A 53,844-nucleotide genomic window follows, 5' to 3' on the forward strand; every position below is an offset into this window, starting at 1 on the left:
CGCCCGCGGAATACGAAGCCAACTACTACCGAGCAATCACGAAACCCCAGCTCACAGCCACCAACTGAGATCTCCAACGAACCCGGGGCGGTTCACTTCATCCACATCGGGCCCTCGACCTGGGAGCCGGTGAGGCCGATGCCGGAGAGGTCACCGAGCCTGGTCCAGGTGCCGAGGATCGAGTTGCTGCCTTCGAGGGTGATCTGCCCGTCGCCGGAGGCCCGCACGTAGCGGTAGTTGCCGACGCCGGAGGGCATCTCGATGATCTGGGTGTCGATGATCTCCTGGGTGCCGGGGCGGTCGATGTAGAGCTGCGGGGTGGTGATGGTGCGGAAGTCGCTGGTGCGGGCGTAGAAGATGCGGTGCTTCGTCGCGCCGTTGAAGGGCACGTTCGTCGCCCAGTACAGGACGTAGTCGTTGGTCTCGGGGTCCCAGATCGCCTCGGGCGCCCATGCGTTGCGTCCGTCGGGGATCGCGCCGGCGACGTTGAGCAGCCACGGCTGCGACCAGGTGACCAGGTCTGTCGACTCCCACACCACGATGCTGCGGCTGCCGTTGTTGATGGAGCCGTCCACGGTCGACCCGCAGCCCCAGCACAGGTCGGTGGCGATGATCCAGTACTTGCTGCCGTCGGGGATCTCACGAATGCGGGGTCGCGCACCCCCTTCGTACCGACCGTGGAGCGCAGGACCATGCCGCCGCCATTGAGGTCGTTCCAGTGCAAACCGTCCGTGCTGTGGGACAGGTACATCTGCTGGTTGGTCGCCCCCTCCCCGGTGAAGTGCACCATCAGGTAGCCGGGTTCGGCGGCGGCCGCCCGGTCCGGTGTGGTCTGGACTTGGCCTGTGAAGAGGAGGCATACGGCGAGCAGTATCACCGTCAGCCGGGCGCGAAGCGTGCACATGTACATCTCCTGTCGGTCTGCAGATGCCATCACTGGGCGAAAGACGGTCCCGTACGTGATATCGAACAGCGTTCGCAAAAGTGGGCAGACACTAAGGGGGCAAACAGGGCGCGTCAATACATCCGACACGGAGCAGCGCGAGCCTCACTTCGGCGGCGGGAAGACGCTCCGGATACTTGTGTGACAAGTGTTGACGGAGAGAGGTGCAGAACTTATCTTCTGGCCGACCTTACGAACAGTGTTCGATATATCGACCCGGTGTGAAGAGGCGTCCACCGCACCACCAGCAACCAGAGGGAGTACTCCGTGAGACCTGCGCTCACCCGTCGAACGGTCCTCGGCATGATCGCCGGCTCGGCCGCCGCTACCGTCACCGGTGTCTCGGCCGGTACCGCCCACGCCGCCGTGCCCGCCTCCCCCGGTGTGACGTACACGAACACCATCGCCGAGCAGCGGGCCGACCCGCACATCTTCAAGCACACGGACGGTTTCTACTACTTCACCGCCACGGTCCCGGCGTACGACCGGATCGTGCTGCGCCGGGCCACCACGATCCAGGGGCTCACGTCGGCCGCCGAGACGACCATCTGGACGAAGCACTCCACCGGTGAGATGGGCGCCCACATCTGGGCTCCGGAGATCCACTTCATCGACGGCAAGTGGTACATCTACTTCGCCGCGGGCGCCGCCAACGACATCTGGAGGATCCGGCCCTACGTCCTGGAGTGCACGGCCGCGAACCCGATCACGGGCACCTGGACGGAGAAGGGCCGTATCGCCCTGCCGCTGGACACCTTCTCCCTGGACGCGACGACCTTCGTCGTCAACGGCACCCGCTACCTGGCCTGGGCGCAGAACGACCCGGCCGTCGGCCGCGGCACCAACATCTACCTGGCGCGGATGTCCAGCCCGTGGACCATCACCGGCGCACCGGTCATGATCAGCCGACCGACCGCCGCGTGGGAGACCGCCGGAGGGGAGACGGTCAACGAGGGCCCGGCCGTGATCCAGCGGGGCGGCAAGGTCTTCATGACCTTCTCGGCCAGTGCCACCGACGCCAACTACTGCATGGGCATGCTGACCGCGTCCGCCTCGGCCGACCTGCTGAGCGCGTCGTCGTGGGCCAAGAGCACAGGCCCGGTCTTCGCCAGCTACGCCGCCACCAGCCAGTACGGCCCCGGGCACAACCAGTTCACGGTCTCCGAGGACGGCAAGTCGGACATCCTCGTCTATCACGACCGCAGCTACAAGGACATCAGCGGTTCCCCGCTCAACGACCCCAACCGCCGCACCCGCGTGCAGAAGATCTACTGGAAGGCCGACGGCACACCCGACTTCGGCATCCCGGTCGCCGACGGCCTCACGCCGATCCGGCTCTCCTCGTACAACTTCCCCGACCGGTTCATCCGGCACTGGGAGTACCGCGCCAAGATCGAGCCGAACGTCTCCCCGCTCGCCGACTCGCAGTTCCGCATCGTCGCCGGTCTCGCCGGCACGGGCACCGTCTCCCTGGAGTCGGCGAACTTCCCCGGCTACTTCCTGCGCCACAAGAACAATGAGGTGTGGGTGGAGAAGAACGACGGGACGTCGCTGTTCGCCGCTGACGCCTCCTTCACGGCCCGGGCCGGCCTCTCCGACTCCGCCGGGGTCTCGTACGAGTCGTACAACTTCCCGGGCCGCTACATCCGCCACTACAACTACCTGCTGTACGTCCAGGCTCTCAGTACGACGACCGACCGGGCGGACGCCACCTTCTACACCCAGTGAGCCGGCGCCGCCCGCCCGTCACTTCCGCTCTGTCGTCCGGACGGGGAGGGGCTCGGCCGAGCGCAGGTGCTCCCTCAGCCACTGCTCGGTGTTGCTCACGTGCAGCAGTGCGGCGGCCTGGCTGAGGGCGGCATCCCGGGTGGACAGCGCGTTGAAGATCGCCTCGTGTTCGGCCAGGGTGCGGCCGGCGGCCTTGTCGTCGACCAGACCGCGCCAGATGCGGGCGCGCAGAGTGCGGCCGGAGATCCCTTCCAGGAGAGTGAGGAGGGTCTCGTTGCCCGTGGCCGAGACGACGGCGCGGTGGGAGGCGGCGTCATGGGCGTTGAGCTGTTCCACGTCGTCGCGGGCCTCGCGCATGGCGTCCAGGTGCCGTTTCACTTCGGCCAGCTGGGCGTCGGAGATCCGGGTGGCGGCAAGGGCCGCAGCCATCGGTTCGAGGAGCCGCCGTACTTCCATGAGGTCCTGAAGGGCGACCGAGTCACCTTGGAGCAGCTCCACCGCGCCCCCGAGTCCCTCCAGGAGCAGGCTCGGCTGCAGGCTGGTCACATAGGTGCCGTCGCCCCGCCGGACCTCCAGGACCCGCGCGACGGCCAGTGCCTTGACCGCTTCCCGGGCGAGGTTGCGGGACAGTCCCAGCTGGGCGGCCAGGTCCGGCTCCGGCGGGAGCCTCGAGCCGGGCGGCAGCGCACCGTTCCGGATCAGCTCACGGATATGCTCGATGGCCTTGTCCGTCAGAGACACCGCGCGTCCCTCCCCCACCGTGCCCGCGAGCACGTCCGACCTGATCAGCCCCTGAGCACGGAGATCGTCCCAGAGGCCGTGGGGACACGCTGATCATGGAGTTGCACGTTTCGTCCGGCCTGTTCCGCAGTCCGCAGTCCGCAGTCCGAGGGTGACGTTGATGATACTGGCGTGTACGGGAAGGCGATCGCGGCAGCGGGCAGGGCGGTCCCGTGCGCCTCGCAGACCTCGGCGATCGCCGAGCGCGGACCAGGGCAGGCGGGGCGTCCTGGTAGTCGTACTTCATGCCCTCGGCGGGCCGGTCGCGGGAGAGGAGTCCGGAGTTGAACACGCCCACCGCCACCACGCTCTTGCCCAGTTCCCGGGCGGCGGGCAGGACGTCGTCCAGCGCCGACTGGTCCAGGAGTGTGTAGCGCCCGGCCGGCATCACCACGTCGGCGGCGGTCTCGCGCAGGAAGCGGGCGAGCATCGCAGACTGGTTCATGCCGGCGCCGACCGCGCCGATCACACCCTGGTCGCGCAACTCCGCCAGCATGGGCATGGCCTCCTCGGCCGCCTGCCGCCAGTGGTCGTCCGGCCTCGGTGTCGACGCCGCGTGGCTCCTTGTTGGGCACCAGTAGCCTGCCCACCTTCGAGGAGATGACGTACTCGTCACGCTGGCGGCCTCGCAGGGCGGCACCCAGACGGCGCTCGGAGAGACCGAGGCCGTAGTGCGGTGCGGTGTCGAAGTACCGCAGGCCGGCTTCCCAGGCCGCGTCCACGGCGGCTGCCGCGTCGTCGGCCGGGGTGACGCGGTAGAGGTTGCCGATCACGGACGCCCCGAAGCCCAGCTCGGTGAGGGCGACGGGCGTGTTCTGGATCTTCCGCTGGTGCAAGGCGTGCTCCTGGGATACGGGGGTGGGGGCGCCGGTCAGCGTCTGACGTGGGCCGTTTCGCCCGCGATGAGCGCCTCGACCTAGGCGAGCGAGGCCATGGAGACGTCTCCAAGCGTGGTCATGGTGAGCGCGCCGTGGGCGGTGCCGTAGGCCAGGGCCTGAGTGCGGGCGCCGTGTCCAAGGTACGGGCGGAGGTGTAACGGACGGCGAGTGTCATCGTGTCGTCAGGGTCCCTTCAGCGCGGACGCCGATGGTCAGCAGCAGGTTGGCGTACGTACGGGTGTCGGCGGTGACGATCGCCAGGGCCAGGTCCGGCGAGCGGGCGGCGTCGTAGAACTCGAAGCGGCCGAGCGTGCCGACCGGGGCGGGTGCCAGCATCGAGCGGTACTCGGCGATGGCGGGCGGCTCCGGTTCGCCCTCGGGCGGCACCATCACGTGGGCCGCCTCGACGGGCAGGGCGCGCAGCAGGACGTCGAGCACGGTGGTGACGTCGAGCAGGCCGGGCGCCAGGTTGAGGTGGACGGTTCTGGCGCGCTCGCCGGTGGCGGTGCTGGCGGGGTAGTGGCCGTCGGCCAGCAGTACGCGGGCGCCGTGGCCGGCTCCGGCCAGGGATTCGAGGATGCCGGGATGGAGCAGTTCGGTCAGGAGCACGGCGTCCCTTCCTTCGTCGGAGTGGGGGCAGGGGTCAGGTGGTAGAAGGCGGTCGCGGTGCCGGCGAGCAGCGCGCGGATCTCGGTCGCGGAGCAGCCGTCCAGGAGTTCCTCGACGGCTGCGGCCCAGCGGTTCCAGCCCCCCGCGAGGACGCAGACGGGCCAGTCGGAGCCGAACATCAGCCGGTCGGGACCGAAGGCGGAGAGCAGGACGTCCCACACCGGGCGGATGTCGTCGACCGCCCACTTCTCGTGGTCGGCCTCGGTGACCAGACCCGACACCTTGCAGTGAACCTGGGGATGCCGGGCCAGCATCCGCAACTGCTGTGCCCTGTCGGTCAGTTCCCGCCGCGCGATGGGGGGCTTGCCGGCGTGGTCCAGGACGAGTGGCGGCTCCGGCAGCCGTTCCGCGAGGCGGATCGCCTGCGGGAGCTGGTGGCTGCGGACCAGCACGTCGTATCCGAGCCCGCGCTCCCCCACCGCTCGCAACCCCAGCTCGACGTCCGGCTGTTGAAGCCACTGCGGATCGGGCTCGCCCTGCACGACGTGCCGTACGGCCCGCAGGTACCGGCCCGCGGGTCCGGTCCGCAGATCGTCGAGCACGTCGCCGATCGCGGGGGACGTCAGATCCGCCCAGCCGACGACGGCGCCGATCAGCGGGTCGCTGCCGGCCAGAGCCAGGAGGTCCCGGGTCCCGGGCACGGAGGCGATGCACTGGACGACCACCGCTGGTCAGCCGCTGTCCGGCGATCGGCCGGGTCGCCGCCGATCGCAGGGCGTGCGTGCCGAAGCTGCGGCGGATCGGCTCGTGCCCGGGCTCGTCCAGCCAGGGCTGTGGCCGGACGTTCAGGTTCCACACGTGGTGGTGGGCGTCGACGAGGGCCTGGGCGTCAGACACGAGCGGTCCAGACGCGGCCGTCGGGGTAGGGGCGTACTCCTGGAGGGACTCGGTGTGCATGTGCGCGCTCAGTCCGGGCAGCGTCGGCGCCTGGTAGTGGCCGTCGGCGATGCGGACCGGGTCGACGAAGTGCTCGTGCGGGTGGTCGACGTACTTGATGACGCGGTCCTCGGTCGTGCCGGAGACGGCGACGTAGTCGAACATCGACAGGTGCTGCACCATTTCGCACAGGCCGACGCCGCCCGCGTGCGGGCAGACCGGCACGCCGAACTTCGCGGCGAGCAGCAGGATCGCGATGTTCTCGTTGACGCCGCCGACCCGCGCGGAGTCAATCTGCACGATGTCCACCGCGCCCGCCTGCAGCAGCTGCTTGAAGACGACCCGGTTGGCGACGTGTTCGCCGGTGGCCACTTTGATGGGGCTGACGGCCTTGCGCACGGCGACGTGGCCGAGGATGTCGTCGGGTGAGGTGGGCTCCTCGATCCAGTACGGCTGGTACGGGGCCAGGGCGCGCATCCAGTCGATCACGTCCTGGACGTCCCATCTCTGGTTGGCGTCCACTGCGATGCGGATGCCGTCACCGACCGTCTCACGGGCGGTGCGCAAGCGCCGTACCTCGTCCTCCAGGGACGCGCCGACCTTCAGCTTGATCTGGGTGAAGCCGTCGGCGACGGCCTCGCGGGCGAGGCGGGCCAGCTTCTCGTCGGAGTAGCCCAGCCAGCCGGGGGTGGTGGTGTAGGCGGGGTAACCACTCTCCAGCAGGCGGGAGATGCGCTCCTCGCGGCCGGGCTCGGGCGGCGCAGGATCTCCAAGGCCTCCTCGGGGGTGAGGGCGTCGGACAGCCAGCGGAAATCGACCTGTGCGACCAGGTCCTCCGGGGACATCTCGCCGAGGAAGCGCCATACGGGCTTGCCCGCACGCTTGGCCGCCAGGTCCCAGGCGGCATTGACGACCGCCCCCGTGGCCATGTGGATGGCGCCCTTCTCCGGTCCGGGCCAGCGCAGTTGGGGGTCGTGGGATCGGCTACTCCGGAGACAACTTCACCGGCACTTCCTGGACCTCCACCGCCGACAACCCCGACCTCAGGGTCACCGGCAACAACGACCGGATCACCTCGCTGAGGTTCCAGTTCAACCCGGCCATGTACTTCCGGATCAGCAACGTCACCAACGGCCTCGCCCTGGACAGCGGCGGCAACGTTGCCTCCGGGTCCAACCTCAAGCAGTGGACCTGGGACGGCAGCAGCAACCTGCAGTGGCACGCGGAGCCGGTCTCAGGCGGCTACTACCGGCTGGTCGAGGACTGCTCGGCAAATCTGCGCTGGTCGGGATCCTGCCGGCCGCGGTCCACGATCATCGCCTGCTCGACGCGCTGAAGATGGTGCTGCGTCAGGACCGGGGCGGCACACAGCATCACCTCGTCCGTGGAGGTGCGGCCGCCGTCGGTGACGGTGAACCGTACGGTGATCCGGCCGTCCCAGCCCTCCCGTATGACGTCCCGCCCGTCCAGGCCCGGGACCGTGCGCAGGGTGCCAGGTATTCCGGCGTCCGTACGACGTTGCCCTGGGCGTCGTTGCAGGCCTGGAGCCGGGCATGGGACAGCCGGCGGCCGTCCGGCGTCCTGGTCTTGCAACGCCGGTGCGTGTCATCGAGGTTGGGCAGGAAGATCGCACCTCGCCCGCTGTTCCACGCCGCCTTGCCCGCGACATCGGAATCCCCGGTGACGTCGACCGCCCCGTCCCGGTTCACATCGGCGCGAATGTCCGCCCGTACGCCCCGGGTGTCGGCGGCCACGGCGGCCGGCACCGCGCCGGAGACGACTGCCAGGGCTCTCGCCAATGCAGGCGCCGTCTTGGGCCCGACTGTACTCATTCACCCGCTCCTCTCGGCCTTGACCTGCACCTCCATCCCATCGCGGCGCCCGAAGCCGCTCACGCCCCCGACCAGCGGGACCACCCCCGCCGACAGGCCGGACTCCGACCATCCGAAAGTGGGACGCATTGCACCGACGGCGGCACCGTTGCCCGGAAAACCGCACCAAATGCTCAGTCAGAGAGGCAGGCCGCTCGCATCAGGCAGCACACCCGGCGTCGTGAGTGATCTCGACGCCGACCATCCGCGCTCCGCCGCGCTCTATGCGCCGGCGAAGGAGCCGCTCCTTGCGGCGTGACCGCCGATCGCGGCTCCGACCAGCCGGCTCTCGAAGGACCGCAGTATCTGTTCGAGATCCGTCGCGTCGAACGACGTCGCATCCGTCCCGAGACTGATTCCGGCCGTCTCGGACATGCCCCACACATCGAAGGAGAGGTTTCCGGAGTACGCGTCGACGAGTTTGGGGAATCGTCGGTAACGGCTGGATGCCATGGCTCGGTCGAGGTCCTGCGGTGCCCTGTCCGCGCGAGCCCGGATCAGCGTGCGGGGCGCTATGGGGCGGATGTTGACCACGTACGGGTTGTGTGCGGAGCGGCCCAGTTCGGCGGAGACCTCGTCCAGGGATCTGGCGTAGCGGTCGGGCTCTCGCAGGCTGACGGAGGAGGATCTGACGAGTGCCGCGTCGACGGCTCGGCACAGCGCCGGGAACCGGTCGCCGCCCAGGGACGTGTCGACCGGGACGAGGGCCCTGCCGGCGATATGGGCCACCGCCTCGCGGGCGAAGGTGGTTTGCCGGTTGGGCATCACGGTGTTGAACACGCAGGTGCCGATGCCGAGGTGCTCGGCGAGCGTGCACGCGTATGCGGCTTGCAGGACGGCGGCCGCGGATGTCCGGTACTGCTTCGCCAGACCGGCCGCCGCGAGGGCGACCGCCGCGGAGTCGAGGCATACGAAGTTGTAGACGGCGGCCCTGTGGCCCGGGGGCGCCTGGAGTTCGGGCATGGCGGACCGACGGAGCATGGCCCGGTCATGGGTGTCGACACGATGGGCGTGCCGCCGCCCCGAGGGACTGGCTTCGAAGCTCGCGATCTGCCGCGGCTGCCACCCCGAGCCGACGTCGGCGCCCGGATCGGCGGCCAGTCGGGCTATGTGTTCGGCCGCGATCCGGGCGCTCGTCGTGTCCGCCGAGAAGTGGTGCAAGGACAGCGCGATGTGGATGGGTCTGCCCTCCACGGTGATGACGGCGGCCCGCAACGGCAGGTCGTCCGGGGCGAATCCGGGCTCGGCCAGTCGGAGCGTGAAGGCGCTCAGCTCGTCGTAGGTCGGCGGGGCGTCGGAGGCGTACTCGTCGATCTGGAGCACGCCGGAAGCCACGACGACCGCGCGCGGGTGCCCGTCCGCGTCACGTGGATAGAGCGTGCGCAGCGCCTCGAAGTGAGCCATGACCGCGGCGAAGGCATGCAGCACCGCGGACATGTCAGGCCGGCCGTCCAGCGCCCGCCCCATCCGTACGTTCCTGTTGCGGGGTCCGTGGAGATGGGGGTGGCATCCTTCGCGTTCATGGGCCTTCTGCGACCAGGTCAGTTCATGCTCTCCGGCGGTGCCGGCGACGAAGACGACGTCATGGCGTGCGGTCTGTCGCATACCCGCCCCGGCCCTCCTCCGGTACGGACCCCGATCCTCCACACCGTCCGGCGGTACGACGCCGCGGCCGGAGCGCGGGCGCCCCCCTGTTCAGGCAGAGGATAGATCCGCGCGGGCCGCGTGCGTCAATGGTCGGAGAGTGTGGAACGCGGCGGCGGACTGTCTTCTTGCCGCGTCCCACCGCTCCTCACCACGTCCCGCCGGCGATCGCGGCCAGGTGGACACCGCCCCGCAGAACGAGATGCAGATCGTGCACCCCGGTCACCTCCTCCGGCATCCGCGCGCTGACCGTGCGCCAGTCGTACCGGCCGTCGGTGCCGGTGGTGACACGGAGGACGGCGAGCAAGGTTCCGGCACCGGGAGCGCCGTCAGCGTAGATCTCGACGGTCGCGTCCTCCTCCGTCGCGCACGACACCTCGGCCGTGATGACCCGCGGCCCGTCTGCCGGGCTGCCCAGGTCGACTGAGCCGTAGCGCAGTGCGCAGTGGATGTCACCGGTCGCCGGGGTGACCGCCTCCCCCTTCTCCCGGGTGGCGTCGACGAGCGTGCCGCCCTCGCACTCGTCGAAGTCGACGGCCTCCAGTCGTCCGCCGAGGAGAGTGCGGGCAGGGAGCGCCGGCCCCGTCACGGTGAGGGGCGCTGTCAGGGCGATGGCTTCGGCCGAGTGCCCGATCAGGATCTCGTACGGCCCCGGGTCCACGGCGAGGGCGCCGGCCGAGACGGACCAGTGGGCCAGGGCCGCGACGGGCAGGTCGAACTCCAGCCGCCGCCGTTCACCGGGGGTGAGGGAGACCTTGCGGAAGTCCGTCAGTCTGCGCCTGGGCGCGCGGTGGCGGGCGGCGAGCGCGCGGGTGTAGAGCTGCACGGTCTCGGTGCCCGTGCGCGTCCCGGTGTTGGTGAGCTCGACGCTCACGGCCAGGGTGTCGTCCTGCGCCGCTTCCCGGGCGGACAGCCGCAGGCCGGAGTAGGCGAAGCTGGTGTAGGACAGGCCGTGCCCGAAGGGGTACAGCGGTGCGGCGTCGTGGTACTGGTACGTCCAGCCGACGCTGATGATGTCGTAGTCGAGGCGGCCGGGCAGCGGGTCGTCGCCGCGGTACCAGGTCTGCGGGAGCCGTCTGGAGGGTTCGGCCTCGCCAAGCAGGATCGCGGCGAGTGCCCGGCCCGTCTCCTGCCCGCCGTGGGAGGTCCACACCACGGCGGGCAGGTACTCGTCCGCCCAGTCGACGGCGTACGGGTAGCTGCTCATCACGACCAGTACCGACTCGGGACGCTCGGTGGCGACGGCGCACAGCAGGGCCTCCTGCGCGGGCGGCAGTGAGATGCCCGCACGGTCCTCGGTCTCGCGGCCGTTGATGTGCGGGTCGTTTCCGAGGACGAACACGGCGACGTCCGCCGAGGCAGCGGCCGCGACGGCTTCGGCGATTCCGTCCCTGACGACCGTTCGGGTCCAGCGTTCCGCCTGCTCGGTGGCTTGGGCAGAGAGGGTGACGCGGCCGGTGGCGGGGTCCACGGCGGCGTAGCGGCCGTTGCTGATGTTGCGCAGCAGTTCCGTACCGTCCGGCTGGGGTTCCAGCCGGAAGGTCTCGTGGACGAACCAGCCGTTCGGCTGCGTCTGGTCGGCGGCGAGAGTGAGGTCGCCGTCCTTGAGGGTGACGTAGCGTTCCGTGCAGGCGTTGCGGAGGGTCAGCACACCTTCACCCCAGTCGAACAGGTCGTGGCAGGCGCTGTCGCCCGCTTCCTGCTCGTCCGAGTGAGCACCGGCCACCATGGGCCCGCCGGTGTCGAGCGTCGGCACGCGCAGGAGGCCTCCGGTGGAGGCGGCGCGCAGCGTGATCCGGTCGACTCCCTCCGCGCGGACCGCTTCGACCCCGCGCTCCTTGAGGGCCGCCTCCAGGCCGGTGGCAATGGTGATCCGGTACGGCATGGTGCCGCTGTACCAGTCCTCGAAGAGGGTGTCCGCCAACGGACCGACGAGCGCGACGCGCCCGCCGGGGGCCGGTGACAGCGGCAGTGCGCCGTCGTTCTTCAGCAGCACCACCGACTCCGTGGCGGCGCGCAAGGCGAGCGCCCGGTGGGCGGGGCTGTCCACGACGTCGTCGCGGATGCCGGCGTAGGGGTCGAGGTCCGGATCGAACTCGCCGAGGCGGAAGCGTATCGACAGGTGGCGTCGCGCGGCGCGGTCGATGTCGTCCTCGGTGAGCAGCCCGCGGTCGACCGCCGTGCGAAGCCGGTCGAGGGTGATGCTGCCGTCCTCGTCCAGTTCGGTGATGCTGTCGACGCCGGCGCGTACCGCAGCCGCGTGGGAGGTGGGGTGGTCGTCGAAGTAGTGCTCCGATTCGGCGAGGTTGGTCACCGCTCCGGCGTCGCTGCAGACGAACAGCTCGTGGCCGGTGGGCTCGGCCCAGCGCCGTACCTCGGTCTCGAGCAGTGGACTGACATGGCAGGGGCGGCCGTTGATGAGGTTGTAGGCCGGCATGACGCCGGTGGCGGCGCCGGACGCGATCGCCGGGCGGAAGGCGGCGAGGTCGTATTCGTGCAGCACCCTGGGCGGTACCACGGAGGAGGTGATGTCGCGCTCGTCCTCGTTGTTGTAGGCGAGGAAGTGCTTCAGGAGCGGTGCAGTGCGCAGATAGGCCGGGTGGTCCCCGGCCAGCCCGCGGCAGAAGCTGACAGAGAGCCGGCCGGTGAGCAGCGGATCCTCCGCGTACCCCTCCTCGTTGCGGCCCCAGCGGGGGTCGCGCAGCAGGTTCACCACGGGGGCCCAGACCTGAAGGCTGTGCCGGTCGCCGTCGGCGGCGGGGCGCTGGTGGAAGGCGCGGGCCTCGGTGCCGACGGCCGTGGCGACCTCGTGCAGCAGCTCCTCGTGCCAGGTGGCTCCCAGGCCTACCGCCTGCGGGAACACGGTGGCCGGCCCCAGCCAGGCCACGCCGTGCAGCCCTTCGGTACCGGTCTTGAAGGGGGCCAGTCCGAGGCGCGGGACTCCTGGTGAGTACTGGTAGAGCAGCTCGATGCGCTCGTCGAGCGTCAGCCGGGAGATCAGGTCGTCGACTCGCCGGGCGAGGGGTAGCGCGGGGTCACGGAACGGCAGGTCGGTGGTGGGCGGCTCGGGGGATGTGGCGGCGGTACTCACCTGAGAAGTCCCTTGCAGGAGGTCGACGGAGAAGGCGTGGGAAGCGTGGGCGGCTGCGGAGCCGGGCGGCGTACGGCTTTTGTCGATCGCACTGTCGTGAGTCGAAGCGCTTCGACGTTGACATGACGCTGAGTCGTGTGTCAATCACAGGTCGCCCAGCCGTCGCGAGCCGTTCTTCCGGCGTCGGTGTTCCTCTTTGAGAGTTCACCCAGAAGGCCAGCTCACCTGGGGAAAAGCCGCATGGAGGGCGGTGCGTGCTCTCACCCCCGACCGTGCCTGTTATCGAAAAGTGACCTTGGCGGCCCGTTGCCGCCCCCGGAAACACGGCCTTAGTCTCACCGAAACGTCGAAGCGCGTCGACTCGGTTGGCTGCCGCCCTCCGGACATGAGACCACCGGACGACGCAGCGTCTGCCCGCCCGCCGGTCGGATCGACGCAAGCGAAGGGCCGCAACGACATGAGCAGTGAGATGAACCGCCGAGTCGTCCTGCGAACAGCCGCCGGCGTGGCGGGCGCCGCCTCCCTCTCACCGCTGCCGCCCGCCGGCAACGAGGACTACCAGGCCGTGTCCCGGGCGCTGGGCACCACGATCAACATGCAGCCCGCCGGCGGGAACACCTACGGCACGTCCGGCACCCTCGGCGCGCCGGACGAGGCCTGCGGAATCGCCCTCTGGAGCCGGCCGGCCGGACCGCGGCTTGTGCGCAGGCCCCGTACGGACCCGCACCCGAAAGGCAAGGACCCGTCATGACCCATGCCCCGCACCTCTCCCGCCGAGGCCTGCTGGCCGCAGGCGCGGCCACGGCCGCACTCCCCCTGCTCGCCCCCTCCGGTGCCTCCGCCGCACCCGTCACATCCGCCACATCCGCCCGCGTGGCCGGGAAGGTCCGGCACACGCCCTACACCTTCCGCAACGCCGAGATAGTCGGCGGCGGCTTCGTCACCGGCATCGTCTTCAACCAGAGCGAGCCCGGACTGGTGTACGCGCGCACCGACATCGGCGGCGCCTACCGCCTCGACACGGCGTCCCGGCGGTGGATCCCCCTCACCGACTGGATCGGCTGGGACGAGTACGGACACACCGGCATCATCAGCATCGCCACCGACGAGGTCGACCCCGACCGCGTCTACCTGGCGGCGGGCACCTACACCCTCCCCGACTGGGACCCGAGCATGGCGGCGATCCTGCGCTCGACCGACCGCGGCCGCACCTGGAAGACCACCCCTCTGCCGTTCCGGCTGGGCGGCAACATGCCCGGCCGGGGCATCGGCGAGCGGCTGGTGATCGACCCCAACCGCAACAGGATCCTCTACCTGGGAGTGCGCGGGGGCCACGGGCTGTGGCGCAGCACCGACCACGGCAAGACCTTCGCGAAGGTGACCAACTTCCCCAACGTCGGCAACTTCGTGCCCGACCCCACCGACCCCGACGGCTACAACGGCGACAACCTGGGTGTGCTGCAGGTCGTCTTCGACAAGCGCACCGGCAGAGCGGGGAAGGCCACCCGGACCCTCTATGTCACCGTCGCCGACAAGGACAACATCCTGTACCGGTCCACCGACGCGGGAGCGACCTGGGAACGCGTACCCGGGCAGCCCACCGGCTTCATCCCGCACCACGCGGTCTTCGACCACGTCGGCGGCTACCTGTACCTGGCGACCAGCGACACCGCCGGCCCGTACGACGGCTCCAAGGGCGACGTGTGGAAGCTGGACACCGCCACCGACACCTGGACCCGCATCAGCCCGGTCCCGTCCACCAGCGACGACAACAAGTGGGGTTACAGCGGCCTGACCATCGACCGGCAGAACCCGGACACCCTGATGGTGTCCACCCAGGTCAAGTGGTATCCCGACTGCATCCTCTTCCGCTCCACCGACGGCGGCGCGAGCTGGACCCGCGCGTGGGACCTGGGCCCGAATGCCGAGCGCACCCTGCGCTACGACATCGACATCTCCGCCGCCCCCTGGCTGACCTGGAACGCCTCGCCGTCGCTGCCCGAGATGGCCCCCAAGCTGGGCTGGATGATGGAGTCCGTTCAGATCGACCCCTTCGACTCCGACCACTTCATGTACGGAACCGGGGCGACGATCTACGGCGCCGACAACCTCACGGACTGGGACAGCGGCGGCACGGTACATCTGTCCGTGCGGGCCCAGGGCCTGGAGGAGACCGCGGTCCTGTGCCTGATCAGCCCGCCCGCCGGTCGCGCGCACCTCTTCTCCGGCGTCGGCGATGTCGGCGGCTTCCGGCACACGGATTTCCGCAAGGCGCCGAAGATGTACGACAGCCCGACCTTCGGCGGCACCCCGGCCCTGGACTACGCGGAGCTGGCGCCCCACACGATCGTGCGGGTCGGCCACCCCACCAGCGGCTGGACCCAGCACTTCGCCATCTCCACCGACAGCGGCGACACCTGGACGCCGTCGCGCAGTGAGCCGGCCGGTGTCACCGGGCCCGGAGTCGAGGACCAGGCCGTCGCCATCAGCGCCGACGGCAGACGGATCGTCTGGTCCCCGGCCGGAGCGCCGGTCAGCTGGTCCGACGACCACGGAGCGACCTGGACGGCCTCGAAGGGGCTGCCGACCGGGGTTTCGGTGCGCTCCGACCGGGTGAACCCGGCGAAGTTCTACGCCTACGACTCCGGCGTCTTCTACCTCAGCACGGACGGCGGCAAGAGCTTCGAGGCCACGGCGGCGACCGGTCTGCCCACCGCGGGGAACGTCCGGTTCAAACCGGTACCGGGCCATGAAGGCGACATCTGGCTGGCCGGCGGCACCACCAAGCCCACCACCCCCACACCCTACGGGCTGTGGCGGTCGACCGACTCCGGATCGTCCTTCACCAGGTTCGAAGTGGTGGACCAGGGCGACGTCGTCGGATTCGGCAAGGCCGCACCCGGCGCCCCGTACCCCGCCGTCTACACCAGCTCCAAGATCCACGGCGTCCGCGGCATCTTCCGGTCCGACGACGCGGGCCGGAACTGGATCCGCATCAACGACGACCGGCACCAGTACGCCTGGACCGGCAACACCATGACCGGAGACCCCCGGATCTACGGTCGCGTCTACTTCGGGACGAACGGACGCGGAGTCATCTACGGCGACCCGAAGTGAGGTTCGGCTCCCGGCCGCCCCGCTCCGCACCCGCCGTCCCGAAGGGAGACCGACGTGGCCCTGCCGTGCGTCGGCCAGCGGCTTGGACAGGAGCAAGTCCGGCTGGTGGTCCGGCAGCAGCCTCACCCCGTTCTTCAACTACGACCTGAACAGGGGCTTCTACACCAACGACCACTACCTCAACAGCGTCATGGCCGGCTGGGAATTCGGGCCGGGCGACTATACGGCTCACTCCTGGGGCGCCGTGGGCTTCTGACGCCGCGCTGCCCTTGTGCGTCACCGCGCCGCACACCACCGTGCTCGCCGTCGAGTTCGTCGGCGAGCACGGCCTGAACCGAGACACCGGCCCCACAGCACACGAACTGCCGCCCGGTGGCTGCGCGGTCCCGTGCGGCCACTGACCTGGAAAGGACATCATGGAGAACGAACAGCGGAGCTTCCGCTGGGGTCACGACGCCCTGCATCTCGAGTTCGTCCTCGGCGACGACGGCAGCGCCCGCCTGACGCATCTCGGACTGCCCGGCGAAGCGGGCAGCGACCCCCGTGCGTCCCTGCCTCTGGTGGAGGTGACGGCCGCGGGTCACGGGCGCGGCTGGTCGGGCAGCCGCTTGATCGGGACCGCTCTCGGCGGGCGGCTGCGCCACCGGGCCCACCGCGCGGCCCGCGACGGCGACTGGCACACGCTGACCGTGCATCTCCACGACCCGGAAACCGGGTTGGCCGCGGAGGTGACCTACCGGTCGCCGGACGGCATCCCCGTGCTCCGCAGCGAAGTGATCCTGCGCAACGAAGGGCGGACCACACTGCACCTGGAGTCGGTCAGCTCACTCACGGTGGGCTGCCTCACCCCGCAGGACCCGGCGGCCGTCGACGCCGCCGACCTGCTGTGGGCGGACAACGACTGGCTCGCCGAGTGCCGCTGGCAGCGGCAGCCGATGCGCCGGACCACACCCGACCCCAGCGGACGCGTGAAGTACGGGCACGGCAAGGCCGGCTTCGCCCTGAACGGCCAGGGCACCTGGTCCAGCTGTGGACACCTGCCCATGGGCGGACTGACGGACCGGCACACCGGCCGCACCTGGGTGTGGCAGATCGAGCACAACGGAGGGGGCTGGCGCTGGGAGTGCCAAGAGCACGACAACTCTGCCTACGCGGCACTGTTCGGTCCCACCGACACCCACCACGGCTGGCGGCACCCCCTGGAACCCGGCGCCGCCTTCCGCACCGTACCCGTGGCCCTGTCCTTCAGCGCCGACGGCGGCCCCGACGCCGCGTTCGCCGCGCTGACCCGCTACCGCCGCGCCCACCGCCGCCCGCATCCCGACCACCGGGGTCTGCCCGTCATCTTCAACGACTACATGAACTGCCTGATGGGAGACCCCACCACCGACAAACTGCTGCCGCTGATCGACGCGGCGGCCGAGGCCGGCGCCGAGTACTTCGTCATCGACGCGGGCTGGTACGACGACAGTGACGGCTGGTGGACCAGCGTCGGTGCCTGGGAACCATCCGCCTCCCGCTTCCCGGGCGAGAAGGGGATCCACGAGGTACTGGACCGTATCCGCGAACGCGGCATGGTCCCCGGGCTGTGGCTGGAGCCGGAAGTCATCGGCGTCGACAGCCCCATGGCCAAGTCCCTGCCCGACGAGGCGTTCTTCCGCCGCGACGGCGTCCGCGTCACGGAGTCCGGCCGGCACCACCTGGACCTGCGCCACCCCGCCGCCCGTGGCCACCTGGACCAGGTCGTGGACCGCCTGGTCGGCGAGTGGGGCGTCGGCTACCTCAAGCTCGACCACAACATCGACCCCGGCTCCGGCACCAGCGCCCACCCCGGCGAGACCCCGGGCGCCGGCCTGCTCGGCCACAACCGGGCGCACCTCGACTGGCTCGACGGCATCCTGGACCGCTACCCGCACCTGGTGGTGGAGAACTGCTCCTCGGGCGGCATGCGCTGGGACCACGCCCTGCTGTCGCGGCTGCAACTGCAGTCCACCAGCGACCAGCAGAACCTGCAGCTCTACGCGCCCATCGCGGCCTCCGCGCCGACCGCCGTCACTCCCGAGCAAGGCGCCGTGTGGGCCTATCCGCAGCCGGAGGACTCCCTCGACGAGGTCGCCTTCACCATGGCGAGCGGCCTCCTCGGCCGCATCCACCTCTCCGGCCGCCTGCCGGAGCTGGGGCCCGAGGCCCGCGCCCTGGTTTACGAGGCGGTCGCCGTGTACAAGGCCATCCGCGCCGACCTGCCCCGGGCAGTGCCCTCCTGGCCACTTGGCCTTCCCGCTTGGGACGACCCCTGGATCGCTCTCGCCCTGCACACCCCCGCCACCACTTACCTCACTGTCTGGCGCCGACCGGGCGGTCCGGCCACCACCACCCTCCGGCTGCCCGAACAGGCGGGCGGCGCGGCCCGTGCCGAGGTGCTGTACCCCGCCGCAGGTCAGGCCGTTGCCGTCTGGAACTCGGACACGGCCGACCTCACCGTGACCCTGCCCACCGCGCCCTCCGCGGCGCTGCTGCGCATCACCCGCACGGAGCCGGACGCTCCCTGAGCGCCGTCCCTGCTGCCCACCCGACGAAAGGACGACCAGGGTGCCCGCCCAGAACCAGCCGGCCCGCGCCACCAACCCCGTGCTCCCCGGGTTCCACCCCGACCCGAGCATCTGCCGGGTCGGCGACGACTACTACCTCGCCTGCTCCAGCTTCGAGTACTTCCCCGGCGTACCCCTCTTCCACAGCCGCGACCTCGTGCACTGGCGGCAGATCGGCAACGCCCTGGACCGGCCGGAGCAGTTGCGCCTGCCGGCCTCCATGCCGTCCTCGGGCGGCATCTACGCCCCCACCCTGCGCCACCACGACGGCCGATTCTGGCTGATCGTCACCAACTGCAGCGAGGGCGGCGGCAACCTGATCGTCACCGCCACCGACCCCGCCGGACCGTGGTCGGATCCGATCCCCGCACCCGGCGTACCCGGCATCGATCCCGACCTGGCCTGGGACGAGGACGGCACCTGCTGGTGCACCGTCGCCGGGGTCGCACAGGTCCGCCTCGACCCGTCCACCGGGCAGACGTACGGCACACCGCACAGGCTCTGGTCCGGCGGCCCCGGCGCGAAGGCCCCGGAGGCGCCGCACCTGTACCGGATCGGCGACCACTGGTACCTGCTCATCGCCGAGGGCGGCACCGAACGCGGCCACGGCGTGTCCATCGCCCGCGGCCGTACGCCGACCGGCCCGTTCGAGCCGTGCCCGGCCAACCCGGTCCTCACCCACCGCGGCACCGACCACCCCATCCAGAACACCGGCCACGCCGACCTGGTCCAGGGCCCCGACGGCTCGTGGTGGATGGTCTTCCTCGGCGTACGGCCGCGCGGCGGCACCCCCGGCTGGCACGTGCTCGGCCGGGAGACCTTCCTGGCTCCCGTGACCTGGGAGGACGGCTGGCCGGTCGTCGGCGAGGTCACCACGGACCTCTCCACGCTCCCCTGGCCGCTCTCCCCCGTCCCCACCGAGGAAGGGCGCGACGACTTCGAGCTCAGCGCACTCGGGCCGACCTGGATCTCCGTGCGGGACCGCCCCACCGAGCTCTGCACCACCAAGGAGCGCCCCGGATGGCTGACGCTCCACGCGCGGGGCGGCTCCCTGGACGAGCCCGACGCGGTGTTCACCGGCCGCCGCCAGCAGCACCTCACCTGCCGGGCCCGCACCCTGGTCGACCCCGAGCAGGGTCGCGGCGGCCTCGCTGTCCGCCTCGACGAGCGGCACCACTACGCGATCGAGGCGTCCGGGACGGAGGTACGGGTGATCGCGCGCGTCGGCTCCCTGCGCACGGTCGTGGCCGAACAAGCCGTACCCGCCGGGCCACTGGTCCTCGCCCTCACCGTGTCGGACCCACCGCCTCCGCACGGGCCGTGCACCGGACCCGACATCGTCTCCCTCGGCATCGAGCAACCCGACGGCGCGTTCACCGAACTCGCGGCCCTCGACGGCCGCTACCTGTCGACCGAGGTCGCCGGCGGCTTCACCGGCCGCGTCATCGGCATGTACGCGGCTGCAGGCACCGTCCACTTCGACTGGTTCGACTACGAGCCCCTCGAAGGCTGAACCGACCGAAGGGCACGACCAACCGAAAGGGCCCACACATGCAGGACCTACGGCAACCCGCGCACCACCGCAGCCGCGGCACCAGCCGCCTGGCCCCCTTGTTCCTGGTCCTCGCCGTCATGCTGGGTCTGGCCGGCGGCACTTCGACCGCCGCGACCGACCACACGGCAGAGCCGACACGGTCCGCCATCAGAGTTCCGGCCCGCGCCATGGACGCCGTCGCCGCGATGCAGCCCAGCTGGAACCTGGGCAACACCCTGGACGCCATTCCGGACGAGACGAACTGGGGCAACCCGAAGGTCACCAGGGAACTGTTCACCACCATCCGCGAGGAAGGTTTCCGCAGCGTCCGGATCCCGGTGACCTGGACCGACCACCAGTCCGCCACCGCCCCCTACACCGTCGACGCCGCGTTCATGAGCCGCGTCAAGCAGGTCGTCGACTGGGCGCTCGACGAGGGCCTGTACGTCGTGCTCAACGTCCACCACGACTCGTGGCAGTGGATCAAGAAGATGCCCGCCGACCACGACGGAGTGCTGGCCCGCTTCAACTCCACCTGGACCCAGATCTCCAGGACGTTCCGCGACGAGCCGCGCACCCTGCTCTTCGAGAGCGTCAACGAGCCGCAGTTCGAGAACGCCACGGCCGAGCAGAAGGCCAGGCTCCTGAACGAGCTGAACACTTCCTTCCACAAGATCGTCCGCTCCTCGGGCGGCGGGAACACCGACCGCCTGCTCGTGCTGCCCACGGACGGGTGCACGCCCTCCCAGAACTTCATGGACGAGCTGTACACCACGATCAAGTCGCTGAACGACCGCAATCTGGTCGCCACCGTGCACTACTACAGCTGGTACCCGTTCAGCATCAACATCGCGGGCGGCACCCACTACGACGAGGTCGCCCGCAACGACCTCAACGACGCCTTCGCCCGCATGCGCGACACCTTCGTCGCCAGGGACATCCCCGTCTACCTCGGTGAGTACGGCCTGCTCGGCTACCCCGACCACAACCATCCTTCCCGTGTCGAGCGGGGCGAGGCGCTGAAGTACTACGAGCACTTCGGACACTCGGCACGCCTCGCCGGAGTCACCACCGCGCTGTGGGACCCCGGAACTTGGGCCTACCTGAACCGGGAGACCCTGAAGTGGACGGACCCGGCCCTGATCGCCTGGATCAAGGCCGGCTGGACCACCCGTTCGGGAACGGCCTCCTTCGACAAGGTCTTCGTGCCGAAGTCGGAACCGATCACGGCCAAGGGGGTCACCCTGAATCTGAACGGGACCAAGTTCCGGGGGCTGTGGCACGGCAAGACGGAGCTCGTCGAGGGACGCGATTACACCCTGTGGGACAAGACGCGGCTCGTCCTCACGGCCGGCGCGCTGACCCGGCTGACGGGCGACCGCGAGTACGGAGTGAACGCCACGCTCCAGGCCCGGTTCTCCCGCGGACTGCCCTGGCAGATCGAGGTGGTCACCTCCGACGAACCGGTGCTGTCCGACGCCACGGGCAAGACCGACGCGTTCACCATCCCCACCCAGTACAAGGGTGACGTGCTGGCAACCATGGAGGCCAGGTACGGCGACGGCAGCAACGCCGGCCAGACCGACTGGACTCCGTACCAGGAGTTCAACAAGTCCTTCAAGCCGGACTACCCGAACGACACGATCATCCTGACCCCCGAATTCCTGGACGCGCTGCGCGACGGCGAACTGGTGACACTGACCTTCCACTTCTACAGCGGCGAAAAGCTCATGTATCACGTCAAGAAGTCCGGAGACTCGGTCACCGGCATTCGCGTCACACCCGCCTCCTGACCGACCGCCCCGCCCTCACCCTGGTTGCCCGTCCCCGGCAACCAGGGCAGGCGAAGCGGGTCCCATCGCGGCACTCCCGCGCAACTCGCCCGCATATCCAGCGCGCCGAGCAGCATCTCCCCCGGCGGCCGCCGGACGTTCGGATTCCAGGGCACCCGCAGCGGCTCCTTCGCCGCGCCGGGCGGGTTGGCCAAACAGCCGACGGCTCTCCCGGATCCGCTGTCTCCGGCCGAACCACCTGGTCACTTGGGTGCGCTTCCCGTGGCGGCGCAGGCAGTGCCGTTGAGGGTGTAGGAGCTCGGGGGCGCCAAATTGCCGTTGTGGGCTGGGCTGCCTGGAATCCGATGTCGACCGAAGCGCCGGGAGCGATGGTGGCGTTGTGTGAAGCGTTCCTGGCCGTCACCCGGCCGGAGGCGGGAGAATAGTCCGCGTTCCAGCCGGAGGTGACGGTCTGACCGTCGGGCAGGGTGAAGACAAGGGACCAGCCGTCGATCGCGGTCGTGCCGGTGTTGGCGATGGTGATGTTCGACGTCAGCCCCGTGTTCCAGGCGCTGACGGTGCTGGTGACCCGACAGGTCGCCGTCCCCGGCGGTGGGTTGGAGGTCTGGAACTGCGTGAAGAACTTCCAGACCTCTTGCGGCACCCAGGTCCGGGAACCGCTGTCACCGGGGGCCCCGTCCTGCGGAGCGGCGATGTGTCCTTCGTCGAACGCGGCCCAGGCGACCGGATATCCGGCCGAGCACCCCGAGTAGGTGGTGACCCGGTGCGTCAGGCTGCCCTGCGCCGGCTCCGGCGGGTTCTGAGGGGTGCAGCCGTTGTTCCTGACGAACCTGTCCCGCATCGCCCGTCCGCCGGAGATACCGAGGACGCCGTCCCTGAGGCCGTGCACGCCGAGGTAGGCGATCGGCTGGGTGCCGCCGCCGCATCCGCTGAGCTGTCCGCCGCCCAGGACCGCGACCGCGCGGAAGACCGTCGCCCGGGAGCACGCGAGCGCGTACGACATGGCGCCGCCGTAGCTGAAGTCCGTGGCGAAGCGCTGTGTCGTGTCGACGCACAGGTCGGCCTCGATCCGCCTGATCATGTCGTCGACGAAGGTGACGTCCTCCCCGTCGGCATTGGCCCAGCCGTTGTTGAGGCCTTGGGGTGCGACGAAGACGGCGCTGTTGCCGGCCAGTCTTTGCAGCCCGTAGTAGGCCCAGGTGCCCGTTTCCACGGTGCGGCCCGTGGCGACGTCGGTGGCGCTGCCGCCCAGCCAGTGGAACCCGAAGACCAGCCGGTGGGCGCGGTTCCGGTCGTAGCCGTCCGAGATTCGCAGGATGAAGCTCCGGTTCTTGCCGCCGCTCTGGATCGTGTGAGTACCGCTCGTCAGGGTGGGGGGTTTGCCGCATCCGAGGGTCGCGGCAGCAGTGCCGACGGGTGCGGCAGCCGTGCCGGAGGCCGTGAGCGGAGTGTGCTCGGCCTGGCAACGGCTAAGAGGGATCTTGTCCTCATCATCGTGCAACTTCCCTTCTGAAGCTGCGGTTGTTCACACGCCGGTTCACGTCCGGTTGTTCTGGCCGTTGCAGGGCCAGGTGATGACCGGGGTGCCGTTGGTGGTGCCCGGTTCCACGGTGCTTCCGTGACATCGCACGGGAGAGAAATCGGGTCCGAAATTTCGCATACCATTCGGAAACTCCCAGCGCCACGGATGACAGAGGGACGTCAGGGCATGTCAACATCACGAGCATCCATCTCGTGTGCGCCATTGACCTGCGCAGCGACCCATCCTGCGGCACCGAATGTTTCGACCATTCAACCGAATAATGCGAGAGGTATTGACGGCGCTCACGGGCTCCCTATCATCCTGGATGCCCGGCGCATCAATCTGCGTTCGAAATGCCGGACCGGGATGCAGTCGCTCCACGCGGGCAAACAAGGCACTTCCAGGCAGCGCCACCACGCAACGGCCGAGCCGCACAGGGAGAACGCCACCATGGATATGTCATGCCCTCATCAAGCCCTGTCCCGCCGCCGCGCCCTGACGACCGCCACCCGCCTGACCGCCGGTGCCCTGCTTCATCCGGCCGCGGTCCCCGGCATCGCTTCCGCCGCTGCCCAGGGGCCGGACCTCGCGACCGCGGCGGCCTACACGAACCCGGTGATCTGGCAGGACTTCGCGGACATCGACGTCATCCGCGTCGGTGACACCTTCTATGCCTCGGCCTCGACGATGCACTACTCGCCGGGCGCGCCCGTCCTTCGGTCGTACGACCTGGTGAACTGGGAGGTCGCCGGTCACTCGGTGCCCGTTCTCGACTTCGGCGCCAAGTACGACCTGAACGATGCCCGTGGCTACGTCAGAGGGATCTGGGCGTCGTCACTGGCCTACCGTCCGAGCAACCGGACCTTCTACTGGCTCGGCCAGATCGACTTCGCCCGGACGTACGTCTACACCGCCACCGCCGCCGAGGGGCCATGGAACAGGCTGACGACGATCAGCACGCCCTACTACGACGCGGGACTGCTCGTCGACAGCGACGACACCCTCTACGTGGCGTACGGCAACACGACCATCAGCGTGGCCCAGCTCTCGCCCGACGGCCGCACCCAGGTCCGCACCCAGCAGGTGTTCACGACACCGTCGAGCGTCGGCACCCTCGAAGGCTCTCGCTTCTACAAGATCAACGGGCAGTACTACATCTTCCTGACCCGCCCCGCGAACGGCCAGTACATCCTGAAGTCCTCGCGCGGCCCCTTCGGTCCGTACACGATGCGGCAGGTCCTCCTCGACCTGCGCGGGCCGATCCCCGGCGGTGGTGTCCCGCACCAGGGCGGGCTGGTACAGACGCAGAACGGCGCCTGGCACTACATGGCCTTCGTCGACGCCTACCCCGGTGGCCGGATGCCCGCCCTGGCGCCCGTGACGTGGACCTCGGACGGCTGGCCGGTCGTGCAGCTCGTCGACGGCTCATGGGGCACCTCGTATCCCAGCCCGGCCGTGCCCCCTCCGCCTCGCCCAGTGACCCCCATGACCGGCGTCGACACCTTCGACGGCTCGACCCTGAAGCCGCGATGGGAGTGGAACCACAACCCGGACAACACCAAGTGGTCGGTCGGCAACGGGTTGACCCTGCGCACAGCGACCGTCACCAACGACCTCTACTGGGCCCGCAACACTCTGACGCACCGCATCCAGGGCCCCGTCTCCACCGCCACGGTCCAGCTCGACCACTCCGCGATGCGCGACGGCGACCGGGCCGGACTGGCACTGCTGCGTGACTCCTCCGCCTGGATCGGCATGAGCCGTGACAGCGGCGCGGCGCGGGTGGTGATGGTCAACGGGCTGACCATGGACGGCAGTTGGAACACGACCGGCATCGGCACGGAGGTCGCGAGGGCGGCCGTGTCGGGCAGCCGTGTCTGGTTGCGGGCGAGCGCGGACATCCGCCCCGGCACGGCTCGCCCCGCCACCTTCTCCTACAGCACGGACGGCACCACCTTCACCCGCCTCGGCCCCGCCTTTCCCCTGGGCAACGACTGGCGGTTCTTCATGGGCTACCGATTCGCCCTCTTCAACCACGCCACGCAGGCACTCGGCGGCGCGGTCCGCGTCACGCGGTTCGAGCTGTCCACGCCCTGAAGTGGCCCACCGACCGCACCACGCAACCCCCCACCACCCCACGAGGAGAACCATGAACCCACTGAAACGGCTCGGCTGTCGCCGAGCCTCGGTCCTCACCCTGCTGGCCGCGACCGTCCTGGCGACCCCTGGGACCGCGACCGGCGCGCCCGACGCCGTGAAAGCCTCCACCCTGGGCGCCCAGGCGGCCCAGTCCGGACGGTACTTCGGAACCGCCGTGGCCGCGGGCCGGCTCGGCGACGGCACGTACACCGGCATCCTGGACCGTGAGTTCAACTCGGTCACGGCCGAGAACGAGATGAAGTGGGACACGACCGAGCCGTCCCGCGGCTCGTTCAACTTCGGCCCCGCCGACCAGATCGCGAACCGTGCGCAGGCCCGCGGTCAGCGCCTGCGTGGCCACACCCTGGTCTGGCACTCCCAACTTCCCGGCTGGGTCAGCTCGATCAGGGACGCGAACGCACTGCGCGGCGTGATGAACAACCACATCACCACCGTGATGAACCGCTACAAGGGCCGGGTCCACTCCTGGGACGTGGTCAACGAGGCCTTCGCCGACGGGCCCAGCGGCCAGCTCCGCAGCTCTGTCTTCCGGGACGTGCTGGGCAACGGCTTCATCGAGCAGGCGTTCCGCACCGCACGCTCCGCCGACCCGGCGGCCAAGCTCTGCTACAACGACTACAACATCGAGAACTGGAGCGACGCCAAGACCCAGGGCGTCTACCGCTTGGTCCGCGACTTCAAGGCGCGCGGCGTTCCCATCGACTGCGTCGGCCTCCAGGCCCACTTCGGCACCGGCGGCCCGCCCGCCAGTTTCCAGACCACACTGTCGAACTTCGCCGCCCTCGGCGTGGACGTCCAGATCACCGAACTGGACATCGCACAGGCGTCGCCGACCGCGTTCGCAAACACGGTCAGGGCCTGCATGAACGTCGCACGCTGCACCGGCATCACGGTCTGGGGCATCCGCGACAGCGACTCCTGGCGGGCCTCGGAGAACCCGCTGCTGTTCGACCGCAGCGGCAACAAGAAACCTGCGTACAACGCGGTTCTGACGACGATGGGCGGCACGCCCGCCGCCACCCGCAGCACGCCCGCCGCTACGCGGAGCGCCACCAACGCCGCTGCTCTGCCCAGCCGTTACTCGTGGAGCTCCAGCGGCCCTCTGATCTCGCCGAAGTCGGACGCCACCCACAACATCGCCGGGATCAAGGACCCGACGGTCGTCCAGTACAACGGCAAGTACCACGTGTTCGCGAGCGTCGCCAGCTCCTCCGGGTACAACCTGGCGTACCTGAACTTCAGTGACTGGTCCCAGGCCGGCTCGGCCACGCACCACTATCTGGACCGCAGCGCCATCGGTCGCGGCTACCGCGCCGCTCCGCAGGTCTTCTACTACGCGCCGCAACGCCTGTGGTACCTCGTGTACCAGACCGGCAACGCCTCGTACTCCACCAACCCCGACATCAGCAACCCCAACGGGTGGAGCGCGCCGCGCCACTTCTACTCGTCGATGCCCGACATCATCAAGCAGAACATCGGCAACGGCCACTGGGTCGACATGTGGGTGATCTGCGACAGCGCCAACTGCTACCTGTTCTCCTCCGACGACAACGGACACCTGTACCGCTCGCAGACGACCGTCGGCCAGTTTCCGAACGGGTTCAGCAACACCGTCATCGCGGCCCAGGACTCCAAATACGCCTTGTTCGAAGCGAGCAACGTGTACAAAGTGCAGGGCAGTAACCAGTACCTGCTGCTCGTCGAGGCCATCGGATCGGACGGCCGACGCTACTTCCGCTCCTGGACCTCAGGCAGCCTCGCCGGCTCCTGGACTCCCCTGGCCGCGTCCGAGAGCAACCCGTTCGCTCGGGCCAACAACGTCACCTTCCCCTCGGGCGCCTGGACCCGGGACATCAGTCATGGCGAGATGATCCGTGCCGGCCACGACCAGACACTGACCATTCCCGCCTGCCGGCTCCAGTACGTCTACCAGGGCATGAGCCCCGACGCGGGCGGTGACTACAACCTCCTCCCGTGGCGGCTCGGCCTCCTGACCCAGACCAACTCGACCTGCTGACCGACTGTGCGATGGGGAGCGCTTCCGGTGGGAGCGCTCCCCATCCTCACCGCCAACCTTCGGACGCACCCCTGCCGGAAAGCCGAGGTACCCGTCATGCGCCGCAAACTCCTCGCCCTGGTGGCAGCGCTCTCCTCGCTGCCGCTGACGCTCGCCGCCGCGCCGTCCACCCACGCGGCCGACCCGACGACCATGACCAACGGGTTCTACGTGGACCCCGACTCCAGCGCGAAGCGATGGGTCGCCGCCAACCCCGGTGACGGCCGGGCACAAGCAATCAACGCCTCCATCGCCAACACACCGACGGCCCGCTGGTTCGGCTCCTGGAGCGGCACCATCGGCACCGCCACCGGCGCGTACGTGGGCGCCGCGGACGCCCGGGACAAGCTGCCCGTCCTCGTCGCCTACAACATCTACAACCGCGACTACTGCGGCGGGCACTCCGCGGGAGGAGCCTCCTCGCCGTCCGCCTACGCGAACTGGATCGCCCAGTTCGCGGGCGGGATCGCAGGCCGCCCGGCCGTCGTCGTCCTCGAACCGGACTCCCTCGGAGACTACGGCTGCATGACCCAGGCGCAGATCGACGAACGCGAGAGCATGCTGACCGGAGCGCTCGCCGAGTTCAACCGTCAGGCTCCCAACACCTGGGTCTACCTCGACGCAGGCAACCCGGCCTGGGCGAGCGCGGCGGTCATGGCCCGACGCCTTCACGAAGCCGGCCTGCGGCAGGCCCACGGTTTCTCGCTCAACGTCTCCAACTACCTGACCACGGCCGAGAACACCGCGTACGGCAACGCCGTCAACAGGGAACTCGGCGCCCGGTACGGCTACACCAAGCCGTTCGTCGTGGACACCAGCCGCAACGGCAACGGCTCCAACGGCCAGTGGTGCAACCCTTCAGGCCGCCGTATCGGCACCCCCAGCCAGCTGGGCGGAGGCGCCGAGATGCTCTTGTGGATCAAGGTTCCGGGCGAGTCCGACGGCAACTGCGGCGTGGGAGCCGGCTCCTCGGCCGGCCAGTTCCTCCCGGAGGTCGCCTACAAGATGATCTACGGCTACTGATCCGGGGCCGCTCGGGCGCGGTTCAGGCACCGGATCAGGGGCGAGAGCCTTCCTCCAGCCGGCTGATCAGAAGGAGGCGGCGTGGCCAAGAGGAGCACACCGCCAACTCCCGGAACAGCGTCACCCAGACGCTGATCAGCGCCTACCGCGCCACGAGGTGATCTGAAAAAGTTCCCGGCTCGCGGCAACCTGTGCGGAACCTGTGACGACAAGGAAGCGGATCCGGCCAGTTCCGGGGCCGGGATCCTGCTTTCCACTGTTGAACAGTATGCAAGGAGAACGCCTCCCCATGAACAACCCCACGAACGGCGGGCGCCGCGGGCGTCACCGCCGCCGCTGGACCGCCACCGGTCTACTGCTCGGCGTGCCCGCCGTCCTCGTGCCGTATCTCCTGTACGCGCAGGACGACTCGCAGGCCGCGACGGTCGACGGCGACGCCTACTACCGGCTGGTTTCCGTGCGCAGCGGCAAGGTGCTGGACGTCAGCAGCTTCTCCACCGCCGACGGCACCCGTATCCAGCAATACACCGACCAGAACACCGCCAACCAGCAGTGGAAGCTGAAGCCCACCGGGGACGGCTACTACGAGCTGGTGAACCGCAACAGCGGCAAAGTGCTGGGCATAGCAGGCAATTCCACCGCGCAGGGGGCCGCCGCCGAGCAGCAGACCAACAGTTCCGCCACCTCGCAGGAGTGGCGGATCGACGATGTGAGCGGTTCCGACGCCGTCACCTTCACCTCCCGCAGGAGCGGCCAGGTCCTGGACGTCTCCGGGGGCTCCACGGCCCAGGGCGCGGCGCTCATCCAGTATCCGAGCCGGGGCACCACCAACCAGCAGTGGAAGCTGGTGAAGGTGGGCGAGACCCGGGCGGCCGGGGCCGGCAGCGGGCAGACCACGGCCGCGGCCGGACCGTATGTGTGGAAGAACGCCCAGGTGGTGGGCGGCGGTTACGTCACCGGGCTGGTGTTCAACCCGCGCGAGAAGGGCCTGCTGTACGCGCGCACCGACATGGGCGGCGCGTACCGCTGGGACACCGGGGCCGAGCAGTGGATCCCGCTGACCGACTGGATCGGCGAGCAGGACTGGAACCTGCTGGGCATCGACTCGGTGGCCACCGACCCCGTCGACCCCAAGCGGCTCTACCTCGGGGCGGGCACCTACACCAACGAGTGGGCGGGCAACGGCGCGATCCTGCGCTCCACCGACCGGGGCCGCACCTTCCAGCGCACCGATCTGCCCTTCAAGCTGGGCGCCAACGAGGACGGCCGCGGCGCGGGCGAACGGCTCGCGATCAACCCCGCCGACAACGGCACCCTGCTGCTGGGCACCCGCAAGAACGGCCTGTGGCGCAGCACCGACTACGGCGTGACATGGCGGCAGGTCTCCTCGTTCCCCGTCAAGGACGGGGCGAGCAGCGGCGCGGGCATCTCCTTCGTGACGTACGGCCCGGCTGGCAGCAGGACGATCTACGTCGGCGTCAACGACAGGTCCACCTCCCTGTACCGCTCCACCGACGGCGGCAGCACCTGGAAGGCCGTCTCCGGGCAGCCCACCGGCCAGCTGCCGCAGCACGGGGTGCTCTCCGGTGACGGCTCGCTGTACCTGACGTACACCAACAACCTCGGACCCAACGGCGTGACGGCGGGCTCGGTGTGGAAGTACACGCCGAACCGCGGGGCGTGGAAGAACATCTCCCCCTCCCAGGGCAACTACGGGTTCTCCGGTCTGGCCGTCGACCCGCGCAAGCCCTCCACGGTGATGGTCACCACCCTCGGCCGCTGGTGGCCCGAGGACGAGATCTACCGGAGCACCGACGGCGGCACCACCTGGAAGGCCCTGGCCGACAGGTCCAAGCGCAACGCCTCCGCCGCTCCCTACGTCGGCACTCACACCGGGCACTGGATGACCGCCCTGGCCATCGATCCCTTCAACTCCGGGCACGTGCTGTACGGCACCGGCAACGGCATCCTGCGCAGCAAGAACGCCAACGCCTCCGACAGCGGCGGCACCAGCCACTGGAGCATGGGGGCCCGAGGGCTGGAGGAGACCTCGCTGCTGGACGCGATCGCCCCTCCCGGCGGCGCCACCGTCATCACCTCCATGGGCGACCAGGGCGGCTTCCGGCACGACTCCCTGACCAAGGTGCCCTCCGGCCGGTTGAAGAACCCGATGATGACCAACAGCACCGACATCGACTTCGCCCAGTCCAAGCCCTCGGTGATGGTCCGCGTCGGCCGTGGCGGCGCGCAGGACGGCGCCTACTCCACCGACGGCGGCCTCAGCTGGAACGGCTTCAAGGCAGAGCCGGTGGCCGGTGCCCAGGACGGGCATGTCGCGCTCGCGGCGGACGGCTCCACCATCGTCTGGACCCAGGCCGGTCAGGCCCCGTACCGCTCGACCGACAAGGGCGCGAGCTGGTCGAGGGTCGGCGGCCTGGGCACCGGCGCGGTGGTCGTCGCCGACCGCTCCTCGGCCAGGACGTTCTACTCGCTGTCGGGCGGCACGCTCTACGCCAGCACCGACGGCGGCGCGACCTTCACCGCCCGCGCCGGCAACCTGCCCGACGGCCGGCTCAAGGCCGTCCCCGGCATCGCCGGAGACCTGTGGATCGCCGGCAGCACCAAGGGGCTGCTGCACTCCACCGACGGCGGCCGGACCTTCACCACGCTCAGGTCGGTGCAGTCCGCCTCCGCCCTCGGCTTCGGCAAGGCCAAGCCGGGCACCAGCTACCAGGCCCTATACCTGATCGGCACCGTCAAGGACGTCACCGGAGTCTTCCGCTCCACCGACAAGGGTGCCACCTGGCTCCGCGTCAACGACAAGGCCCACCAGTGGGGCGCCATCGGCGGCGTCGGCGTCATCACCGGCGACCCCGACACCTACGGCCGCGTCTACGTCGGCACCAACGGACGCGGCCTCCAGTACGGCGACCCGTCCTGACCCACACACCCGAGCGGGGCCGCAGCCACAACGGCCGGCGGCCCCGCCAAGGCTGAGAAGCTGTCGTCTTTCCGGACATGATCGCCGCGTTTCCGCTGGTCAGGAGTAGGAGCGATGGTTCCGTGGGAGTGGTGGCCTGTCGGGTCGTCGCTCCCGGGAGGTCGCGAATGCCGTCGGTCGTCGGACTACTGGAACAGCACCAGCTCGCTGCTCGGCGTCGAGTCGACGGGCTGCGTGAGGAGGCCGATCGCATCCGGGCCGAGTTGGCCGCGGCCGAGCTGAAATGGCAGGAGTGGACGATCGCCCGCAGGGGGGTCGATACGGTGCTGGCTTCGGACGGCAGCACCGTCGACGCGGAGGTCACCTCGAAGCCGCGGGATGCGGACGCGCAGTCAGCGCCTGGGGGTGCGGCGAAGCCGAAGTTGCAAGTGCCGGTGTAGCGCCAGGAGCTGGCCTGGTCGGTGCTGTCAGCGGACTACCGGCGCATCGTCAAGGCGCTCGCGGACCGTGTCCGGCTCGGCCAAGGGCCGCTGACCTGTCAGGAGATGGCCGCTCAGTTCGGTATGGACGTGGTGCCGACGCGGGTGGAGGCACTGCGGTCGAAGGCGAAACGGCTGGTGGCCCGCGGCTGGCTGGCCGAGCCCGTGCTGGGCCGGTTCGCACTCATGCAGGGCGTGAGCGGGCCAGGCGGCGAGTCATGACCATGGTCATCGACCAATAGATCATCGCCTCTGCGCTGGTGCGGCGTTCGAAGTCGGGTGCCAGGCGGCGACTTCGCATCAGGTGAGCGAAGAGCCGCTCGACGATCCACCGTTGGGCAGCACCACGAAGCCCTTCTGGTCGTCGCTGCGCTTGACGATCGTCAGCACCAGGGCAACCGCGGCCAGGCAGTACTCGACGAGGGAGCCGGTGTAACCTCCGTCGGCCCAGACCAGGGCCCCACCGGGGGGACAGAACAGCGCATGTTGCCCACCAGGCGCCAGGGGTCGCATCGTGTCAGCAGTAGACTCACCGGCCGCCACCCTGCCCACGGCGTACCCGCAAGACCGGTCAACCACGGTCATCAGCGGTGCGAACCCGCACCGCCGGGTGCCACGCCAGAGGGCGTATCTCCAGGTCAGAAGCTGTCCGGCTCCGCAAGCGGCATCGCTGCCCAAGCGCATCGCCGCACGCTCCGCTTCCACCGCCGTGCTTCCGGCGTGTGGTGGCCGCCGACTGCGCGCCGGTCATCGGGTCCAGCGCTGCCTGCGCCGCGCCGCCGACCCCGGGTCCGGTCAGGCGACGCGGTGGAGGTCGCCGTGGTCGACCCGGTGCCGCAGGGCGTGCCCCGCCAGCAGCCGTTCCAGCTCCTCGACGGCGATCAGGCCCAGGCGGCGCAGCTCGTTGCCGTGGGAGCCGGCGATGTGCGGGGTGAGCAGCACGTTGGGCAGCTCATACAGGGGTGAGGAGGCGGGCAGCGGCTCGGGTTCGGTGACGTCCAGGACGGCCGACAGCCGCCCGGAGACGAGCTCGGCGGCGAGCGCGTCGTGGTCGATGAGGCTGCCGCGCGCGGTGTTGACCAGGACCGCGCCGTCGCGCATCGACGCCAACCCGGCGCGGTCGATCAGGTGGCGGGTCGCGGGGGTGGCGGGGGCGTGGACGCTGACGATGTCGCTGGTCGCGAGCAGCGTCACCAGCGGGACCTGCCGCACGCCCAGCCGCGCCGCCTCGGCCCGGTCCACGTACGGGTCGTGGAGCAGCACCTCGAAATCGAACGGCCGGAGCAACTCGATCACCCGCCGGCCGATCTTGGAGGCACCGACGAGGCCGACGCGGCGGCCGACGTTCCCGACGTGCGGGTGGATCTCGCCCAGGACGAAGCCGCGCTCGGCCCGCAGGCGCTCGCGCAGCTCGAACACGCCCTTGCCGGCCAGCAGGATCATGCCGAGCGTGTACTCCGCCACCGGCAGCGCGTTCGCGGCGGCGGCGGAGGAGACCAGCACGCCCCGCTCCCAGCCCTCCGGCGGCAGCAGGTGCTTGACGGAGCCACCGGTGTGGAGCACCGCGCGCAGCTTGGGCGCGGCGTCGAGGACGTCCACGGTGAGCGTCGGGCAGCCCCAGCCGGTGATCAGCGCCTCCGTGTCGGCCAGCAGCCGCCGGGCGGCGACGGTGCCCGGATGCCGCAGGTCGACGACGGTGCCCGGATCGACGTCGGCGAGGGCGGTGAGCCGCGCCATGACCTCCGGCGGGAAGAGCAGGGGGATGTGACGGGACTCGAGGGCGAACAACACCGAGGGTCGCTCAGGCATAGGGCGGAAGTCCCTTCCGATCATGTAGAAATCGTTCTCTACGGTAAGCGCGTGCCTCGCCCCGGTCAACCGCACGCCAGGCGGGCCCGGGCGGAGCGTGCGCAGAGCTCAGGCCGTGCCGGCCGGCGGCGGGGGCGCGACGGAGTCGCGGACCACCACGTGGGTGCCGAGCAGCAAGTGGTCCTCGCCCCCGAGCCGGCCGCCGCCGCCCCGGTGGTCGAGCGCGAGCCGGACCGCGGCGCGGCCCATCTCCTCGTACGGCACGTGCACGGTGGTCAGCAGCGGCCTGAGGTCCGTGGCCGGCGGCACGTCGTCGTACCCGACGAGGGAGACGTCCCCGGGCACCTGAAGGCCGGCATCGGTCAGGGCCCGAAGCGCGCCGGCCGCGATGACGTCGGTGAGGGCGAAGACGCCGGTGAAGTCGCGCGCGGCGGCGAGCCGTTCCCGCATCCGCAGGTACGCGTCGCCGCGGTCGAAGGCGGCCTTGACGACCAGGTCCTTCTCGTACGGGACGCCGTAGTCGGTCAGCGCCCTGCGGTAACCGGCGAAGCGCTGGGCGCTGGTGGTGTGCGCGACGTCGCCGCCGAACAGCAGGATGCGGCGGTGGCCGGCCGCCAGCAGACGGCTGGTGACGGCGTACGCGCCGCCTTCGTTGTCGTACTCCACGACCGTCACGGGCACGCCCTCGCCCAGCGGTGGGCGGCCGCACAGCACCAGCCGGGAACCGGCCTGGTCCAGGGAGCGCGCGATCTCCGACATCCGCCGCCGGTACGCCTCGTCGTCCACGACGCCGCCGATGACGATGACGACCTCGGCGCCCTGCTGGCGCATGAGGTGCAGGGCCCGCAGCTCCCGGTCGGGGTCGCCGCCGCTGACGCACAGCAGGCACAGCCGGCCGCGGCGGGACGCCTCCTCCTCGATGCCGTGCGCGAACTGCGCGAACGCCTCGCCCCGCACGTCGTTAAGGACGAACGCCACGGTCCCCGCGCCGTGCCCGCGCAGCGCGCGGGCGTGGGTGTTGGCGACGTAGTCCAGCTCGCGCAGCGCCTTCTCCACCCGTCGCTTGGTGCCCAGCGCGACCGGATAGTTGCCGGCGATGACGCGGGAGACGGTCGGCACCGAGACCCCGGCCCGACGGGCGACGTCCTTCAACGTGGCGCGTCCACGGCGCGTGCTGTCCGCCCCCTCGCGGTAATCGTTTGTCACGGGCCTCAGTGTAATGGGGTGGGCGGACGGCACGTCCGGCATAGAGGGAGGAGGGACGTGCCGTCCGCTGGGGCCCGTTGCCGGGCGGAGACGGTCAGCGGGCTGCGCCGCTCGTCCTGCCGGTCATGGAACGCGTCGGGTGAGTGGTTGGCGAGGACAGAAAACCTTTGCCCAGACGGTTGACGCGATCCACCCCCGCGCCTACGTTGCTCGACCATGCACAGGCGATAGAAAACGATAACTAAGCCATAGCAGCACTGCCGCGCCTAACGGCCCATCACCATCCCGGAGTGTCCTATGCAGCTCACGAGAATCGCGCTGTCGTCCGCGGTCGCCGTCACGCTGTCCCTGCTGGCGACGGCGTGCGGCGGCGCCGAGGGCGATCAGGGCGACGGCCCGGTCGTGATCGAGATGTGGTCCTGGAACGAGGAACGCGCCATGAAACCGATCGTCGACAAGTTCAACGCCACCCACGACGACATCCAGCTGAAACTCGTGAAGCAGGTAGACCTCCCCGGTGCCGCCGCCAATCTCCGCAACGCCGTCGCCTCCGGCGAGGACGTCCCCTGCCTGGTGCAGAGCGTCGGCGAGGTGCCCGCCCTCACCTCCGAGGGCCTCCTGACCGACGTCACCGACGCGCTCCAGCCCTACCTCGACGACGGCCTCTTCAACGAGGCGGCGCTGAGCGGCGCCAAGGTCGGCGACCGCTACTACGGCGTGCCCTCCGGCTTCAACCCCAACTTCATGATGATCAACCGCGCCGTGTACGACAAGTACGGCATCGAGGTCCCCACCACCTGGGACGAGCTCATCGCGGCGGGCGAGAAGCTGCGCCCGCACGGCGTCTACGTCATGAACCTCGCCGGCGAGGACCCGTCCACCCTCGTCAACCTGGTGCAGCAGGCCGGCGGCTCCTGGTACGAGATCGAGGGCGACGCCTGGCGCGTCGACTTCCTCTCCGAGGCGTCCCGCAAGGCCGCCGACATCGTGCAGCAGCTCATCGACAAGGACCTGGTCGCCCACCAGACCTACCTCGACCGGCCCGCGCTGATCAAGTACTTCGACTCGGGCCGGATGGTCTCCCTGCCGACCTCGACCTGGCAGCTGACCAAATACGAGATCGACTTCCAGCACTCGACCGGCGACTGGCAGCCCATCGACCTGCCGCAGTTCTCGGACGCCGAGGAGTTCGTCACGCCCGCGCACGGCGGCGCCGAGCTCGTGCCCAAGGGCTGCCAGCACGTGAAGGAGGCGGTCGAGGTCTCCGTGTGGAAGGCCACGAACAAGGAGGCGATCAACGCCACGCTCGACCCGAAGACCGGCGCGTACGCCTGGCCGGGCGCCGTGCCCGACCCGTCCCCGTGGGTCGACTCCGCCGTCCCCGAACGCCTCTTCGGCGAGCGCCGCGACGAGGCCCGCAACGTGATCATGAAGGCGGTCGAGGCCGGCCGGGACCCGTGGGTGGTCGGGCCCAACTACACCGGCGTCTTCGCCGAGCTGCAGGACCAGTGGGCCAAGGCCGTCAAGGGCGAGATCACCATGGTGGAGCTGCTGGAGCGGATGCAGGACTTCACGGTGAAGGATCTGCGCTCCAAGAACATCGACGTCGTCGGAAGCTGAGGCTCAAACCGTGGCCGTTTCCGCCGATCAGCGAAAGCCGCCCACCAGCCGGTTGCCGCGCTGGCACCGGCTGGTGGCGCTCAAGGGCGCGTCGTTCACCCTGCCGTTCTTCCTCGGATTCGTGGTCTTCACCGTCGTTCCCCTGGTGATGGCGCTGCGGGAGAGCTTCTACCGGGCCCAGAGCTCGGGCCTCGGCTTCGGCGGGGAGACGGTGGAGTTCGTCGGCCTCGACAACTTCATCGAGGGATTCGAGGACGACCGGTTCTGGGCGTCGATGCTGCGGGTGGCGCTGTTCGCGCTGGTCTGCATTCCCGCGATCCAGATCCTCAGCGTGCTCCTGGCGCTGCTGCTCGACTCCGCCACGCAGCGCGCCGCGAACCTCTTCCGGCTGCCGCTGCTCATTCCGTACATGATTCCAGGCATCGTCGCCACGCTGATCTGGGTCTACGTCTACAGCCCGGACGTCGGCCCGCTCACGCCGATGTTCGCCACCGTCGGCATCGACGCCAACTTCTACAGCGGCGAGATGATCTGGGTCTCGATCGGGAATCTCATGGCGTGGAACGCGATCGGCTTCAACATGTTGATCATCTACGCCTCGTTGCGGTCCGTTCCCCGTGAGATCTACGACAGCGCGTACGTCGACGGTGCGTCGGAATGGCGCGTCGCGTGGTCGATCAAGATTCCCATGATCCGCCGCACCCTGGTGCTCACCACCATGCTCGCCATCATCGGAACGCTCCAGATCTTCAGCGACCCCGTGCTGTTCCGCTCGATGACCCCGGAGACGGTCACCCGCGACTTCACGCCGATCATGGCCATCTACGACTGGGCCTTCGCGCAGGGCGAGCTCAACTACGCCTCCGCCCTGTCGATCATCCTGGCCCTCGTGGTGGGCACCGTCTCGGCCCTCTTCTACCGGCTCACGAACAAGGCGCCCACCTCATGACCACCGCCACCCACTCGAAGGCCACCCCGCCGGAGCCGACCACACCATCGACCAGACCGCCGGAGAAAACCCGCATCCGCCGCCGCACCGCGCGCGGGACGGCGACGGACGGACCCCGGACCACCCGGCGGACCCGGGCCCTGATCATCACGGGCCTGGTCCTGTTCACCCTCTACTCCCTGGCGCCCGTCTGGTGGCTGATCGTTTCCGCGACCAAGTCGCAGCGGGACCTGTACACCTCCAACGGCCTGTGGTTCGCCGAGTTCAACCTCATGCAGAACCTCGAAGATCTCTTCACCTACCAGGACGGGATCTTCGTGACGTGGATGTGGAACACACTCTTCTACGGCATCGCCGGCACGGCGGGCATGACACTGATCTCCGTCGCCTGCGGATACGGCCTGGCGATGTACAGCTTCCGGGGACGCGGCTTCCTGATGGGCTGCATCGTCGGCTCCTTCCTCGTGCCCGGCGCCCTGCTCACCATTCCCTCCTTCCTGCTCTACACCGACCTGCGCATCGTCGACACGCCGACCGCGATCATCGTCCCCAGCTTCTTCAACGCCTTCTCGGTCTACCTCGCCAAGGTGTACGCCGAGGGGGCCATTCCCCACGAGCTACTGGAAGCGGCCCGCATCGACGGCGCCGGCGAGTACCGCATCTTCTTCCAGATCGGCGCCCGCCTGATGTCCACAGGGGCGGCCACCATCTTCCTCCTCGGATTCGTCGGGATGTGGAACTCCTTCTTCGGCCCCCTCGTCTTCCTGCGCAGCAGCGAGAAGTGGACCGTCATGCTGGGCCTCTACTCCTGGCTGAAGGTAAAGACCGACCAGTCCGTCGACCTCACCGGCATGGTCGTGGTCGGCTCGATCATCTCGCTCATCCCGATGGTGGTGCTGATGATCTCGATGCAGCGCTTCTGGCGCACGGGCGTGAGCCTCGGCAGCCTGAAGTGACCGCGGACGCCCGCCGGGCGGGCGACCGCCCTCACCCCGCACGCCCTCGTACGCCTCACGAACGTCCGCGGCCTCCGGCGACTCGGCCTGGTGGTGGCGCTCAAGAACTTCAAGCCCGCACCGCGGTTGCCGCATCACGTTATCGCCACACGTACTCGATTCGTCCACTTCAACGAAGAAGGTGCCTTCTGTGGATCAGACTGCTGCCGTCGCAGGCGGCCACGGCCGACGAGTCGGTGCGTTCGCCGCAGTGCTCGTGCTCGTCACCGGACTCCTCCTCGCGGCAGGCCGGCCAGCCACCGGGCAGGATCTCGGCACGTGCGACGTGACGTTCCAGTCGACCGTCAGCGAGCGGGGGTTCGCCCACCCCGGCGTCGGCCTGACCGAGCCGATCCTGGAGAATGCGCGCCGGCAGATCGCCGCGGGCGCTGAGCCGTGGACCTCCTCGTTCGAGGCCATGAGGCGGTCCGCCGCGGCCGGCGAGAACGTGAGATCGTCCAATGCCGGGTCCGACCCGACCAAGCCTGCCTCCGACGCGTTCAACGCGGGCATGAAAGGGCGTTTCGTCGCCGACGGCCTGAAGGCCTACACGCAGGCGGTCATGTACGTGCTCACCGGGAAGGAGGTCCACCGCAAGAACGCCCTGGGCATCCTCCGCATCTGGGCCCAGATGGACCCCGCCAAGTACGAGTACCACGCTGACTCGCACATCTACACCGGCGTCCCGCTCTTCCGCATGGTCTCCGCCGCCGAGCTGCTGCGCTACACCAGCTGCGGCGAGGACGAGGCCTACCCGTGGACCGAGGCCGACACCCAGGCCCTCACTGAGAACCTCATCGTGCCGTCCATCGAGACGTTCATGTCCTCTCCGGACCATTTCATGAACCAGCACAACTACCCGCTGATGGGCTCCATGGCCGGGGCGATCTTCATGGACGACACCGCCCTGTACGAGGAGAAGGTCGAGTGGTTCACCGTCAACTCAACCGCCAAGGACGAGGGTTTCAACGGTTCCATCGCGCGGCTGCTCCGCTGGGTCGACAAGAATGACAAGACCGGCGAGCCGATCGACGACCCACACGTGCAACTGGTCGAGATGGGCCGCGATCAGGCGCACGCCGGCGGCAATCTCACGAACTTCGCGGTCCTGGCCCGCATGCTGCTCGCCCAGGACACCAAGGTGGACCCGGTCGACGGCACGGTCTCGACCGCCGAGGACGCGGTGGGGCCGTACGAGTTCCTGGACGACCGTATCCTGCATGCCGCCGACTACTTCTGGCAGTTCATGCTCGGCTACGACACCGAGTGGACGCCGGTCGGCTACGCGATCTCGCCGGACGGCACGATCCGCGACACCTACAACCACATCGCCGACGGCTACCGCGGCCGATACTCGACCGCGAGCTTCTGGGAGATCTACTACTACTACAAGTTCACGCTCGGCAAGGACGTCGAGGCGATGGCCCCCTACTTCGCCGAGGCCTACGCCAAACGCCCCGGCCCGCTGTACCACCGCGGCGGAACGGTGAACAACCCCTGGGATGGCGGTGACGGCGGCGGTGACTCGTGGCTGTTCGCGCCCGCCGAGGCGGCCGGGGCGTCGACCCCGCCGCTGGGCGACAACCCCAATATCTACGAGGTCGAGGAACGCTACACACACCTGGCCGGGGACGTCGAGACCGGCGACGGCTACGTGCGCATGACCGACGGCTCGAAGATCGCCTACCTCAGCGGCCAGGCCAACCGCCCGCGGCTCGGCTTCCTCGTCCGCACCGAAAGCGAAGCCGTGATCAACCTGCGCACCGCCAGACACGGCCACAGCATGGAACGCGACTACCCCATGATCGTGCCGGACACCGGCGGCGAATGGCGTTATGTCACGGTCGACGGACCCATGGACGACATCCTGTTCATCGAGACCGAAGGCGCCACCGTCGACCTCGACCACATCAACATCAACGCCGAAGCCGAGCTCACCGGGCCGGTCTTCCCCGAGGACGCGACCGACCGGATCGTCGGCTGGGCCGGCGCCGACGTCACCGTCGACCTCGCCGCGACCGCCGCCGAGGGCACGGCCTACACCGCGACCGGGCTCCCCGACAGCGCCGAACTCGACCCGGACACCGGCATCCTGACCTGGACTCCGGCCGAGGCCGGCTTCTGGACGGTCACCGTCGCCGCCGACGACGGCACCAACGCCGCCGCCCGCCAGCTCACCCTGGCCGCCGCCGACGACCGCAAGGGCGCCTTGGAGCTCGCCGAGGACGGGTACGACCGCAAGGCCATGTACGAGTCCGCGACCGAGGCCGCCTACACCGACGCCGACGACACCGCCCGGGATCTGCGCAAGCACGGCTCCGACGCCGAATACCTGGCAGCGCTGGCCGACCTCGTCGCCGCCGTCGACGGACTGCGCCTGCTCTCGCCGACGACCGATCTGGACGGCAGCCTCGACTACCCGGGGCTCGTCGCCTCCTCCACCACCGGGGACCGCATCGTCAACATGGTCGATGGCGACGAACAGACCGGCACCGTCTACCCCCAGGCCGTCAACATGTCGCACACCTTCGACTTCGGCCCCGATTTCAGGGTCTCGGCCACGAAGTTCGGATTCCAGAGCAACATCTTCGCCGACCGCCTCGCCAACTCGACGGTGTTCGGCTCCAACGACGGCGCCAACTGGACCCGGCTCACCCCGGGGGTCACGGAGTTCACCCAGGACTTCAACACCCTGGACGTCGCCAAGGACTTCCAGGACGAGCAGTTCCGATACATCAAGGTCCAGATGCTCGAACAGCAGCCGGACGTCCTCTACGGGATCGTGCGGGGCGTGTTCGAGATGACCGAGTTCCACATCTACGGCGAACGCCACGAGATCGGCAACCTGATCAAGGCGACCTCGATCACCTCCGACCAGGCCGTCGCGGGCAGGATCGCGATGGGCGACACCGTCGACGTCTCAGTCACCGCGAAGGAGCCGCTCGACTCTCTCACCGTCGATGTGATGGGCACATCGACCGCGGCCGCTTCGGACGACGGCGTCAACTGGAACGCTTCGGTCGCCCTCGACGACGTCGAGGCCGGCCCGGTCACCCTCACGGTCGACTACACCGGCTCCGACGGCAAGGCCGGACCGACCTTCTACGGCACCACCGACGGATCGAAGCTCTACATCGTGGACCCCGCGCGCCTCATCGACGTGGCCGGGCTGGCCACCGTCACCGCCTCCGACAAGCAGTATCCGGGCAACGGACTGGGCGCCGACGAGGTCGGCTACCTGCTCTTCGACGGCGACCCCGGCACATACGGCGACCTGAACACCGGACCAGGCGCGTACTACCACATCGACTTCGGCGCGGACGCGGCCGTGCGGCCCGAGCTGGTTCTGATGCTGCCGCGGGCCAGCCACCCGCAGCGGGCCAACCGCACGCTCGTGCAGGGGTCGAACGACGGCCAGACCTGGACCGACCTCACCAAGCCACTCACCGGGGCCGTCGCAAACACGTGGAGCGACCAGCCCACCTCGGGCGGAGACCACTACCGGTACCTGCGGATCTACAACGCCACGAGCTGGTACGGCAACCTCTCCGAGGTTGAAATCTACGGCGACATCAGGCACGACGCGTGATTCGACGGCCCGCACGCGCGCATACCCTCACCCCAACCCCTGCAACCCCGCTACGGAGGGCGTTCCATGACCCCGCGCACCCCGACGAGCAGGCAGCTTGCCTCGTTCAGCCCGGGCGAGGGCCGTCTGACCCCCAGGGCGAGCGCCCGCAGCGACGCCCGGACGATCGATCTGGACGGTCGCTGGCGGTTCCGGCTCAGTCCGTCGGTGCTCGAGATGACCGAAGGCTTCCAGGAGTCAGGGTTCGACGACTCGGTGTGGGACCACGTGCGTGTTCCCGGCCTGTGGCAGATGGAAGGCCTGCGTGACGAGCACGGAGACCTCCTGAACGCGGGCCGGGGTCGCTTCGGCCTGCCCGCCTACACCAACGTGGTCTACCCCTTCCCGGTGGATCCGCCGCACCCGCCGGAGGACAACCCCACCGGCGAGTACCGCCGGGAGTTCGTTCTCGACTCCGTTGCTCCCGGTGCACGATGGGTGCTGCGGTTCGAGGGGGTGGACTCGCACTTCACGGTCTGGCTGAACGGCACGGAACTCGGCTGGGCGACCGGCAGCCGGCTGCCCGCCGAGTTCGACGCCACCGAGGCGCTTCGGGCGGGCCGCAACGTGCTGGCCGTCCGGGTCCACCAGTTCTCCGCCGGGAGCTACCTCGAGGACCAGGACATGTGGTGGCTCTCCGGCATCTTCCGCTCCGTCCGCCTGATCGAGCGGCCCGCGGGGGCGATCGGCGACCACTTCGTGCACGCGGACTTCGACCACCGCACCGGCGAGGGCCTGCTCCTCGTCGAGTGCGACGTTCCCGCCGTGGTGGACCTCCCCGAGCTCGGCATCACCGGCCTGCCCGCGGGCGAGCGGCACAGGATCGCGCACGTCGAGCCCTGGACGGCCGAGACGCCCCGGCTGTACGCGGGCACACTCCGGTCCGAGGGTGAGACCCTCACCCTCGCCGTCGGATTCCGCACCGTCCGGATCGTCGACGGGACCATCACTGTCAACGGCTCGCCCATCCGCTTCCGGGGCGTCAACCGGCACGAATGGCACCCGGAGACCGGCCGCACCCTCGATCTGGAGACCATGCGTGCCGACGTTGTGCTGATGAAGAGGCACAACATCAACGCGGTCCGTACCAGCCACTACCCGCCCGACTCCCGGTTCCTCGACCTGTGCGACGAGTACGGCCTGTGGGTGATCGACGAATGCGACCTGGAGACGCACGGGTTCGGCGCGCTCGGCTGGAAGAACAACCCGTCCGCGGACGTCCGCTGGCGTGACGCCTGCGTGGACCGTGTCCAGCGGATGGTCGAACGCGACAAGAACCACCCCAGCGTCGTCATGTGGTCGATGGGCAACGAAGCCGGCGAGGGTGACAACATCCGGGCGATGGCCGAGTGGACCCGCCGCCGCGACCCGGACCGCCTCGTCCACTACGAGGGCGACTACGACAGCCCCTACGTGGACGTGTACAGCAGGATGTACGCGAGCCCCGACGAGGTCGCCCTCATCGGGATGCACGCCGAGCCCCGCACCGCGGACGCCGCGGCCGACTCGCACCGCCGACGGCTGCCGTTCATCCTCTGCGAGTACGCGCACGCGATGGGCAACGGCCCGGGCGGCCTGTCCGAGTACGAGGAGCTGTTCGACCGGTATCCCCGGCTCCACGGCGGCTTCGTGTGGGAGTGGATCGACCACGGCATCCTGCAGAAGACCACCGAGGGCCCGGACGCCGGCCGGCCCTTCTACGCCTACGGAGGCGACTTCGGTGAGACGGTCCACGACGGCAACTTCATCGCCGACGGACTGGTGTTTCCCGATCGCACGCCCTCGCCCGGCCTCATCGAGTACAAGGCCGTCATCGCCCCCGTACGCATGCGACTGGAGCACGCGTCGAATGGGCTGACGCTGCGGATCCGCAACGGCTTCGACTTCCTCGACACCTCCCTCCTCGCCTTCGACTGGCGCCTGGAAGCAGACGGCGTCCCGCTGGCGGACGGCGTCCTGGACCTGCCACCGGTCCCGGCCCGCGCGAGCCATGAGGTGCTCCTCGACGAAACCGTCACAACAGCCCCGCAGGCCGGCGGCGAGCAGGCCCTGACGGTGCGCGCCGTACTGGCCAAGGACTACGGCGGGGTCCCGGCCGGACACGAGATCGCCTTCACGCAGCTGATCCTTACGACGCCCGAGGAACCGCGCCGGGAGCCGGTCGCCCTGCGCCCGCAGCGCACGGCAGGAGGATGGACACTGGGCGAGGCGACCTTCAACGCGCTCGGTGCACTCGTCCAGCTCGGCGACCTGGCACTGGTCAGCCCCCGACTCGACCTGTGGCGAGCCCCCACTGACAACGACCGGGGCGGCAACGGACAGGCACGGGTGTGGAGGGAACTGGGCCTTAACCGGCTTGTGCACCGCACCGTCGGCTGCGCCGCCCACGGCGAGCAGTTGGTCGTCGACACCGTCAGCCGGGCCGCCGGTCAAGACGGAGGTATACAGGGACGCTGGACGTGGACCGCGTACGACTCCGATGCCCTGGAGCTGAAGCTGGACCTCACCCCGGTCGGCCAGCTCGACACCGGCCTCGGGGGTCCCCGCCACGGAGCCGGGCCGCGGTCGGCCACCCTGCCGAAACTCGGGATCCGGCTCGGTCTGCCGGGCGGCGCGGCGAGCCTCGACTGGTACGGGTACGGGCCCGGCGAGTCCTACCGCGACAGCAGGCGGGCCGCCCGCCTCGGCAGGTTCCACGCCACCGTGGAGGAGCTGCAGACCCCCTACGTTCGGCCTCAGGAGAACGGCAACCGCAGCGGCGTACGCGAAGCGGCGATCCGCTGGGCCGACGGCCAGGTGCTGCACCTTTCCGCACCCACCGGCGTCGACCTGTCTCTGCGGCCGTGGACGGCCGAGGCGATGGACGCGGCACGGCACACCAGCGATCTCGTCCCGGACGGCACCCTCTGGCTCACCCTCGACACAGCCCACCACGGGCTCGGCAGTGCCTCCTGCGGCCCGGACGCCCTTCCGCAGCACCGTCTTCACCCCCACTCGGCGACTCTCACCGTGCGTCTCCGCACCGGCGATGCGGAAGGGGGACGGGCGTCAGCCGCAAGGAACTGATCAACCGCCGGGGGTGAACTCCACCTGCAAGATCAGAGTCGGCAGGCAGGGGCGAGGAGGTCGGGGTGGCGAGGACGACGCGGATGCCGTTGTCGTCCTCTTGCCAGGTCTCCTCCGGCCACTGCTCGGGGTTGTAGTCGCCGCCGAAGAGGAGGCGGCCCCGGGTCGCATCGCCCAGGTCGGGCATCAGGCGGGCTCCCCGTACTGCACTCCGCGTCCGTTGGTGGAGACGTAGACCCGGCCGTACACGCGCGGGTCGCCGGTGATGGCGGCTCCGGTCCAGCCCCACTGGTGCTGGTCGTCGTTGATCCGCGTCCAGGTCTTCGCCTCGTCGTCGGAGCGGTAGACGGCGTTGAAGCTGTCGACGGCACCGACCATGTAGATCGCCGGGTAGGAAGCACCCCTGGCGGCCTTGTCGAAGCCCAGGGTGTGTGCGGCGTGGCTTTCCTCTTCTTCCGCGGGACAAAGGGGAAGGTGACGCCCTCAGGGGCGCGGGGCGGTATCGCTGTGGGGGCTCCGCCGCGTGGGCGCGACCAGCCACAACGAAGTCGCGGACCTAGGACCGACGGCTCTACGACCCGGGGCGGGTCAAGGGCGTCACCCCTTGATCGCGCCGGTGAGCATGCCCTTTTTTGAAATGCCGCTGGACGAACGGGGAGGCGACCGCGACGGGGATCAGTGCGAGGACCATGACGGCCATTTGCAGTCCCAGTGCGGAGAGCTGCCCCGTACGCACCGCCTGCTGAAGCCCCGTCGGCGCCTCGGTGTTCTTCTGCACCAGCTGGATGAGCACGTTCTGCAGCGGCATCATCTGCTGGTCGGTGAGATAGATGGACGCGTTGAACCAGGCGCTCCAGTACCCGACCGCGTAGAACAGGGAGATGACGGCCAGCACGGCGCGGGACAGCGGCATGATGATGGTCATCAGGATGCGCAGATCACTTGCCCCGTCGATACGCGCTGACTCGGTGAGTTCGGGCGTGATCCCCATGAAGAAGGCCCGCAGGACGAGGATGTTGAAGACGCTGACCGCGCTCGGCAGGATCAGCGCCAGGTAGGTGTCGGTGAGGCCCAGCGACTGCACCAGCAGGTACGTCGGAATGAGCCCGGCCCCGAAGAACATGGTCGCCATCATGGTCATCAGGAAGAACCGGTGCCCCAGACTGCCCGGCCGGGACAGGCCGTAGGCCGCGAGTACCGACACCGTCATCGAGAACAGCGTGCCCGAGTCGGCCAGAAGCGCGTATCCGTCCTGATGGCTGGTCAAGGGAATGGGCACCGGGAGGCGGCGGCGCAGGAGATGGGCGTACGAGCGCAGGTCGTCGACGGCTGAGTGGGGCGGTTCACCCACCCACAGGCCGTCCGTCAGGGTGTAGGGAGGCACCGCACGCCCCGGCCGGAGCACGAGCGCGGTGAGGAGCGCGCTCGGCTCGGTGCTGCGGAGCAGCCCCGAGTCGCCTGCAAAAACGCCGTCGACAGAAACTCAACGCCCGCCACAGCTACGCCACCCACCGGACAGGAGCGGCGGTTCCAGCGCCGGGTCAGGGGCGAGAGCCGTCCTCCAGCTTCTCGAAGAAGAACTCGTGTTTGAGGAAGGAGACGTCGTACTCGTGACCGGGCTGCGGGGGCAGCAGTTGGGAGGCCTGGAACAGGCGCCACCCGTCCTGCAACGCGCCAAGCCCGGTGGAATAGGGCGGCTCGTCGCTGTCACCGGTCGTCGGACGGGTCCGGCCGGTCCCGTCGTAGCGGGACCAGCCCACGACGGGGGAGTCCAGCGCCGACGTCGCGAGATAGAGGACCAGAACCTGCTGCCTCATGCGTGACTCCTCAGGGCCGGCCGGTTGCTGACGCGCGTGACCCAGTAGTCGACGTCGAACGAGTCGTCTCCGGTCAGGGCCCGCCACAGCAGGACCCGGTTGTAGATCTCCAGTCGGCCCGTGGCCCACTCGTACCAGGGGAAGTACGTGTTGAGTTCCGCGGTCACCGCGGGGTCGTGCAGGTCGGAGACGTCCCACAGACGCACCTGCGGCACGGTCGGGTTGAGGCGGAGTTTGTACATGTAGCGCCGGCCCGCGGTGTCGTTGCGGCGGCCACTGTGCCAGATGCCGTGATGCACGAGAACGACCGTGCCCGCCGGGCAGGTCAGACGGGTCTGTCCCCGGAGGTTCTGGACGCGGCCGACGTCCGTCTCGTTGATCCTGCGCAGATGGCTTCCGGGCACGCTGAGGGTGCCGCCCATCTCGGCGGTCACCTCGTGCGGGTAGTACATGAGCTGGATGTCGAACGCGTCCGGCCGCACGTCGATGATCGCGTCCCCGTGGAGCGGCTGCGCCTGTCCCTCGTGCGGCTCGCGCACATGAACCGCATGGTGGTCGACGGTCGGCTCGGGGCCGACCAGGCTCTCGACAGCGCCCGCGACGACCGGCAGGGCGAGCAGCTCGTGGACGAAGGTGTCCTGCGCGAACGCCCCGCCCAGCGGAGTGCCGTAGGACACTTCCGGCAGGCCCTCGGTCAAGGCCGCGATGGCCCGTTCATTGATCTCCTGCGGCACCACCCCGTCCAGGCGCAGGAATCCCTGCGCTACGAAGCGCGCCACCTGAACCGATGTCAGGAGTTGCTTGCTGGTTGACATGCGACGAACGTACGTGCCCAGTCCGGCTCGGTCGTGGGCTGAAATCGTCCAGTGCTGGTAATTTTCCGTCCTCGTGAAACACGTAACGCTGCGGCTCGACGAGGCGCCCACCGTGGTTGACGCCGGCATCGGGGTACACGGCGTCTCCACCGCCCACGATGTCTTCCGGCTGCCTGATCTGTGGCAGCTGCACCTCTACCACTACGAGGGTGCTCTGTCCCTCGGGCAGTCGGTCCACCCCATACGTCCCGGCCACGTCAGCCTCGTGCCGCCGAACACGGAGGTGCACTTTCACTACCGGGGCAGGTCGGAACATTTCTACGTCCACCTGCGGCTGCACGACGGCGGAACCGCGCGGGTGGTGCCGGTGATGCAGGACGCCGCGGCCGAGAGCACCCGCCTGGCCGACCTGCTCCGACACGCCGTGACGGCCATGCCGACCTCTCCCCCACGAGCCACGGCCGAGGTCTGGACCGCTCTGTGGCGCATCGCCGAGCTGCCGAGGGGCGAGGGAGCCGGGCGCCGCCACCCCTTCGTGGCCGCAGCCCAGGCCTACGTCGAGGAACACCTGGCAGGCCCGCTGTCCGTACCGGACGTCGCTCGCGCCGTCGGAATCTCCCACACACACCTGACACGCGTGTTCCGTGCAGAAACCGGCCTCACGGTCGTGTCGTACATCCGGCACCGACGCCTTCAGCGCGCCCGTCACCTTCTGCTGTCCTCCACCCTGTCCATCACCGCCGTCGCCGCGGCTGTGGGCATCGCCGACCTCCAGGCCTTCAACAAGGCCTGCCGCCGTGAACTCGGCGCGAGCCCGCGCGACGTACGTGCGGCTGCCCCGGCGGGGCTGGATGGCCGAGGCCCGCACGAAAGCCCCATCGAGACGGCGCGCCAGTGCCGCTGACGGGGCCTCACTGCTCGGCGTGACCCCGAGCGGCTACGGTCCAGACCGCGAGTGATCGAATAACCGTCGAAGCGTGCTCCCCGCCCAGCGGGCCCGCGTCGACACGGGGCAGGCTCCACCAGTCGGGTCCGGCCAAGGAGTGAGTACGACATGGGTGGGCAGAGTGAAGTCCGCATATGGAACAGGTGAGTTCGCGAACGAGCCCCGCGAGGCCGCGCCGGCGCAGGTGGCTGGTGTGGTTCCTGGCCGCGGTCGCTGAGCGGGACCGACGGCAACTCCCTCAAGAACGTGCTCGAAGGACGCGCCGAACTGCTCAACGGCACCCTCACCGCCGAACCCACCCCACCGGGCGGATGCGAGATCCAACTACGGGCCTCCACCCGCCCCGCCTGAGCACAACCCGCCCGACGCAGATCGGCGCCGCTTCGCGGAACGCGCCCTGGGCCCGATGATCTCCCGCCGGGTGGTGTAGCCGATCAAGGCACCGGAATCCACAGGTCGGGGCGGTGGTTCCGCCGACTCCCGGGCTCAACTCGCCTCAGCAGGGCGCCTCGTGGGCTGCCGTGTGTGAGGAGATCGCCAAGGGCCTCGTACCGGAACGCGTAACCCTTGATCCCCTACACCACGACGCGGGACGCAGCCCTGGGCCCCGTACCTCTCGGCCAAGGTGCGGACGCTGGTCCCCTTCCACGGGGCCTCTACCCGATCTTGTGGAGGCACCGGACAACCCCCCGGCCTCTGCCATCTCGCCGAGCGAATCGGCCGCACACCGATCCTCCACGTATCGGTGTGTGTCCGCCGGTCACGTCGGCATAGCGGGGTCGATTGCGACAAGGCTCCCGCCTCCGACGCCGAGAAGCGTCGGGGCAGAAGTGGGTGTGACGCCGAGGACACGTCGAAGGATGCCGAGAGGCACGGGTGGCCTCATGAGCGAGGGCCTCCGAGGGCTTCCGCGGTGATGGTGTGGCCGTCGTCGGCCTCCTGGACCACGTCGCGCTCGGCTCGCTCAGGATCAGCCAGTAGACAGGGGGGCGGCCCTGATCCATGGGCGGCTGCCATGTGCATGCGGGGTCGCTCGGGAGCTGACCTGCGGTGGAGCCGTCGGTGCCTGGCGTGCGGTCGACTGGGTCCCCGGTGTTACCCGTGGTTCCGGCAGGATCTGGCACGGGGCCGCCCTTGAAGCTCGCCGCGCCAAGGCTTGCAGTGCCGACGCTGACCATGCGGTTCCGAGGCACCTGCCGGCTGCTGCCACCTTGTGTTCGATTCATTCGACTCCTAATGTCGTCATCGCCCCTGCGGATGTGCCCTGATCTGCGGGGTTGCCGACGCAAGCGCTTCGACGACCGTGCGCCGAGCGGACCCGTCGACTACGCGCACGTCCCCGCCGTTCCCTCCCGATGGTTTCTGAAGGCTGGAGATGTCATGCAATTGTCACGCCGTGGCGTTCTGATCCTGGGCGCAGCCGGCGCGGCCCTCGCCGGAGGCCTTCCCACGGGCTCGGCCCGGGCGGCCGAGGCCGAGACGGCCGACGGAACGGACGCTTCCACGCGCACCGAGCGCCTGTATCTGTCCGGCGAGGACGCCGACAACCCGGTCGACTGGGACTTCCTGTGCACCAGCGGGCGGCGCAGCGGCAGTTGGGGCAGCATCCCGGTGCCGTCCAACTGGGAGTTCCAGGGATACGGCACGTACAACTACGGGTGGAATCTGCGCCCGGAGGAAAAGGGCCGCTACCGGCACACCTTCACGCCGCCCGCCCACTGGCGTGACAGACGCGTCTTCCTCGTCTTCGAAGGGTCGATGACCGAGACCGAGGCGTGGATCAACGGCGAGTCGGCCGGGCCCGTCCACCGCGGCGGCTTCTACCGGTTCCGGCACGAGGTGACCGGAAAGCTGCGTCCGGGCCAGGACAACCTCCTGGAGGTGACCGTCAGCAAGGAGTCCACCGACGACTCCGTCAACCGGGCCGAACGCCTCGGGGACTACTGGAACTTCGGCGGCATCTACCGCCCCGTCCATCTCGAGGCGTTCCCGCTCCAGCACATCGAACGCATCGCCGTCGACGCCCGCGCCGACGGCACACTGCGGATCGACGCCCATCTGTCGGGTACCGGTTCCGCCGACCGTCTCGTCGCCCGGGTCACGGACCTCTCCGGGCGCCCGGTCGGTGCCCCGTTCACCGCGGCCGTCGCTCCCGGCGACACGACGGTGACACTCAGGGCCGCTGTCGACTCCCCCCGGCAGTGGACGGCGGAGACTCCGCACCTCTACCGCGTCGAGGTCGCGCTCCGCGCCGGCGACCGCCGCACCGTCCACCGCGTCGACGAGAGATTCGGCTTCCGCACCGTCGAGGTGCGCCCCGGCGACGGCGTGTACGTCAACGGCGTCAAGATCCTCCTCAAAGGAGCCAACCGGCACACCATCTGGCCCACGTCCGGCCGGGCGACCAGCGCGCGCATCAGCCGCAAGGACATCCTCCTGATGCGGGAGATGAACATGAACGCGGTCCGCATGTCCCACTACCCGCCGGACACGCACTTCCTCGACCTCGCCGACGAACTCGGGCTGTATGTACTCGACGAACTGGCCGGCTGGCAGAAGTCCTACGACGAAGCGGCAGGCAGACCCCTCGTCGCCTCAATGGTCACCCGTGATGTCAACCACCCGTCGATCCTGTTCTGGTGCAACGGCAACGAAGGCGGCTGGAACACCGCCCTCGACGACGACTACGCCCGCCACGACCCCCAGCAGCGCACCGTCCTCCACCCCTGGGCCACCTTCGGCGGCATCAACACCGACCACTACGAGACGTACGACAGCACACGCCGCATCCTCCAGGAACGCGGCGACGTCTTCATGCCCACCGAGTTCCTCCACGGCCTCTACGACGGCGGCGCCGGCGCGGGGCTCGACGACTACTGGAAGCTGATGGGCCGTGAACGGCTCTGCGCCGGAGGCTTCCTGTGGTCACTGGTCGACGAGGGCATCGTGCGGGACGACCTCGGCGGCGCCATCGATGTGGCGGGCAACGCCGCACCCGACGGCATCCTCGGCCCCTTCCGCGAGAAGGAGGCCAGCTTCTACACGATCAAGGACATCTGGTCTCCCGTACAACTCGCCGAGCCGGAGCGGTTCACCTCCGGCTTGCCGGACGACTTCGACGGCCGGATCGCCCTCACCAACCACTACGCCTTCACCAACACCCGTACCTGCCGCTTCACTTGGCGGCTCCTGAACTTCCGCACCCCCTCGCAGCGGCGGGACGGCCACACCGTGCGCGCCCAAGGCACCGCCTCCGCGCCGGACATCGAACCCGGCGCGCAAGGAGTGCTGCGCCTGCCCCTGCCGTCCGGCCGGCGACGCGCCGACGCCCTGGCGCTCACCGTCACCGACGCCGACGGCCACGAGATCCGCCGCTGGACATGGACCATCGCCTCCGCCGCCGACCAGGCCCGACGGCTGGTACGGACGGGCCCGGGACCAGCCGTACGCGGCCGGCTCGCGGACGACAGGCTCACCCTCGCATCCCGCCACACCACGGTCACGCTCGACGCCACGACGGGCATGCTGGCCGGCGTCACCCACCGAGGGACGGACTTCGCGCTGTCCCGCGGCCCGCTGCCCACCACCGGAACGGCCGACCTCACCCGCCTGACGCACGGGTCCGACGGCAACGGCTACACGGTGCAGGCCGAGTACTCCGGCGTCCTGCGCCACGTCCGGTGGCATCTGCACCCCAGCGGCTGGCTGCAGTTGGACTACCGCTACCACCTCACCGGCGAGCACGACCTCTTCGGCGTCGGCTTCGACCACCCCGAATCGCAGGTGACCGGCGTGACATGGCTCGGCCACGGACCTCACAGGGTGTGGAAGAACCGGCTGCGCGGCGTCGCGACGGACGTCTGGACGAAGCAGTACAACGACACCGCGACCGGTGCCGACGGCTGGGTGTACCCGGAGTTCAAGGGCTATCACGCGGGCGTCCGCTGGGCGTCCCTGCACACCACCGCCGGACGCATCACCATGATCTCCGAGGACGAGAACCTCTACCTCCGCCTCTTCACCCCCCGGTTCGGACCCGACCCCCGCCATACCGCGCCGCCCTTCCCGAAGGGAGACCTGTCGTTCCTCGACGCCATCCCGGCCATCGGCACCAAGTTCGACGCACCGTCCGCGCTCGGCCCCAGCGGCGGCCCCACCACGGCGACGGGCGACTACGGTCGAACCCTGTACTTCTCGTTCTCCCAGTAGCGCCTCCACCCCCTCCCCGACGCCGCACCATGCGGCCGGGCCCCCTGCCGACCGGCGCTGCACACAGGTGCTCGACCTCACTTTCCCGAGGCGTGCGCCTGCTCCCACGACCGTGACGGCCAGTGCCGATATGCGCCTGGTCCGCCGAGGAGGAGCCCGGCGCACTGGTCTTCCTCTGCGAGAGGGTGCCCTTTCGGCGCACCTCCTTCGCCCTCCCGGACGGCTTCCGCTTCTACGAAACTTCGTCACACCGGACACACCCTGACGACCCACTCGCGCGCGCCCTCAGTGACACGATGGTCCGCCTAGGCCGGTCCTACGAGCAGGCATCCCTCAGCACTCCGACACCCACAGGCCGCAAGCAGCGGCCTCATGGCCCGTTGTGGTGCGCGCCCTCCGCCCCCGGGTCTGGACAATAGACAACCCCCGGGTCCATGACCTGGGGGTTCATGTGGGAGCGGGTGACGAGAATCGAACTCGCGCTCTCAGCTTGGGAAGCGACGGACCTTGTGCACCCATGTGGCTTCTGACCTGGATGTCTCCAGCCCGAAACTCCACCTTCTCCTCGAAACGCCGTCGTTCGCGACGGACGCGGCGACCCAGTACGAACGCCAGTCGATTCATGGCGAGTTGGTGGACGCCGACCAGGCAGAGTTCGACCAGGTTGTTGTAGGACGCCCTGGGCCGCGAGGACAGTGGGCCCGAAGCGGAACGACACTCATGGCGAGCCGTCGGGGAGCAACTCGGATGGGCCCCGCGTCGCGAACGGCCCGGAGACGTTCCGCTCAACACCGCCTTGACCGTCGAGGTCCCCGGGCCGACTGCGCCTGGAAGAGAGTCGACGCCTACCTGGTCAAGCACGCCGAGATCGACTCAGCGCACAGTCGTAGGATGCTCGTCCTCGCTGTCCTGCCATGTATGAGCCGACCGCAGCCGGTGCCGTCCCCAGCGCGACCGGGCACCGGTGTTCTCCCGGGGTCTGAGCCCGGAGAGGGCTCAGATCCCGGGCTCGGGGTTCATCCGGTGGTCAGAGTGGTCCACTTCTGGTTGGAGCCGCCGTTGCAGTCCCACAGCACGAGCTGTGTGCCGTC

Annotated in this window: 28 protein-coding genes and 11 pseudogenes; 20 read left to right on the forward strand and 19 right to left on the reverse strand. The window is 69.5% G+C overall.

Annotated features, from left to right (window positions below; all coding sequences use genetic code 11):
* Positions 1-95: 95 nt before the first annotated feature.
* A pseudogene (locus tag ACFVJQ_RS38455) lies at positions 96-904 on the reverse strand (glycoside hydrolase family 43 protein); the annotation flags it as partial.
* Positions 905-1,246: 342 nt separating this feature from the next.
* Here ACFVJQ_RS38455 and ACFVJQ_RS38460 point away from each other — a divergent pair.
* Positions 1,247-2,671 carry a family 43 glycosylhydrolase gene (locus ACFVJQ_RS38460; RefSeq protein WP_385790421.1) on the forward strand — a complete coding sequence of 475 codons (1,425 nt, stop codon included), beginning with the start codon at positions 1,247-1,249 and terminating at the stop codon, positions 2,669-2,671.
* Positions 2,672-2,689: 18 nt separating this feature from the next.
* Here the strand turns inward: ACFVJQ_RS38460 and ACFVJQ_RS38465 are convergent, their stop codons facing one another.
* From ACFVJQ_RS38465 to ACFVJQ_RS38490, 6 genes and pseudogenes are all read right to left on the reverse strand, one after another.
* On the reverse strand, positions 2,690-3,412 hold the full coding sequence (locus ACFVJQ_RS38465; protein ID WP_385790423.1) for a FadR/GntR family transcriptional regulator: 723 nt from the start codon (positions 3,410-3,412) through the stop codon (positions 2,690-2,692).
* Between the two features lie 42 nt (positions 3,413-3,454).
* A pseudogene (locus tag ACFVJQ_RS38470) lies at positions 3,455-4,287 on the reverse strand (aldo/keto reductase); the annotation flags it as partial.
* An 80-nt stretch (positions 4,288-4,367) separates the two neighbouring features.
* Positions 4,368-4,448 (reverse strand): annotated as a pseudogene (locus tag ACFVJQ_RS38475) (kinase); the annotation flags it as partial.
* A 52-nt stretch (positions 4,449-4,500) separates the two neighbouring features.
* Positions 4,501-4,938: an RbsD/FucU domain-containing protein gene (locus tag ACFVJQ_RS38480; protein WP_385516051.1), complete on the reverse strand. Its 438-nt coding sequence runs from the start codon at positions 4,936-4,938 to the stop codon at positions 4,501-4,503.
* Positions 4,929-5,835, reverse strand: a pseudogene (locus ACFVJQ_RS38485) (amidohydrolase family protein). The gene ACFVJQ_RS38480 and the pseudogene ACFVJQ_RS38485 overlap by 10 nt, the downstream one beginning before the upstream one ends.
* Positions 5,828-6,851 (reverse strand): annotated as a pseudogene (locus ACFVJQ_RS38490) (enolase C-terminal domain-like protein); the annotation flags it as partial. The pseudogenes ACFVJQ_RS38490 and ACFVJQ_RS38485, both read right to left, overlap by 8 nt.
* On the opposite strand from ACFVJQ_RS38490, the pseudogene ACFVJQ_RS38495 reads away from it, so the two are divergent.
* Positions 6,848-7,132, forward strand: a pseudogene (locus ACFVJQ_RS38495) (RICIN domain-containing protein); the annotation flags it as partial. The pseudogenes ACFVJQ_RS38490 and ACFVJQ_RS38495 overlap by 4 nt on opposite strands.
* Positions 7,133-7,247: 115 nt before the next feature.
* On the opposite strand, the gene ACFVJQ_RS38500 reads toward ACFVJQ_RS38495, so the two are convergent.
* From ACFVJQ_RS38500 to ACFVJQ_RS38510, 3 genes are all read right to left on the reverse strand, one after another.
* On the reverse strand, positions 7,248-7,706 hold the full coding sequence (locus ACFVJQ_RS38500) for a hypothetical protein (protein WP_385516052.1): 459 nt from the start codon (positions 7,704-7,706) through the stop codon (positions 7,248-7,250).
* Between the two features lie 261 nt (positions 7,707-7,967).
* Positions 7,968-9,350: a condensation domain-containing protein gene (locus tag ACFVJQ_RS38505; RefSeq protein ID WP_385790397.1), complete on the reverse strand. Its 1,383-nt coding sequence runs from the start codon at positions 9,348-9,350 to the stop codon at positions 7,968-7,970.
* Between the two features lie 187 nt (positions 9,351-9,537).
* Positions 9,538-12,480 (reverse strand): glycoside hydrolase family 3 C-terminal domain-containing protein, encoded by a 2,943-nt coding sequence (locus tag ACFVJQ_RS38510; RefSeq protein WP_385790399.1) that lies wholly within the window; start codon positions 12,478-12,480, stop codon positions 9,538-9,540.
* Between the two features lie 457 nt (positions 12,481-12,937).
* Between ACFVJQ_RS38510 and ACFVJQ_RS38515 the strand changes: the two genes are divergently transcribed.
* The 6 genes from ACFVJQ_RS38515 (at position 12,938) to ACFVJQ_RS38540 (ending at position 21,512) form a co-directional block, all read left to right on the forward strand.
* Entirely contained in the window at positions 12,938-13,231 is a 294-nt protein-coding gene (locus tag ACFVJQ_RS38515) for a hypothetical protein (RefSeq protein WP_385790401.1), read from the forward strand.
* The gene (locus ACFVJQ_RS38520) at positions 13,228-15,597 is read left to right on the forward strand and encodes a xyloglucanase (RefSeq protein ID WP_385516056.1); all 2,370 of its coding nucleotides are present in this window, start codon (positions 13,228-13,230) and stop codon (positions 15,595-15,597) included. Before ACFVJQ_RS38515 ends, ACFVJQ_RS38520 begins: the two co-directional genes overlap by 4 nt.
* Before the next feature lie 82 nt (positions 15,598-15,679).
* The gene (locus ACFVJQ_RS38525) at positions 15,680-15,853 is read left to right on the forward strand and encodes a hypothetical protein (RefSeq protein ID WP_385516057.1); all 174 of its coding nucleotides are present in this window, start codon (positions 15,680-15,682) and stop codon (positions 15,851-15,853) included.
* Positions 15,854-16,013: 160 nt separating this feature from the next.
* The gene (locus tag ACFVJQ_RS38530; RefSeq protein WP_385516058.1) at positions 16,014-18,146 is read left to right on the forward strand and encodes an alpha-galactosidase; all 2,133 of its coding nucleotides are present in this window, start codon (positions 16,014-16,016) and stop codon (positions 18,144-18,146) included.
* 40 nt (positions 18,147-18,186) lie between these two features.
* Positions 18,187-19,698 (forward strand): glycoside hydrolase family 43 protein, encoded by a 1,512-nt coding sequence (locus ACFVJQ_RS38535; RefSeq protein ID WP_385790404.1) that lies wholly within the window; start codon positions 18,187-18,189, stop codon positions 19,696-19,698.
* Between the two features lie 38 nt (positions 19,699-19,736).
* Positions 19,737-21,512, forward strand: coding sequence for a cellulase family glycosylhydrolase (locus ACFVJQ_RS38540; protein WP_385790406.1), 1,776 nt, complete (start codon positions 19,737-19,739; stop codon positions 21,510-21,512).
* 242 nt (positions 21,513-21,754) lie between these two features.
* Here the strand turns inward: ACFVJQ_RS38540 and ACFVJQ_RS38545 are convergent.
* Positions 21,755-22,992 (reverse strand): annotated as a pseudogene (locus ACFVJQ_RS38545) (cellulose binding domain-containing protein).
* 492 nt (positions 22,993-23,484) lie between these two features.
* On the opposite strand from ACFVJQ_RS38545, the gene ACFVJQ_RS38550 reads away from it, so the two are divergent.
* The 5 genes and pseudogenes from ACFVJQ_RS38550 (at position 23,485) to ACFVJQ_RS38570 (ending at position 31,915) form a co-directional block, all read left to right on the forward strand.
* Positions 23,485-25,131: a glycoside hydrolase 43 family protein gene (locus ACFVJQ_RS38550; protein ID WP_385790408.1), complete on the forward strand. Its 1,647-nt coding sequence runs from the start codon at positions 23,485-23,487 to the stop codon at positions 25,129-25,131.
* Between the two features lie 52 nt (positions 25,132-25,183).
* Positions 25,184-27,211, forward strand: a complete 2,028-nt coding sequence (locus tag ACFVJQ_RS38555; RefSeq protein WP_385516062.1) for a non-reducing end alpha-L-arabinofuranosidase family hydrolase — start codon at positions 25,184-25,186, stop codon at positions 27,209-27,211.
* 96 nt (positions 27,212-27,307) lie between these two features.
* Positions 27,308-28,273 (forward strand): glycoside hydrolase family 6 protein, encoded by a 966-nt coding sequence (locus ACFVJQ_RS38560; RefSeq protein ID WP_385790410.1) that lies wholly within the window; start codon positions 27,308-27,310, stop codon positions 28,271-28,273.
* A gap of 289 nt (positions 28,274-28,562) precedes the next feature.
* Positions 28,563-31,214, forward strand: coding sequence for an RICIN domain-containing protein (locus ACFVJQ_RS38565; protein ID WP_385516064.1), 2,652 nt, complete (start codon positions 28,563-28,565; stop codon positions 31,212-31,214).
* A 167-nt stretch (positions 31,215-31,381) separates the two neighbouring features.
* Positions 31,382-31,915: pseudogene (locus ACFVJQ_RS38570) on the forward strand (hypothetical protein).
* A 78-nt stretch (positions 31,916-31,993) separates the two neighbouring features.
* Here ACFVJQ_RS38570 and ACFVJQ_RS38575 read toward each other — a convergent pair.
* The 3 genes from ACFVJQ_RS38575 to ACFVJQ_RS38585 form a co-directional block, all read right to left on the reverse strand.
* On the reverse strand, positions 31,994-32,206 hold the full coding sequence (locus ACFVJQ_RS38575; RefSeq protein ID WP_385516065.1) for a hypothetical protein: 213 nt from the start codon (positions 32,204-32,206) through the stop codon (positions 31,994-31,996).
* A 282-nt stretch (positions 32,207-32,488) separates the two neighbouring features.
* Positions 32,489-33,502, reverse strand: coding sequence for a hydroxyacid dehydrogenase (locus tag ACFVJQ_RS38580; RefSeq protein WP_385516066.1), 1,014 nt, complete (start codon positions 33,500-33,502; stop codon positions 32,489-32,491).
* Positions 33,503-33,610: 108 nt separating this feature from the next.
* The gene (locus ACFVJQ_RS38585) at positions 33,611-34,708 is read right to left on the reverse strand and encodes a LacI family DNA-binding transcriptional regulator (RefSeq protein ID WP_385516067.1); all 1,098 of its coding nucleotides are present in this window, start codon (positions 34,706-34,708) and stop codon (positions 33,611-33,613) included.
* 297 nt (positions 34,709-35,005) lie between these two features.
* On the opposite strand from ACFVJQ_RS38585, the gene ACFVJQ_RS38590 reads away from it, so the two are divergent.
* The 5 genes from ACFVJQ_RS38590 (at position 35,006) to ACFVJQ_RS38610 (ending at position 44,966) form a co-directional block, all read left to right on the forward strand.
* A complete protein-coding gene (locus ACFVJQ_RS38590; RefSeq protein WP_385790413.1) occupies positions 35,006-36,328 on the forward strand; it encodes an ABC transporter substrate-binding protein in 1,323 nt (440 codons plus the stop codon).
* Between the two features lie 10 nt (positions 36,329-36,338).
* The gene (locus ACFVJQ_RS38595) at positions 36,339-37,277 is read left to right on the forward strand and encodes a carbohydrate ABC transporter permease (protein ID WP_385516069.1); all 939 of its coding nucleotides are present in this window, start codon (positions 36,339-36,341) and stop codon (positions 37,275-37,277) included.
* A complete protein-coding gene (locus tag ACFVJQ_RS38600) occupies positions 37,274-38,233 on the forward strand; it encodes a carbohydrate ABC transporter permease (RefSeq protein ID WP_385516070.1) in 960 nt (319 codons plus the stop codon). Before ACFVJQ_RS38595 ends, ACFVJQ_RS38600 begins: the two co-directional genes overlap by 4 nt.
* Positions 38,234-38,423: 190 nt before the next feature.
* The gene (locus ACFVJQ_RS38605; RefSeq protein WP_385790415.1) at positions 38,424-41,861 is read left to right on the forward strand and encodes a putative Ig domain-containing protein; all 3,438 of its coding nucleotides are present in this window, start codon (positions 38,424-38,426) and stop codon (positions 41,859-41,861) included.
* A 66-nt stretch (positions 41,862-41,927) separates the two neighbouring features.
* Positions 41,928-44,966 carry a glycoside hydrolase family 2 TIM barrel-domain containing protein gene (locus tag ACFVJQ_RS38610; protein WP_385790417.1) on the forward strand — a complete coding sequence of 1,013 codons (3,039 nt, stop codon included), beginning with the start codon at positions 41,928-41,930 and terminating at the stop codon, positions 44,964-44,966.
* 1 nt (position 44,967) lies between these two features.
* On the opposite strand, the pseudogene ACFVJQ_RS38615 reads toward ACFVJQ_RS38610, so the two are convergent.
* The 5 genes and pseudogenes from ACFVJQ_RS38615 to ACFVJQ_RS38635 all read right to left on the reverse strand — a co-directional run.
* Positions 44,968-45,153 (reverse strand): annotated as a pseudogene (locus ACFVJQ_RS38615) (hypothetical protein); the annotation flags it as partial.
* Positions 45,153-45,404 (reverse strand): annotated as a pseudogene (locus ACFVJQ_RS38620) (1,4-beta-glucanase); the annotation flags it as partial. The pseudogenes ACFVJQ_RS38615 and ACFVJQ_RS38620, both read right to left, overlap by 1 nt.
* 159 nt (positions 45,405-45,563) lie before the next feature.
* A pseudogene (locus ACFVJQ_RS38625) lies at positions 45,564-46,191 on the reverse strand (carbohydrate ABC transporter permease); the annotation flags it as partial.
* A gap of 316 nt (positions 46,192-46,507) precedes the next feature.
* Positions 46,508-46,783, reverse strand: coding sequence for a hypothetical protein (locus ACFVJQ_RS38630; protein ID WP_385516073.1), 276 nt, complete (start codon positions 46,781-46,783; stop codon positions 46,508-46,510).
* The gene (locus ACFVJQ_RS38635; RefSeq protein WP_385790419.1) at positions 46,780-47,598 is read right to left on the reverse strand and encodes a phytanoyl-CoA dioxygenase family protein; all 819 of its coding nucleotides are present in this window, start codon (positions 47,596-47,598) and stop codon (positions 46,780-46,782) included. The genes ACFVJQ_RS38630 and ACFVJQ_RS38635 overlap by 4 nt, the downstream gene beginning before the upstream one ends.
* Before the next feature lie 73 nt (positions 47,599-47,671).
* Between ACFVJQ_RS38635 and ACFVJQ_RS38640 the strand changes: the two genes are divergently transcribed.
* Together ACFVJQ_RS38640 and ACFVJQ_RS38645 are read left to right on the forward strand one after the other, a co-directional pair.
* The gene (locus ACFVJQ_RS38640) at positions 47,672-48,502 is read left to right on the forward strand and encodes a helix-turn-helix domain-containing protein (protein ID WP_385516075.1); all 831 of its coding nucleotides are present in this window, start codon (positions 47,672-47,674) and stop codon (positions 48,500-48,502) included.
* A gap of 1,422 nt (positions 48,503-49,924) precedes the next feature.
* Positions 49,925-52,753, forward strand: coding sequence for a glycoside hydrolase family 2 TIM barrel-domain containing protein (locus ACFVJQ_RS38645; protein ID WP_385516076.1), 2,829 nt, complete (start codon positions 49,925-49,927; stop codon positions 52,751-52,753).
* Positions 52,754-53,844 lie beyond the last annotated feature (1,091 nt).

Origin of the sequence: Streptomyces sp. NPDC127197 (genome assembly GCF_042672405.1) — a bacterium.
Lineage (GTDB): Bacteria > Actinomycetota > Actinomycetes > Streptomycetales > Streptomycetaceae > Streptomyces > Streptomyces flavusporus.

Bases quoted from the DNA above. Each gene is read 5' to 3' on its own strand.
- ACFVJQ_RS38460 (WP_385790421.1), top strand. From the start codon at position 1,247: ATGATCGCCGGCTCGGCCGCCGCTACCGTCACCGGTGTCTCGGCCGGT.
- ACFVJQ_RS38500 (WP_385516052.1), bottom strand. From the start codon at position 7,706: ATGAGTACAGTCGGGCCCAAGACGGCGCCTGCATTGGCGAGAGCCCTG.
- ACFVJQ_RS38505 (WP_385790397.1), bottom strand. From the start codon at position 9,350: ATGCGACAGACCGCACGCCATGACGTCGTCTTCGTCGCCGGCACCGCC.
- ACFVJQ_RS38515 (WP_385790401.1), top strand. From the start codon at position 12,938: ATGAGCAGTGAGATGAACCGCCGAGTCGTCCTGCGAACAGCCGCCGGC.
- ACFVJQ_RS38520 (WP_385516056.1), top strand. From the start codon at position 13,228: ATGACCCATGCCCCGCACCTCTCCCGCCGAGGCCTGCTGGCCGCAGGC.
- ACFVJQ_RS38530 (WP_385516058.1), top strand. From the start codon at position 16,014: ATGGAGAACGAACAGCGGAGCTTCCGCTGGGGTCACGACGCCCTGCAT.
- ACFVJQ_RS38540 (WP_385790406.1), top strand. From the start codon at position 19,737: ATGCAGGACCTACGGCAACCCGCGCACCACCGCAGCCGCGGCACCAGC.
- ACFVJQ_RS38550 (WP_385790408.1), top strand. From the start codon at position 23,485: ATGGATATGTCATGCCCTCATCAAGCCCTGTCCCGCCGCCGCGCCCTG.
- ACFVJQ_RS38555 (WP_385516062.1), top strand. From the start codon at position 25,184: ATGAACCCACTGAAACGGCTCGGCTGTCGCCGAGCCTCGGTCCTCACC.
- ACFVJQ_RS38560 (WP_385790410.1), top strand. From the start codon at position 27,308: ATGCGCCGCAAACTCCTCGCCCTGGTGGCAGCGCTCTCCTCGCTGCCG.
- ACFVJQ_RS38565 (WP_385516064.1), top strand. From the start codon at position 28,563: ATGAACAACCCCACGAACGGCGGGCGCCGCGGGCGTCACCGCCGCCGC.
- ACFVJQ_RS38575 (WP_385516065.1), bottom strand. From the start codon at position 32,206: ATGCGACCCCTGGCGCCTGGTGGGCAACATGCGCTGTTCTGTCCCCCC.
- ACFVJQ_RS38580 (WP_385516066.1), bottom strand. From the start codon at position 33,502: ATGCCTGAGCGACCCTCGGTGTTGTTCGCCCTCGAGTCCCGTCACATC.
- ACFVJQ_RS38590 (WP_385790413.1), top strand. From the start codon at position 35,006: ATGCAGCTCACGAGAATCGCGCTGTCGTCCGCGGTCGCCGTCACGCTG.
- ACFVJQ_RS38600 (WP_385516070.1), top strand. From the start codon at position 37,274: ATGACCACCGCCACCCACTCGAAGGCCACCCCGCCGGAGCCGACCACA.
- ACFVJQ_RS38610 (WP_385790417.1), top strand. From the start codon at position 41,928: ATGACCCCGCGCACCCCGACGAGCAGGCAGCTTGCCTCGTTCAGCCCG.
- ACFVJQ_RS38630 (WP_385516073.1), bottom strand. From the start codon at position 46,783: ATGAGGCAGCAGGTTCTGGTCCTCTATCTCGCGACGTCGGCGCTGGAC.
- ACFVJQ_RS38635 (WP_385790419.1), bottom strand. From the start codon at position 47,598: ATGTCAACCAGCAAGCAACTCCTGACATCGGTTCAGGTGGCGCGCTTC.
- ACFVJQ_RS38645 (WP_385516076.1), top strand. From the start codon at position 49,925: ATGCAATTGTCACGCCGTGGCGTTCTGATCCTGGGCGCAGCCGGCGCG.